The following is a 56,239-nucleotide window of genomic DNA, read 5'->3' on the forward strand; positions in this document are numbered from 1 at the left end:
CCGGGTCCTCCCGTGCGAACCGTCGAACCATGCCGGATCCGAGGTGACTTGGTGCGAGGTGTCCGCATGGTCGGTCCCGTGTCCGGCGGGCAAGAACGTACCTGCTGTGATGGAGTCGCCACGCTGGGTTTGGCTACAAACCGGATATCTCATCCGTGATCTGCCATGAAGTGCCATCCTTTGCGGCTGACGTGTGCCGTAGCCGTTGCCGGACTGCCGCGTTGATACCTGCGGACCGGGAGGCCCCCGACTTCCGACCGCTCGTCCAAGCAGGGGTTTTCGTGGTGGAGGCCGGGATGCAGACCAGCCGGATCAACGATCCTCGTACGCCGCCGGGTGCGCCGGCGGCCGGCTGCGATGTGGTGACGGTGCCGGCGCGGCAGGGGCTGGAGGCGGTCGACATCCTGCGGCGCGGACCAGGGGACGTGGTGGGACCCGTACTGCACGACGACGGCGGCGACACCCTGGGCTTCCTGGTGCCGCCGGGGACGGCCGCCGCGTGGGACGTGCCGGGGAGCACCTGCACGGAGACCGGCGGACGCGGACCGCACCTGGCGCCCGAGCCTCCCGTGGCGGGCTCGGACTGGCTGCTGCCACCCGGCGAGGCCGACCTCGCGACCGACCCCGCGGTGCTGCGCGAGGCCCTGGGGGAGGCCGCCCGGATGATCAAGGCGGCGGACAGCTGCCGCTGAGGCGCCCCGGACGCCGGGCGGCGGGAGCGTACGCCCTGCTTAACAGCCCACCCCGATAATGACCCCATGGGAAAGTCCAAGGGCGGCCGGCGCAGGCAGACCGGTGCGGAGGCCGTCGTCGAGAGCGTCGACGGCGGGCTCGCCGAACTGATCCCCGACCGCGAGCGGGCCCGGGCCTGGACCCTGGTGATCGACGGCGCCCCGCAGTCGCACGTCGACCTGGACGACCCGGCGTACCTGTCCTTCGAGTACCAGCGCCGCCTCGGGCACGTGATCGACCTCGTCGCCCCGCCCGGCCGGCCGGTGCGTGCCGTGCACCTCGGCGGCGGCGCGCTCACCCTCGCCCGCTACGTCGCCGCCACCCGGCCCCGCGCCACCCAGCAGGTCGTCGAACGGGACCGCACCCTCGTCCAACTGGTCCGCCGCGAGCTGCCGTTGGATCCGAACGCGCGCATACGGGTGCGCTCCGCCGACGCCCGCGAGGGCCTCGCCAAGGTGCCGGACGGCTGGGCCGACCTCGTCATCACCGACGTGTTCAGCGGGGCCCGGACACCGGCCCACCTCACTTCGACCGAGTTCCTCGACGACGTGCGCAGAGCCCTCAGGCCCGGCGGTGTCTACGCCGCCAACCTCGCCGACGGACCGCCGCTCGCCCACCTGCGCGGCCAGATCGCCACCGCCGCCGCCCGCTTCGCACAGCTCGCGCTGATCGCGGACCCGGCGGTGCTGCGCGGCAAGCGCTTCGGGAACGCCGTGCTGGTCGCCTCCGACCACCCGTTGCCCATCGCCGAGCTGACCCGCCTCGCCGCCTCCGACCCGCACCCCGCCCGGGTCGAGCACGGCAGGACGCTTACGGACTTCACCGGTGGGGCCCCGCCCGTCACGGACACCGCGGCGGTGGCGTCGCCCGCGCCGCCCGCGTCGGTGTTCAGATGACCGCATAGGGCACCCCGGCGGTCCCGACGACCGCGTACGGCACTCAGTAGGTCCCGATCTCCACCCGCGGCGGCCCGTCGTGCCACGTGCAGAACACCGACACCCGGTCCGCGCCCGAGGAGAACTCCACGCGGATCCACGACTCCGTCTTCCACACCTGCATCGACCAGCCCGCCCCGGGTGTCGCCGAGACGAGCGAGGCAGAGGCCTTCCCCAGGTCGAAGACCGCCCGGCCGCCGTCGGTGTCGTAGCTCTTGACCCGGCCGGGGGCGGCGGGGGCGGCGGTGCCGGAGGAGGACGAGGGTGTGGGGGAGGGGCTGGGTTTCCCCGACGTGGCCGCCGCAGGCGTGCTCGGCTCCCGCCGCTTCGGCGGAGGTGTCGGTTCCGGCGGCGTGGCCAGCGCCTTCGGCTCCTGCGTGAACGCGTCGGCGGCCCTGATGGGCAGGGCGCGCGGCGGATCGTAGGCCGTTCCCGCCATCACCGTGTGGACACCCCACCACGACAACGTGACCGCCGCGCCCGTGGCGAGCAGCCAGGCCAGTACGTGTACGAGTCCTCTGCGCATCGCGGCCCATACTGCCTCACGCGTCCCACGCGTTGCCCGCAAACGGGTTGGCGCGAGGGTCCGTTGTCCCCAGCCGGGGAGTTGTCCACAGGCCCGCACCCGGCTGTTCGAGATGGCGTACGGTGCGGCGCATGGCAAGTGTGCTCGTGGTCGAGGACGACCAGTTCGTACGCTCGGCGCTCATCCGGCACCTGACCGACGCCTCGCACACCGTGCGCAGTGTCGGGACGGCGCTGGAGGCGTTGCGCGAGGTCGCCCATGTCCGCTTCGACGTGGTGATCCTGGACCTCGGACTGCCCGATCTCGACGGGTCCGAGGCCCTGAAGATGCTGCGCGGGATCACGGACGTGCCGGTGATCGTCGCCACGGCCCGGGACGACGAGACGGAGATCGTCCGGCTGCTGAACGCCGGGGCGGACGACTACCTGACCAAACCCTTCTCGGTCGAGCACCTCTCGGCCCGCATGGCGGCCGTGCTGCGCCGCGCCCGCTCCGGCGCCGGAGAAGAGGAGCCGTGCCCCGTGATCCGGGTCGGCGGCCTGACCGTCGACCCGCTGCGCCGTCAGGCCGAGCTGGACGGCGCGCGGCTCGACCTCACCCGCCGCGAGTTCGACCTGCTCGCCTTCCTGGCCCGCAGACCCGGCGTCGTCGTCCCCCGCAAGGAACTGCTCGCCGAGGTGTGGCAGCAGTCGTACGGCGACGACCAGACCATCGACGTCCATCTGTCCTGGCTGCGCAGGAAACTGGGCGAGACGGCGGCCAGCCCGCGCTATCTGCACACCCTGCGGGGCGTGGGTGTGAAGCTCGAACCTCCGGGGGCGGGGGCTCCCCGATGAGATGGGCCCTGGTCAAGGTGTCGCTGGCGGTGACCACCATGGTCGTGGTCGCCTTCGCGGTGCCGCTCGGGCTCGTCATCCGCGAGATGGCCCGCGACCGTGCCTTCTCCAACGCCGAGCGGGAGGCCGCGGCCGTCGCCCCCGCCCTGTCCATCACCACCGACCGCGACCAGCTCGAGCGGGTCGTCGCCTCCGCCGGCTCCGACGCCGGGATGGCCGTGCACCTCCCGGCCGGCGACGGCCAGGAGGCCCTCGCACTCGGGCGCCGGCGCGCCGCCGGGGAGGACATCGCGGCCGTGCGGAAACTGGGCCGCGCCTCCACCACCGGCGTCGCCGGCGGCTCGACGCTGCTCCAGCCGGTCGCGCTCAGCACCGGCAAGATCGCGGTCGTCGAGGTGTACGTGCCGGAGTCCGACGTCACCAACGGCGTGGGCACGGCCTTCGCGGTGCTCGCCGCGGTCGGGGTGGCGCTGGTCCTCGGCTCGGTCGCGGTCGCCGACCGGCTGGGCGTCCGCATGGTCCGGCCCGCCAAGCGCCTGGTCGAGGGGGCGCACGACCTGGGGGAGGGCCGGCTGGGCGCCCGCGTGCCCGAGGACGGCCCGACCGAACTGCGGCTCGCGGCGGCCGCGTTCAACTCGATGGCCGATCAGGTCGTCCAGCTCCTGGCGAACGAGCGGGAGCTGGCTGCCGATCTGTCCCACCGGCTGCGGACGCCCCTGACCGTGCTGCGGCTGAACACGGCCTCGCTCGGCGAGGGCCCGGCGGCCGAGCAGACCCGCTCGGCGGTGGAGCAGTTGGAGCGCGAGGTCGACACCATCATCCGTACGGCCCGGGAGGCCAAGCCGCAGACGGCCGCGGCCGGTCCGGGCGCCGGATGCGACGCGGCCGAGGTGGTCCGGGAGCGGATGGCGTTCTGGTCGGCGCTCGCGGAGGACGAGGGCCGTAAGTGGCGGGTGGCCGGGGCCGACCGGCCGGTGCGCATACCCGTGGCCCGCGCCGACCTGGCCGCCGCGCTCGACGCGCTGCTCGGAAACGTCTTCCGGCACACCGCGGAGGGCACCGCCTTCGCGGTCGACCTGCACAACGGCGAGGACGCGGTGATCGTCCTCGTCTCCGACGCGGGTCCCGGCATACCCGATCCCGAGGCCGCGATGGCGCGGGGCCGGGGCTCCGGGAGCGACGGCTCGACCGGGCTCGGCCTGGACATCGTGCGCCGGCTCGCGGAGTCCACCGGCGGAGACGTACGGATCGGCTCCTCGGTGCTCGGTGGCACCGAGGTGCGGATCTGGATCCAGCTGGACGGCCGCGCGCCCGCGAGCAGCGGGCACCGGCAGATGCGGCGCCGCCGCCCCCGCAGGATCGCTGCCGTATACAGCCGCTCCCGGTCCCGCTGAGCGCTCCCGGGTTGCCCATGCGCTCCCTGCCGCACGAGCTGACCGAGGCCGCCCTGGTCGACGGCGCCTCCGTCTGGCGCCTGTACTGGCAGATCGTGCTGCCCCCGTGCAAGCCCGCGATGGCCGCCCTCGCCACCCTGCTCTCCATCTGGATCTGCGACGACGTCTTCCGGGCCATCGTCCTCATCTCCACCGGCGAGAACATGCCGATCACCTCGGCGCTGAACAACCTCTCCGGCCAGTACTTCACCGACCCCAACCTGGTAGCCGCCGGCGCCCTGCTCACCGCGATCCCGACCCTGATCGTGTACTTCGCGCTCCAGCGCCAGTTCGAGCGGACCACCCGCCGCATCCTGTCGGGCGCCCGCCGCCGAGGCACTGCGGGGCGCGGCACTCCCCTATGCGTGCCGCGCCCCGCCCCCCGTTCCCCCGTGGGTCAGACCGCCCCCACCTCCGGCAGCGCACCCGTCCGGGCCGTCTGCCCGTACCAGAGGGCGCTCGTCTTCGGCGTGCGTTCCAGCGTCGCGTAGTCCACGTACACCGCGCCGAAGCGCTTGCCGTAGCCGTACGCCCACTCGAAGTTGTCCAGCAGGGACCACAGGAAGTAGCCGCGGACGTCGGCGCCGTCGGCGATCGCGCGGCGGACCGCCGACAGGTGGCCATGGAGGTAGGCGACCCGATCCGGGTCGTGCACCCGGCCGTCGGAGTCGATCTTGTCGTCGTAGGCCGCGCCGTTCTCGGTGATGTACAGCGGCAGGCCCGGTGCCTCCCGGGAGTAGCGCATGATCAGCTCGTGCAGGCCGGTCGGGTCGATCGTCCAGCCCATCTCGGTGCGGTCGCCCGGCGTCTGGTGGAAGGCCACGTCGTCCACGCCAGGCCACGGCGAGTGCTCGCTCGCCCCGTGCCCGTCCGCCCGGGGCCCCTTGGCGGCCGGGTCCGCCGCGGACACCAGCGACGGCGTGTAGTAGTTGAGGCCCAGTGCGTCCAGCGGCTGGTTGATCAGCGCCAGGTCGCCGTCGAGGACGTAGTCCCAGTCCGTGACACCGGCTGTCGCCACGTACAGCGACTCCGGGTAGGCGCCGTGCAGGATCGGTCCGTGGAAGACGCCGCTGGCCAGGTCGTCGATCTTGCGGGCCGCGGCCAGGTCTGCCGGGTCCTGCGAAAGCGGCCGCACCGCAGCCGAGTTGAGGGCGATCGCCACCTGGTTGCGGGCCGGCATCACCGACCGCAGGGCCGAGGCGCCCAGGCCGTGCGCGAGGTTCAGATGGTGCGCGGCACGCAGCGAGGCGAGCGGGTCCGTACGGCCGGGGGCGTGGACCCCGGAGGCGTACCCGAGGAACGCGGCGCACCACGGCTCGTTGAGCGTCATCCAGTGCTCCACGCGGTCGCCGAGCGCCTCGCCGACGATCTGCGCGTACTCGGCGAACCGGTACGCCGTGTCCCGCTCCGGCCAGCCGCCCGCGTCCTCCAGCTCCTGCGGCAGGTCCCAGTGGTAGAGGGTGACGGCCGGCTTGATGCCTTTGGACAGCAGCTCGTCCACGAGCCGGCGGTAGAAGTCCAGGCCTTTCTGGACGGCCGGGCCCCGGCCGGTGGGCTGTACCCGCGACCAGGAGACGGAGAAGCGGTAGGCACCCAGACCCAGCTCCGCCATCAGCGCCACGTCGTCGCGGTAGCGGTGGTAGTGGTCGACAGCGATGTCACCGTGCTCGCCACCGGCCGTCTTGCCGGGCGTATGGCTGAAGGTGTCCCAGATCGACGGCGTACGGCCGTCCTCCCGCACCGCCCCCTCGATCTGGTACGCGGACGTCGCCGCGCCCCAGAGGAAGGCAGGGGGGAAGGTCACCGGAGTGGCCGGGTTCTCGGAGTCAGGCATGGAAGCGCTCCCAGGGGGGTCGTGAGACCGACAGGTGGAGGGGGAGGGGAGGGGAAGGAAGAACAGGGGCCGGAGCGGCGCTGGCCCGGCCCCCGGGAAGAGATCAGCCCTTGACGGCGCCCTGCATGATGCCGCCCACGATCTGCTTGCCGAAGATCGCGAAGACCAGCAGCAGCGGCAGCGTGCCCAGCAGCGCGCCCGCCATGATCAGGGACTGGTCGGGCGTGTAGCCGCGGCCGAGTCCGGCGACGGCGACCTGGACCGTCGGGTTGCCGGTCTGGGTCAGGACGAGGAACGGCCAGAGGAAGTCGTTCCAGGTCTGGACGAACATCAGCATGCCCAGCACGGCCATGGCCGGACGCGCGGTCGGGAACACCACGTGCCAGACCACCCGCCAGCTGCTCGCGCCGTCCACCCGGGCCGCTTCGATGATCTCGTCGGGCAGCGCCTGGAGCAGGTACTGCCGCATGAAGAACACGCCGAACGCGCTCACCAGCGACGGGAGGATGACCGCCTGCAACTGGTCGGTCCAGTCCAGCTTCGCAACCATCATGTACAGCGGGATCACCTGGAGCTGCGGCGGCACCATCATCGTGCCGATCACGATCAGCATCAGGGCGCCCCGGCCCCGGAAGCGCAGCTTGGCGAAGGCGAAACCGGCGATCGTCGACAGGAAGACGATGGTCAGCGCCGAAACGCCCGCCACGATCGTGGTGTTGAGGAACGCCTCGCCCAGATTGGCGTCGTTCCAGGCGATCTCCAGCTTGTCCAGCAGCCCGGAACCGAACCAGAACGGCGGCGGCGTCTGCGCGAGCCGCTGGTTGTCACGCGAGGCGGCGATCGCCGTCCACACCAGCGGGAACAGCGAGACGATGGTGAACACCGCGAGGATCAGGTACGCCACGGGCCCGGCGTGATGCTGGCCGCCCGCACGCGCCGCCTTCAGACCGCGCCTGCGCTTGTGCGGCTCCGGCGCCGCGTCGGCCGGGGGTTTCGTCAAAGTCGTCGTCACGGCTGGGTCTCCTAACTACTGGCGCGCAGCCGGCGCGAGATGACGTAGTTGACGATGCCGATCACGATCAGGATCAGGAACATCGTCCAGGCGATCGCGGAGGCACGCCCCAGGTGCTGGTTCACCCAGCCCTGCTCGTACATGTACAGGCCGAGCGTCTGGAACTGGTGCTGGGCACCACCGGACGCGCCCTTGTTGGCGTCGAACAGCAGCGGTTCACCGAACAGCTGGGAGGCGCCGATCGTCGACACCACACAGGTGAACAGGATCGTCGGACGCAGCGAGGGCAGCGTGACGTTGAGGAACTGCTGCCAGCGGTTCGCCCCGTCCAGAGCCGCCGACTCGTACAGATCCTGCGGAATCGCCTGCATCGCGGCCAGATAGATCAGCGCGTTGTAGCCGGTCCAGCGCCAGATGACGATCGAGGACACGGCGATCTGCGAGGGCCACTTGTCGTTCTGCCAGTCGACCTTGTCGACACCCACCAGGTCCAGCGCCCAGTTGATCATGCCGTAGTCACGGCCGAAGAGCAGCACGAAGACCAGGGAGGCCGCCGCGATCGACGTGGCGTACGGCGCCAGCATCGCGACGCGGTAGAACGTCGAGGCCCGCAGCCGGTAGTTGAGGATGTGGGCGATGCCCAGCGCCATCATCAACTGCGGGACGGTGGAGATGAGCCCGATGGTCAGGGTGTTCTTCGCCGCGTTCCAGTAGAAGTCGTCGTCGAAGATCCGGGTGTAGTTGCGCAGGCCCGCCCACTCCATGTCGGTGGGCGCGGTCAGCTCCACCGAGTGCAGCGAGGCCCACGCCGTGTAGATCAGCGGGAACAGCCCGAACGCGGCGAAGAGCAGGAAGAACGGCGAGACGAACGCGTACGGGCTCCAGCGCATGTCCCGCTGCCAGCGGCGGGAGAGCCGGGCCCGCTTCCGCGCGACCTCCGCGGGCACCTCGGCGGGCGGACGGGCCGGGGCCGCGCCCCCCTCCTTACCGGGGGGCGCGGCGGTGTCGTGCCGGGTGGCCATACCGGTCACTTCTCCAGGTTGTTGTCGATGGTCTTGACGGCGTTGTCCCAGGCCTCCTCGGGCGACTTGCCCTGGGTCACGAGGATCACGCCGTTGTCCGTCAGGCCCTGCTGGATGATCTGGTCCTTCGGGCCGATCACCTGGATCGGGCTTTCCTCGGCGAGCGGCGCGAAGACCTTGCCGATCGGGGCGTCACCGGTCATCTTGTTCTTCGCGTCCTGCACCAGCGGCAGGTCGTACGCCGCCTGCGCGCTCGGGAAGCTGCCGCGCTTGGAGAACAGCTTGGCCTGCTGCTCGGGCGCGGTCAGCCAGGCGGCGAGCTTCGCGGCCTCCTCGGCGTTCTTGCCCGACTTGGGCACGGCGAGGAAGGAACCGCCCCAGTTGCCGGCCTTCGGCGGCGCGGCCACGTCCCACTTGCCGGCGTTCTCGGGCTTCGACTTGCTCTCGATGTAGCCGAGCATCCACGGCGGGCAGGACATCGCGGCGAACTTGCTGTTGGCGATCGTGGTGTCCCAGGCGGGCTGGAACTGCGTCTGGTTTCCGACCAGTCCCTCCTCGCCGGCCTCGGCCGTCAGGTCGAAGGCGGACTTGATGGCCGGGTTCGACTTGTAGATGACCTTTCCGGAGGAGTCGTAGAAGCGCTCCTTCTCACTGCCGATGATCGCGTTGAGCAGACCGCCGGGGGAGTCCAGGAAGGTGGTGTCCTTCGGGGCCTTCGCCTTGTACCGCTTGCCGACCTCGACGAGCTTGGACCAGTCGCCGGCCCACAGCTTGCCGACCTCCTCGCGGTCGCTGGGCAGACCGGCCGCCTCGAACATGTCCTTGCGGTAGCAGATGGCCATCGGGCCGACGTCGGTGCCGAGGCCGATCGTCTCGCCGCCCTCGGTCGTCGCCTGCTGCCACTTCCAGGGCAGGTAGTCGCTCTCCTTGCCGTACTTGGAGAGGTCCACCAGCTTGTCCGCGTAGTTGTTCGCGACCTCGTTGATGTTGCCGACTTCGATGCCCTGGATGTCCTGCAGGCCGCTGTTCGTGGTGAGGTGGTTGACCAGCGGCGGGTAGTAGTTCTCGTTCCGCTCGATCACGGTCTGCTGGACGTCGATGTCCGGGTTGAGCTTCTCGTACTCAGCGTAGAGCCCGGCCTCCTCGAACCCGAAGCTGCCGAACAACCCGAGGGTGATCTTGGTCTTGCCGTCGCTGCCACCCTGAGACGAGTTCTCCCCGTCCTTGCCGTCGTCGGCACAGCCGGCCAGCAGCCCGGCGCCCAGCGACGCCACGGCCGCCAGCACTACCGCCTTACGTGCTCGCATCTGAGGTCCTCCTGTTGCCCTGACGTGCCGACCCCCCGGGCCAACTGCGTGGTTGGGCCCTTTTTACTCGCTGCGGCTCGGGCGGGGAACGTGCGGGATGTGTATGTGTCAGGTACCGTGGGAGCGCTCCCACCAGTGATGTGTTGAAGGGTTGCGGGTCGGGGCGAGGGTGTCAAGGGAGCGAGCGCCGCGAGATGCGTTCAGTTATCGGGCTGTTAACTGGACCCGTGGGAGCGCTCGCGCGCTTGCGCGACTGACTCGTTTCAGCCGCCGGGCCCCTCGTGGAGGACCCGCCCGGCCCGAAGCGGAGCCCCCGGAAGCCCTGGCCGGCAGGGGCGGGCACCGGCTCTGACGGGGCTGTTAGATTCCAGCCAGCGTGACACACGAAGGAAGGCGGAGCCCATGGCAAGCCACGGAGCGCGGGGCCGGAGCGGGGGCCGGCCCACCCTCGAAGAGGTGGCGGCGCGCGCCGGTGTCGGGCGCGGCACCGTCTCGCGGGTGATCAACGGCTCGCCCCGGGTCAGCGACGCGACCCGCGCGGCCGTCGAGGCGGCCGTCGCGGAGCTCGGCTACGTCCCCAACACCGCGGCCCGCGCCCTGGCCGCCAACCGTACGGACGCCATCGCGCTGGTCGTGCCCGAGCCGGAGACCAGGTTCTTCGCGGAGCCGTACTTCTCGGACATGCTGAAGGGCGTCGGGGCGGCGCTGTCCGACACGCCGATGCAACTGCTGCTGATCTTCGCGGGCAGCGACCGCGAACGCGCCCGCCTCGCCCAGTACCTGGCCGCCCACCGGGTCGACGGTGTCCTGCTGGTCTCCGTGCACGCGGACGATCCGCTGCCCGACCTGCTGGCCCAGCTGGAGATCCCGGCGGTGATCAGCGGCCCGCGCTCGTCGGCGGAGACCCTGCCCTCGGTCGACTCGGACAACTACGGCGGTGCCCGCCAGGCCGTCGAGCACCTGCTGTCCCGGGGCCGGAGCCGCATAGCCCACATCACCGGCCGCCTCGACGTCTACGGTGCGCAGCGCCGTGTCGACGGCTACCGCGAGGCCATCGGCGACGCCGGTCACGTGGTGGACGAGGGGCTGATCGAGGCGGGGGACTTCACGGAGGAGGGCGGTCGCCGGGCCATGGCGGCCCTGCTGGAGCGCCGCCCGGACATCGACGCAGTGTTCGCCGCCTCCGACGTCACCGCGGCCGGCGCCCGCCAGGCGCTGCGCGAGGCCGGCCGCCGCATCCCGGATGACGTGGCGCTCGTCGGCTACGACGACTCCGCCATCGCCCGCCACATGGAGCCGCCGCTGACCAGCGTCCGCCAGCCCATAGAGGAGATGGGCCGCCGGATGACAGACCTCCTGCTCACCGAGGTCGCCGACCGCCGCCCGCTCGCGTCCCGGGGCCTGGAGCGCCGGCAGATGGTCCTCGCCACGGAGCTGGTGTCCCGGTCGTCGTCGTGAGGGGCCACCCGCTCCCGGACGCCACGGAGGCCGCCCGGACGGTCCACGCCCTGGGGCGCACGATCCGCCTCCTCCTGGACGCGGGTGACCGGGAGCGCCCGGCGGGGCACGGCGGAGCAACGGGCGGTGGCGGAACGGGCCGTTCGCCCCGACCCGGGTGAACGGTTCACGGTGGCAGGGGAGTTGGCTACGGCGTAGCTGCGGCCCGTGAGCCGAGGTCAGGCAGCCGGCGCAGACTGAGCGCCCCTCGGCAGAGGAACACGCGGAAGAACCGAGCCCCGTCGTACAGGCTCCGCCGATCGGTCACGCCGCCCTCACACGCGGGCCGGAGCCGGCCGTCGCAGCAGATACACCGCCGCCGTCACGACCAGGACGGCCATGCAGGCGATGAACACCAGCCCCGCGCCCTCCAGGCCGATCGGGCCGGTCAGCAGCCCGACGCCGATCACGGGGAGGGAGATACCCGCGTAGGCCACCACGAACAGGGTCGAGATCACCGCCGCGCGCTCGTGCTCGGGAGCCGCCCCGGCCACGCCGGCCAGGGCACCGCGGAACGCCAGGCCCTGGCCGACTCCCCCGACGAGCGCGCTGGCGATCAGCAGGGGCATCTGGTCCCAGCGCAACGCGCCGGCGAGCAGCGCCAGACCGGCGAGGAGCCCGGCGCAGCCCAGAGGGAGGGAGCGCCGCACACCGACCCGGCCGACCGCCAGTTGCCCGGCCGTCGACGAGAAGAAGGCCAGCGCGACGATCAGCCCGCTCACGGCGTGGTCGTCCACGTCCAGGGACTCCGCGAGGAAGGCCGGGCTGACCGAGGTGAACACCCCGAACAGGGCGAACCCGACGAAGGAGGCGGTGGCGGCGGGCCCGAACACCGCGCGCACCTGCGGGGGCAATGCGGGCCGCTGCGGACGTACGGTGCGCAGCGGCTGCCGTTCCCGTACCGTCTCCGCGAGCCGCAGCAGGACGGCGGCCGAGGCGGCCACCAGGGCGAGGTGGGTGACGAACGGCAGGTACAGCGGCCAGGGAGCGTACTCCGCCAGAACCCCCGAGAGCAGGGGACCGCAGCCCAGTCCGCCCATGTTGGCGGCCGTCGCCACGAACGTGGCCCGGGAGGCGCCGCCCGCCGGCGCCAGCTCCATGACGTACGCCGTGGCGGCCCCGGTGAACAGCCCGGCGGACAGTCCCGACAGCAGCCGCCCCGCGTACAGCCAGCCGAGTCCGGTGGCGCACAGGAAGCACACCGCGCTCAACGCCGCGAAGCCCAGGCCGCACAGCAGCACCGGGCGCCTGCCCACGGAGTCCGAGGCGTTGCCGACCAGCAGCAGCACACCGATCACCGCGAAGGCGTACAGGGCGTACACCACGGTGACCGTCAGCTCGGAGAAGCCGAACTTGTCCTGGTAGAGGGGGTAGAGGGGAGTCGGCAGCGTGGTGCCGGCCATGCAGACGGCGAACACCGCCCCGCTGAGCACACACGCGCGCCATCCCCGGTGTCCACCGTCCATACGGCCGACGGTAGCCGCGGCCCGCGGACGCCACCTTGAGCGGCGCGCTGAAAACGCTTCAGCCGGTGGCCTCTTTCGAGGCCACCGGCTGAATACCCAGGGTGAGTGACGGGACTTGAACCCGCGGCATCCTGGACCACAACCAGGTGCTCTACCAGCTGAGCTACACCCACCATGACCGGCTTGGAGATCATTGCTGTCCCCGACCGGCCGAGTAAAAGTGTACAGGGTCCGAAGGGGTGCTCGCGCCCGGCTTTCACGGCGCCCCCCGACGGGCCCCTGTTCTACCTACTGAGCAGGCAGAACGTGCTTCGTGGCGATCTTCTTCGCCGTGTCCGAGTCGGGCCCGGGCTGCGGGACGAACACGGCCTCGCGGTAGTACCGCAGCTCCGCGATCGACTCGCGGATGTCGGCGAGCGCACGGTGGTTGCCGTTCTTCTGCGGGCTGTTGAAGTACGCCCGCGGGTACCAGCGACGCGCCAGCTCCTTGATCGACGACACGTCGACGATCCGGTAGTGGAGGTAGTTCTCCAGCGTCGGCATGTCCCGCAGCAGGAAGCCGCGGTCCGTGCCGACGGAGTTCCCGCACAGCGGGGCCTTGCCCGGCTCCTTGACGAACTCCCTCACGTACGTCAGCACCTGGTCCTCGGCGTCCTTCAGCGTCGTGCCCTGCGCCAGCTCGGTGAGCAGCCCGGACGCGGTGTGCATCTGACGCACCACATCCGGCATCGTCTCCAGCGCCTGCGCCGGCGGCCGGATGACGATGTCCACGCCCTCACCGAGCACGTTCAGCTCGGAGTCGGTCACGAGGGCGGCCACCTCGATGAGCGCGTCGTCCGACAGCGAGAGGCCGGTCATCTCGCAGTCGATCCACACCATGCGATCGTTCATGTGTCTCACCTTACGGCCCGCCGCCACCGGCTGGACCGCCCGTGCCGGGACAGCCGCGGGGCCCGCGGGAAGGCGTGCTCCCCACGGGCCCCGCGGCTACCGGGTCACGGCGCGCTGCGCTGCCCGGGCAGGCTCGCCGACAGGGCCGGGGACTGGCCGACCGCGCTCGCCGCCGCCGTACGGCGGGACTGCAGCGGCACCGGGTGCTCCGGGTGCAGCGGGGCCGGCGCCTGACCGGGCTGGCCAGGATGATGCCCCGCGTGGCCGGGGTGGCCCGGCATGCCGGACCCGGGGCCGCCCGGCGCGTTCTCGGTGTCCTGGAGCCGCTCGCCCTGCGGGCGCCGGGCGCGGTACGCCGCCCGGTACGCGGCCGGGGACGAGCCCAGCTGGCGGCGGAAGTGCCCGCGCAGGGCGACCGGCGACCGAAAGCCGCAGCGCCCCGCCACCTCGTCCACCGAGTAGTCCGACGTCTCCAGCAGGCGCTGTGCCTGGAGCACCCGCTGCGTGATCAGCCACTGCAGCGGAGCGCTCCCGGTCAGCGAGCGGAAGCGGCGGTCGAACGTACGCCGGCTCATGTACGCGCGTGCCGCCAGCGTCTCCACGTCGAACTGTTCGTGGAGGTGCTCCAGCGCCCAGGCGACGACCTCGGCGAGCGGGTCGGCGCCGATCTCCTCGGGTAAAGACCTGTCGAGGTAGCGCTCCTGCCCGCCGCTGCGGCGCGGTGGCACGACGAGCCGCCTGGCCAGGGCCCCGGCCGCCTCGTTGCCGTGGTCCGTGCGCACGATGTGCAGGCACAGGTCGATGCCCGCGGCGGTGCCCGCCGACGTCAGCACGTCGCCGTCGTCGACGAACAGCTCACGCGGGTCCACGTGCACCGACGGGTAGCGCTTGGCCAGCGTCGGTGCGTACATCCAGTGTGTCGTCGCGGGGCGGCCGTCCAGCAGGCCCGCCGCCGCGAGGACGAAGGCGCCGGTGCACAGCCCGACGATGCGGGCACCCTCCTCGTGGGCGCGGCGCAGCGCGTCGAGCGCCTCCTCCGGTGGCGGAGAAGTGATCGAACGCCAGGCCGGTACGACGACCGTGCCCGCGCGTGAGATCGCTTCCAGGCCATGTGGTGCGGTGAGTTCGAGTCCCCCCGTGGTCCGTAGCGGACCGTCCTCGCCCCCGCACACCAACAGGCGGTAGCGCGGTACGCCGGCGTCCTGGCGGTCAACCCCGAACACCGACAACGGTATGGAACTCTCGAAGATGGGGCCGCCGCTGAACAGCAGCACCGCGACGATCTCCTTGCGGCGTCGCCCGGAAAGCTTCCGGGCCGCGGCTTCCGGCGCGGCAGTGGAGTCGTGGCTCATCCTGCTAAGCCCCCCTCGGTGGTCGCGGCTCCTCGGTTGTGTCGCTCCTGCACGTTTCCCCTCGGTCCTGCACGAGTCCCCCGCCGTAGACAGTCAAGATCGAATCTACTGTGTGCCGTCGTGCCGAAGTGGCCGGTTAGGCACTCGGCACATTGTCGACTTGGCAACTTGGCGTGAAGCATTCGATCACGAAGCGTTGCACTCGTGGGGCGTGCAGGGAAGTGCGCCTTGTCGCGGTGGCCAATCCACGTAGGGTGCGCAGGTCCCCGGAGGCCCTTTCCGTGCAGGTCGAACGGGGGTTGGGGGGTGGTTGGACCGGGTGATGCACAGGTACGAGAAGTTGGCTGAAAACCAACGTGCGCGTGCGCGGAAACCGGTCAGCCGACCGGTGTATCCCCTCCGGTGTGCCGTCCGCCACGGTGCGACCCCGTTCCGGTGCGGTGGTGCCGGCCCCGGTGGGGTGCCCGGTCCTCGGCCGCGAGCCGGGCCGCTCCGCGCTCGGACTGGCGCAGCAGCACCCGGCAGGCGCCCGTGACGGCCGCGAGCCCGAGGGCCGTGCCGGCGGCGCCGGCCGGAGAGGTGCCGTAGCCGAGGAGCACCACCGGGACGAGCAGGCAGCTGAAGGCAGCCCAGCGAACCACATCCGTCGCGGTGTCCCGCGGCGGCGGGGTCGCGCGGTCCGCCTCGGCGGCGGGGCGGGGTCCGGACATGCGTGCTCCCTGTGGCGTGACTCACGGGGTTCAACGCGTGGCGGGGGAGTCGGTCACTGGCTGCCCGGATCGCCTTCGCGGTCAGTGAATCCTGTGCAAACCGCCTGTACAGCCCAGCAACCATTGCGTTACGGGCGGTGCCTCGTGCATGCTCCCTGGAACCCGCACGCACCGTGAGCGGGATCTGGGCTAAGGAGGCGTGCCGCCGTACCCTTGGGGGTATGGGGTTGGGAAGACCATTCCCGGACACAGCTCCGCCGCACACCGTTGTCCCCCCCGTATAAGGATCACAACGCCGAGACAGCCATGGCCGGTCACGAATTCTTCGAACCCGCGGACCGCAAGCGGCCCGTCGCCGATCCCACGGCGGCCGAGCCCCTGGCGGCGGAAGAGCCACGCCACTCCTGCGATCCCGCCTTCAAGCACGGGGTCGTCGTCGGCTTCGACGGCTCCACCTCCAGTGAGCGCGCCCTGGCGTACGCGATCGGCATGGCCCATCGCTCCGGGTCGGGTCTGATCATCGTCCATGTCGCCAACCGGCTTCCGACCACGGTGTGGGCCGGCTGCGAGCCGCCCGTGTTCGTGGACGTGCCGGACCACCGCACCGAGGTGCTCGGTCTCGAGCTGGCCTGTGCGGAGTATCTCGCCGAGGTGCCCTGGATTCTGGTCGAGCGCGGCGGCGACATCTGTCACGAACTGGAAGAGGTCGGCCGGGAGTACGAGGCCGACGCGATCGTCGTCGGCTCCACCCACGGCATCGTGGGACGCATCTTCGGCTCGGTCGCGGGGCGGCTGGCCAAGCGGGCGCAGCGGCCCGTCATCGTCATTCCCTGACGTTCAGCAGGAACAACTCCCTTGTGCGCCGCGCGAATCTACTCGCGCGTAGAGGTGTTTGTGCCCTTGTGAAGGGCATATATGGCTCACCGCACAACTGCACATGCACGAAGGGAGCCCGCCGTGGACAAAGACGTCTCCGCGGGAAGCGGAATCACGACCGTGGCCGGTCGACTCGCCCTGGGAATCACCCTGTTGGCCTTCGGGCTGGGGCATACCGCTGTGATCGACGGCGTGACGGCCGCTGACACCATGTCAATCGCCCAGTACGTGGGCGGCATTGCGCTCTTCGTCGCGGGGCTGGTGGCCCTGCGGGAAGGCGACGCCGCCGGTGGTACGGCGTTCTCGGTGCTCGGGGCGCTGTGGTTCACCTGGGCCGTGTCCGAGGGCGCCGCGGGCAACGAGGCAGGGCTGTTCCTGCTGTTGTTCGCCCTCGTGGCGCTGTCTCTCACGCTGGCCGGCGGGGACCAACTCGGTCAGGGCGTGTACGGGTTGTTCTTCGTGTCGCTGGTGCTTCTCGCGATCGCCGTGTTCGCCGGGAACGACGGGCTGGCGAAGGCCGGCGGGTGGTTCGCCGTGACCGCGGGGGCCGTGGCCTGGTACGCGGCCACCGCGGCGCTCGCGCACTGGCCCACAGCACTTCCGCGACGCGCTGCCGGCCGGGGAGTGACGGCCACCGGTTAGCTGCGCAGGCCGGGGAGTTGGGCGGCTTCCCGGCGATGAGAACGGACCCCCTGTGCGGCGGTGGCAGCACGTGGGGGTCCGTCCTCTTGTCCGGCCTGTGCGGGTGCGTGGGGGTTGTTCGCGCAGTTCCCCGCGCCCCTAGAAGAAGGTCACTTACTCAACCGTCACCGACTTGGCCAGGTTGCGGGGCTTGTCGATGTCCCGGCCCAGCGCCAATGCCGTGTGGTACGCGAGGAGTTGGAGCGGGATGCCCATCAGGATCGGGTCCAGCTCGTCCTCGTTCTTCGGGACGACGATCGTCTCGTCGGCCTTCTCCTGGGGCTGGTGGGCCACCGCGAGGATCCTGCCGCTGCGGGCCTTGATCTCCTCCATGGCGGCGCGGTTCTTCTCCAGGAGGTCGTCGTCGGGGACGATCGCGACCGTCGGGAGGGCCGGCTCGATCAGGGCCAGCGGGCCGTGCTTGAGCTCCGAGGCGGGGTAGGCCTCGGCGTGGATGTAGGAGACCTCCTTGAGCTTCAGGGAGGCCTCACGGGCCACCGGGTAGCCCCGGACGCGGCCGATGAAGAGCATCGAGCGGGCCTCGGCGAACTGCAGGGCCAGCTTCTTGACGTCCTCCTCCTGCTCCATGATCTCGGCGATCTGGGCGGGCAGCTTGCGCAGGCCCTCGATGATCCGCTTGCCGTCCCGGACCGACAGGTCGCGGGTGCGGCCCAGGTGGAGGGCGAGGAGGGCGAAGGCGACCGTGGTGTTGGTGAAGCACTTGGTGGAGACGACGCAGACCTCCGGGCCGGCGTGCACGTAGATGCCGCCGTCCGCCTCACGGGCGATCGCCGAGCCGACCACGTTCACCACGCCCAGGACGCGGGCGCCCTTGCGCTTCAGCTCCTGCACGGCGGCCAGGACGTCGTAGGTCTCGCCGGACTGGGAGACCGCGACGTAGAGGGTGTCGGGGTCGACGACCGCGTTGCGGTAGCGGAACTCCGAGGCGGGCTCGGCGTCGGCGGGGATACGTGCCAGCTCCTCGATCATCTGGGCGCCGATCAGGCCCGCGTGGTACGAGGTGCCGCAGCCGAGGATCTTCACGCGGCGGATCCGCCGGGCCTCGCGGGCGTCCAGGTTCAGGCCGCCCAGGTGCACGGTGGAGAAGCGGTCGTCGATGCGGCCGCGCAGGACGCGGTCCACGGCGTCGGCCTGCTCGTGGATCTCCTTGTGCATGTAGGTGTCGTGGCCGCCCATGTCGTAGGAGGCGGCCTCCCACTCGACCGTGGTGGGCTCGGCGGTGGTGCGGGTGCCCTCGGTGGTGTAGGTGCGGAAGTCGTCGGCCTTCAGGGTGGCCATCTCGCCGTCGTCCAGGGTGACGATCTGGCGGGTGTGGGCGACCAGGGCCGCTATGTCGGAGGCGACGAACATCTCCTTCTCGCCGATGCCGAGGACGACCGGGGAGCCGTTGCGGGCGACCACGATCCGGTCGGGGAAGTCGGCGTGCATGACGGCGATGCCGTACGTGCCCTCGATGAGCCGGAGGGTCTCGCGGACCTTGTCCTCCAGCTTGGTCGCCTGCGAGCGGGCGATGAGGTGGGTGAGGACCTCGGTGTCGGTCTCGGAGAGGAACTCGACGCCGTCCGCCTCCAGCTTGCGGCGCAGGTCGGAGGCGTTGTCGATGATGCCGTTGTGGACGACGGCGACCTTGCCCTCGGCGTCCAGGTGCGGGTGCGCGTTCACGTCGGAGGGGGCGCCGTGGGTGGCCCAGCGGGTGTGGGCGATGCCGGTCGTGCCCTTGAAGCGGGCCGGGACCTTGGCCTCCAGGTCGCGGACGCGGCCCTTGGCCTTGACCATTTTCAGGCGGCCGCTCGAAGGGGTGGTCACGACGATGCCCGCGGAGTCGTAGCCGCGGTACTCCAGGCGCTGGAGGCCCTCCAGGAGCAGGGGCGCGACGTCACGCTTCCCGATGTAACCGACGATTCCGCACATGTATACGTATTCCTAGCCGTAGACGATGCGCCGCAGCTGCCGGAGCGAGAGCTCCGGCGGGGCCACCGCGCGGTACTTGAGATCCGCCTCGATCCGCTCGAAGATCGCCGCGTTGACCAGGCCCTGGGCCTGGAGCTCGCGGTGGCGGCGACGGACGTACTCCTCGGTCGTCTCGTCGAAGTAGGCGAGCACGTCCTGGATCACCCGCAGCGCCTCGCCCCGGCTGAGGGGCGTGGACCGCGTCAGATGATCAACGAGTTCGTCGTGCACTCGCTAGATCCTGGGGCACCGGCGGCGCATTCGCAAGAAATCTGCCCGGTTTCGGGCAGGGTCCTGTTGGATCCTTTGGGGGAACGTTGAAGTCGTCATGAGGGCTTGTTCGTGCGGCGTCCACCGGACGTCCGGCATCCCGTTGCCCGAGGCGTCGATTTTTGGACGCCATGGACACTCCTCGTATGGGCGTACCCGAGCGGCTCGCCGAGCGCATGAGCATGGCCGAGCAGCACGAGTACCTGCGCGCCCGGTTCTCCCGGCGCACGATGATCAGAGGCGGGGCCGTCACACTCGGCGCCGTCGCGGGTGGCGCGTTCGTACCCGGCGCCACCGCCCGGGCGGCCGTACCGACCGCCCGCACCGCCCCCGCCACCGAGAGCGTCGACGGCGCCCTCGTCGCACCCTTCGGCCGCCACCTCGCCTACGGCACCGACCCGCGCACGGAGATGACCGTCTCCTGGCAGGTCCCGGTCGCCGTCAAGAAGCCGTTCATCCGGGTCGGCGCACACCTTTGGGACCTCTCCCGCAGGATCGACGCCGAGGTCCGCACCCTCTTCACACCGGCCGGTGTCGGCGCGAGCGGCAACCACACCCAGTACTACGTCCACGCCAAGCTGACCCACCTGCGCCCGGGCCGGACGTACTACTACGGCGTCGGCCACCAGGGCTTCGACCCGGCCGAACCGCACCTGCTCGGCACCCTCGGCACCTTCACCACCGCCCCCTCGCACAAGGAACCGTTCACCTTCACGGCCTTCGGCGACGAGGGCGTCAGCTATCACGCGCTCGCCAACAACAGCCTGCTCCTCGGCCAGAACCCGGCCTTCCACCTGCACGCCGGCGACATCGCGTACGGCGACCCGGCCGGCCAGGGCAGGACCTCCGACACCGGCTTCGACTCGCGCGTGTGGGACCAGTTCCTCGCCCAGACCGAGTCCGTCGCCAAGTCCGTCCCCTGGATGCCCGCCTACGGCAACCACGACATGGAGGCCTGGTACTCGCCCAACGGCTACGGCGGCGAGGACGCCCGCTGGACCCTCCCGGACAACGGCCCCGACACGAAGAACCTCCCGGGCGTCTACTCCTTCGTCCACGGCAACACGGCGGTGATCTCGCTCGACGCCAACGACATCTCCTTCGAGATCCCGGCCAACCTGGGCCTCTCGGGCGGCACCCAGACCACGTGGCTGGAGGACCGGCTCAAGCAGTACCGGGCCGCGCACGACATCGACTTCGTCGTCGTGTTCTTCCACCACTGCGCCTACTGCACCTCCACCTCCCACGCCTCCGAGGGCGGGGTCCGGCAGGAGTGGGTGCCGCTGTTCGAGAAGTACACCGTGGACCTGGTCATCAACGGCCACAACCACCAGTACGAGCGCACCGACGTCATCAAGGGCGACAGGGTCACCAGGAAGCTCCCGATCGGCGGCACCGCCTACCCCGAGACCGACGGCGTGGTCTATGTGACGGCCGGTGCGGCGGGCCGCAGCCTCTACGCGTTCAGCGCCCCGCAGTCGTACGAGGGCAACGAGCGCGACGTGGACTCCGTGCCCTCGTTCGTCAACGTCGAGGACGGCAAGCGGAACGAGACCGTCGACTGGTCCCGCGTGCGCTACCTCGACTACTCCTTCCTGCGGGTGGACGTCGCCCCCGCACCGAAGGGGCGCCTGGCCACGCTGACGGTGCGCGGCATCGCCGAGAACGGCGAGCAGGTGGACCACTTCACGGTGGCGCGCCGGGCGAAGTAGCGACCCGGCCGCCCCCCGGGTGCTACATCCGCTTCAGGATCGCCTGCTTGGCCAGCGTGAACTCCTCGTCCGTCAGCACGCCCGCGCGGTGCAGCTCGCCGAGCTCGCGCAGGCGGCGCAGCAGGGCGTCGTGGTCGTCCTCGGCGGAGGCGACCGGAGGAGAAGGCAGCTCCGGTCGCGCGTCCGCCGGGTGGGCGGCGGCGGCCTGGGCCGGGTGCGGAAGCCTGGCCTGGACCGCCGCCGCGACCAGCGCCATCAGTGGGTCCTTCTTGAAGCCCCACAGTTCCACCGCGTTGGGGTCGTACTTGGGTGGGGCCTTGGTGGGCGCGTGCCGCACGGTGAAGCGCAGGTGGCCGTTCTCCAGGCCGGCCGCCGGGTGCCACTCCACGCCCGTGATGTCGGCGAGCGCGAGCGTGCGGGCGCCGGCAGCGGCCTTGGCGTCCTCCGTCTTCCAGTTCCACTCCAGACGTATGCGCTCGCCGTCGAACCCGGCGGTGCCGTCTCCGGCGGAGACCGACAGGGGGACGGAGGGGCCGGGCAGCAGATACGCGTCGACCGGACCGGCGGGGACCTGGTCGAGGAGCAGGGCGCTGCGGACCTCGTCCACGAAGTACTCGGCGACGCCGTAACGGTCGGACTCCACGATCAGCTGGTACGGGTCGTGCGGCTCGATGAGCCGGCCGCCGGTGGCGTGCAGCAGCGGGTCGGCGCCGTCGCGCAGCCGGAGCCTGAGTCGCCCCGACTTCTTGCCCTGCTCCAGGGAGACGCCCGCCAACGCGCCTAAGGGGACGAGTAGTTCACCCAGCTCCCTGCGCAGCAGACTGACGTTCTTGTCCCGTCCTGGAGTCAGCCGCAGCGCGTCCCCGTCGAAGGCCCACGTGCCGTCCTTCTGGATGATTTCCGCCATGGGGTGGATTGTTTCACCCGTCTCACGAGAGAGTGGTCCAGACCTCTGAGGCTCAACGGGGATGACTCGGTGTCAGGGTCCGCCGGGACCCGCAGACGCCCGTCGCGTCGCGACCCCCTGGCAAAACGTCTTGATTCATTTGTTCGATCTCCCTACTGTTTGCTCGGGCGTTGACCAATGCCTCAGTGCGCACGCAGACCACGTACGCATTCACGTATCCACAGCCAGTTGCCGGGGGGACTTCCGTGCGACCGCCGTGGACACTCACTTCAACGGGGGACCCGAATGAGGATCAGATCCGTCGTGCTGCCTGTCCTGGCAGCGGCCGGAATGCTTGTGCCGGTGGCGATTCCCGCGGTGGCGGCGCAGGCGCCCGCCCCAGTCGGCGCCGTGGACGTGACCGGGGGACAGGCCGACGATGACGTCATCGCCGAATCCCTGCGCCTGCGCGGTGAGTTCGGCTTCGACGCCGATGGCGCCAAGCTGGCCTCCATCCTGAAGACCAAAGCAGCCTCCGCCCCTTCCGCGGAGGCAGGCACGCAGTCACTCGTCAACGAATGGGGTTTCATCGGAACGGCTGCCGAGGCGGCGGAGATGAAGCGCCGTGACACGCTGACATCCGCAGTCGAGCCGATGGTTCAGAAGTTCGCCGAGCACAACGACTTCGCCGGCCACTTCCTCGACACCGAGAACGGCGGGCGCCTCGTCGTGCAGTTCGCCGACGCTCTGCCCGCAGAGCAGACCCGGAACGAACTCACGGCGACGGCCCTCTCCTCGGGCAGTTCGACCGACGACGTCGAGTTTCGTGTCGTGCAGCGCTCGTCCGCGGAACTCAGCAACGCCATGAAGGCGGTGTGGAAGTGGGACGAAAGTGCCGCAGACGCGGCGTCGGTCGTCTCCGTCGAGGAGGACGTGGCGGCCAACCGCCTCAACGTGGCCCTGCGGCCCGGTACCGATCCGGCAGGCGTGCGGGAAACGCTCGGGAAGCTGGGCGTCCCCGCGACCATCACTGAAGGCGAGGGCGCTGATCTGGCGTGCACCTCCCGCAACAAGTGCGCCTCACCGCGACGTGGCGGGGTGGGAATCACGATGCCCAGCGGGGGCGGCTGCACCATCGGATGGGTCGTCAAAAAGGGCAGCTCGTGGGGAGCTGTGACCGCAGGGCACTGCGACTGGGGCCGGAACAGCGGCACGGTCAAGTCCGGAGCTGCCTACGGATCGCTGACGAGTAACAACGCTCTGAAGAGTGGCACGCACGCGGACATGCGCTTCGTCAAGATCTCCGGCAGCGCGAAGCCCTGGCTGTATCAGAACAACGCGAACAAGGCCCGGGTCGTCAAGAAGAAGGCGCTGGGATCGGTCGGCTCCACCTCCTGCATCTTCGGCCGGAACGCTGCGAACCCGCGCTGCGGAAAGATCACTTCCACCAACGTGAGCCGCAGGAGCAGCACATGCAACTGCGTCGTGTATGGACAGTCCGCCGCCACGTTCTCGGCAGCACCCGGTGACAGTGGCGGTGCCGTCGCCAGCAGCACCACTGGAAACACCGCACGGGGTATCCTTTCCGGCACCGACGGCGCCGGAAAGATGCACTACAGCTGGATCGGGTACACGTCGACGTACGGCATGGGAAATCTCGCCACCGGGTGATGTGCCCAGGGTGCAACGCCTGCCTTGCTGTCCGCCGTTCGGTGGTGGGCGGCAAGGCGTGAGAATGGAACGGGACGGCGTCCATGAAAGCCCGACTCCCTGTGGCCTTGGCCCTCTTGGCCTGCCTGACGGCATGCTCGTCAGCAGCTGCTGACGACAGTCCGGACGAGTGTGGCGACTGGCCCGTCTACGCCACTCCGAGAGACGCTCTCGAGCAAGCAGACTGGGTCGTCACCGCCGACGTCGGTAAGGAAGTCGGCAGTGAGACGGTCTACGGCGCCGAGGCGCACGTCTACTCGGTCAGGACCATGGGACTCCCCTTGTACAAGGGGGACGCGGTGGGGCATGAGGATCTGAAGGTCATCTCGACGCCTCAGAAGTGTTCTGCCGGGGATCCGTACCCCGAAGGGGACCCCCTCCTTGGTCAGAAGCGAGTCATCCTCTTCCTCACACGTCACGGCACCGAAGGTCTTTGGCGGACTGTCACTCCCACACAAGGGGTGCTGCCGGCAACGGGTGACGCCACCCTTCCCGATCGGTGGCCCACCTGACTCGTACCCGGCGTGAGCGGGATCCTCCGGCTCAGCGGTGTGTGAACCAATCGGCCCCCTCATGGACCCGTCCGTCGGCAGCACGGGTCCATGAGGGGGCCACTGTCTCTTTGGCCGGTCGCCGGGGCACCGCGTCCGGGAACGACAGCAGCCACGCATGCGCCTGAACGGTTGAGCATTCGCACGGCGTGCCGCCCGGGAGACGCCGGCGCGTGGGCCACCGTCTCCCGGCAGCGCTGCCCCAAGCCCGGCATGGCCCGGCCGCACCGGCGGCGCACCGGCGGCGCAGGATCGTACTCGGGGTGTCCGTCTGCTTCGGGTCAGAAGTTCGCGATCGGGTTCTTCAGGGTGCCCACCAACTGCAGGGCTCCGGACGGGTCCGACAGGTCGACCATCTGTTCGTTGTTGCGGAGCTGGAGGCGGTTGAGGCAGGACAGGGCGAACTCGGGGGCGAACATGTCGTACTGCTGGAACTTGTCGGCGAGTGAGGGCATCGAGTCCTGGTAGGCACGGGTGACCTCCGCGACCGTGCGCCAGAAGTCGTTCTCCTCCAGGACGCCCTCGGTGGCGAGGTTCGCCGCGAGGAAGCGGAAGAAGCAGTCGAAGACGTCCGTGAAGACCGACAGGAGCTTCTTGTCCTCCGGAACCTCCACGCGCAGCCGCTCGACCGTCGGCGGCAGCACCGCGTCCGGGTCCATGACCGCGATCTCCTCGGCGATGTCCTTGTAGATCGCGCGCTGCACCACCCCGTCCTTCAGCACGAGGATGACGTTCTCGCCGTGCGGCATGAACACCAGGTCATAGGCGTAGAAGCTGTGCAGGAGCGGCGTGAAGTAGGCCTGGAGGTAGCGGCGCAGCCACTCCTTCGGGGCGAGGCCCGACTGCTCGATCAGCGCGCCCGCGACCGACGCCCCCTGGTGGTCGACGTGGACCAGGGACGCCATGGTGGCCAGCGACTCGCCCTCCGCCAGGGTCGGCACCGGGCTCTCCCGCCACAGCGCGGCGAGCATCTTGCGGTACGGCGAGTAGCGGTCCGTCGCCTGCTCGTACTCCAGGTGCCGGTAGCCGACCGCCGCGCGCTCCCGGATGATCGACAGGCCCGTGGAGCTCAGCACCGGGTCGCCCTCGATGAGCTGGGCCAGCCAGTCGTTGATCGCCGGGGTGGCCTCCATGTAGGCCGCCGACAGACCGCGCATGAAGCCCATGTTGATGACCGACAGGGCCGTTTTGACGTAGTGCTTCTCGGGACTGGTCTTGTTGAAGAAGGTCCGGATGGACTGCTGGGCCAGGTACTCGTCGTCGCCCTCGCCCAGGCACACCAGGTGCCCCCGGGCCACCTCGGCCGCGAAGGTGACGGTGAGCTTGTTCCACCACTGCCAGGGGTGGACCGGGATGAACAGGTAGTCGGCGGGGTCGAGGCCCTGGTCGCGCAGGACGCCGTGGAAGCGCTCGACGGTCTCGCCGCCCAGTTCCTCGCGCAGGAAGGACTCGTATGCGATGCCGGCACCGGCCGTGAACGCGGCGCGCGACCGGTGCGCGGCCAGCCACACCAGGCGCACCGGGCTCGCCGTCTCCGGCGCGTACGCCAGGTACTCGTGGATACCGAAGCCGAGCCGCCCGTTGTTGGCGACGAAGCAGGGGTGGCCCTCGGTCATGCCGGTCTCGATGGCCTGGAAGTCGCCGCGGGCCAGCTCGGCCGCCGTGGTCCTCGGCTTGGTGAGCTTGTAGCAGGTGCCGGAGAGGGTGGAGGAGATCTCCTCCAGGTAGACCGGCAGGACGTCGTCGCTCAGGCCCAGGGACTTCTGCAGTTCGATGAAGAAGTCCAGCGCGGCGAGCGGGACTTCGGTGCCGCTCCGGTGGCGGGTGATCGAGGCGGCGTCCACCTGCCAGTGGTCCAGGGCGCGGCGGGTGGCGGTGAAGCGGTAGCTCGTCAGGCCGTCGTCGCTGCGGACGACGTACTGCTCGCCGTCCCGCTCGGGGGTGATCAGCCGCTCGTGCGCGAACTCGGCGAGCGCCTTGCGGACCAGCAGGCGGTTGGCCTGGTCCCAGCGCTCGGGGGACAGGTGTGCCACGGCGTCGGACAGGGTCATATCGCCACTCCTCGGGCAGCCAGGAACTGCGCACGCGTGCAGAAGCTCAGCAGCGCGCGCTTCTCCGGCTTGTCGATCTCGCGCTCGGCCACGAAGCCGACGGCCTCGTTGAGCGCGTGTACTGCCTTGTTGCTGACGTCGGGCTCCACCACGACCCGGCGGGTGCGCGGGTCGGCGAACAGCTCGTCCATCACGGTGGTGATGACGGCCTTGGTGAAGCCGTGGATCGGCCGGTCGGTCGGCGCGACCAGGAAGTGCATGCCGACGTCGCCGGGCTCCGGGTCGTACAGCCCGGTCAGCTCGACGTACCGGGGGTCGTACTTCTCCATCAGGAACGCCGGCCGGCCCTCGTGCAGACCGATCCAGGCGTCGTGGTGCTCGTGCGCGGCGATCCGCATGTACTCGCGCTCGACGTCCTGGAGTTCCGCGTCCTGCATCATCCAGTAGGCCGCCTTGGGGTGGGTGACCCAGGAGTGCAGCAGTTCGGCGTCCTTCAGGGGGTCGAGGGGGCGGACGGTGAGCGTTCCGATGCCGGTGGTGGCGCTCATACGGCGAACTCCTGGAACGCGATCGTCTTCTCCACCGGGTAGTACTCGCTGCCGAGCAGCTCACGGATGATGTACGCGTTCCGGTACGGGCCCATGCCCAGGTCGGGGCTGGTGATGCTGTGGGTGTGGACGCCGGCGTTCTGCAGGAAGACGCCCCGGCCGGTGACGTCGACCGCGTAGTTGCGGGCGACGTCGAAGTTGCCCTGGGAGTCGTAGACCAGGCGGTCCCTGACGGGGGCCAGGAACTCCGGCTCGGCGTACTTGTAGCCCGTGGCCAGGACCAGGCCCTGCGAGTCCAGCTCGAACTCCTTGCCCTGCTCCTCCTGGCGGAAGCCGAGCGTGTACGTGCCGTTCTCGTACCGGGCGCTGTTCAGGGAGGAGTTGGTGAGCAGCCGGGTGGGGACGGGGCCGCCGAGGTTCTTCTGGTAGAGCAGGTCGAAGATCTCGTTGACGAGGTCGCCGTCGATGCCCTTGAACAGGCCCTTCTGCTCGGCCGTGAGGCGGTAGCGGGTCGCCTCCGGCAGCTCGCGGAAGTAGTCGACGTACTCCGGGGACGTCATCTCCAGCGTGAGCTTGGTGTACTCCAGCGGGAAGAAGCGCGGGGAGCGGGTGACCCAGTTCAGCCGGTAGCCGTGGACGTCGATCTCGCTGAGCAGGTCGTAGTAGATCTCGGCGGCCGACTGGCCCGACCCGACCAGGGTGATGGAGTCCTTCTTCTGCAGCTCCGCCTTGTTGTCCAGGTAGCGGGAGTTGTGGAGGAAGTCGCCGCCCAGGCCCTGGCAGGCCTCGGGTATGTGGGGCGGGGTGCCGGTGCCGAGGACCAGGTGACGGGCCCGGTAGGTGTCTCCGACGGTGGTCCTCACGACGTAGAGCTCGTCCTCGTACGTCACCTCGGCGACCGTCGTGCTGAAGCGGACGCTGCTGAGTTTGCCCGCGGCCCAGCGGCAGTAGTCGTCGTACTCGACCCGCAGCGGATAGAAGTTCTCGCGGATGTAGAACGAGTACAGCCGGCCCTTCTCCTTCAGGTAGTTCAGGAAGGAGTACGGGGACGTGGGGTCGGCGAGGGTGACCAGGTCCGACATGAACGGCGTCTGGAGGTGGGCACCGTCCAGGAACATGCCCGCGTGCCACTCGAAGTCGGGCTTCGACTCCAGGAAGACGCCGTCGAGTTCGTCGATCGGCTCGGTCAGGCAGGCGAGGCCGAGGTTGAAGGGGCCGAGCCCGATCCCCACGAAGTCATGGGTTCTGGTCGGGTTTTCAGGACGCGCGGTCAAGGGACTCTCCCAGGTACTGCTCGGCGTGGCCGGCGATCAGATCGAGGACGGCGGCGATGTCGGACGCCTGCGTCTCGGGGTTGAGCAGGGTGAACTTCAGGTAGTGGCGGCCGCCGACCTTGGTGCCCGCGACGATGGCGTCACCGGAGGCGAACAGGGCCTTGCGGGCGTAGAGGTTGGCGCGGTCGATCTCGGCGGGGTCGGTAACGGCCGCCGGGATGTAGCGGAAGACGAGGGTGGACAGGCTCGGCCGGACGACCACGTCGAAGCGCGGGTCGGCGGCGATCAGCCGCCAGCCCTCCCGGGCCAGGTCGCAGACCTCGTCGAAGAGCTGCCCGATGCCGTCGGCGCCCATGGTCCGCAGGGTCATCCACAGCTTGAGGGCGTCGAAGCGCCGGGTGGTCTGCAGCGACTTGTCCACCTGGTTGGGGATGCGCTCCTCCACCATGCGGCGCGGGTTGAGGTACTCGGCGTGGTAGGTGGCGTGCCGCAGCGTGGCGGCGTCCCGCACCAGCACGGCCGAGGAACTCACCGGCTGGAAGAAGGACTTGTGGTAGTCGACGGTGACCGAGTCGGCGCGCTCGATGCCGCTGATGCGGCCCCGGTGCTTCAGGGAGGCGAGCAGGCCGCAGCCGTAGGCCGCGTCGACGTGCATCCAGGTGCCGAACTGCTCGCACAGCTCGGCGATCTCGGGCAGCGGGTCGATGGAGCCGAAGTCGGTGGTGCCGGCGGTGGCGACGACGGCCATGGGGACGAGGCCGTCCTTCGTGCAACGCTCCAGCTCGCGGGCGAGCGCGACGGTCTGCATGCGCTTGTCGTGGTCGACGGGTATGGAGACCACGGCGTCCTGGCCGAGCCCGAGCAGCTTCGCGGACTTCTTCACGCTGAAGTGGCTGACCTCGGAGGCGAAGATGCGCAGTGTGGCGAGGGAATCCGTCTTGGCTTCCTCGCGGGCCAGCAGCAGGGCCTGGAGGTTGGACTGGGTGCCGCCGGAGGTGAACACGCCGTCGGCTGCCGGGCCGAGGCCGATGCGTTCGGTCGTCCAGTCGATCAGTTTCCGCTCGATGAGTGTGCCGCCGGCCGACTGGTCCCAGGTGTCCAGCGAGGAGTTCACGGCGGACAGGACGGCCTCGCCGAGCACGGCCGGGATGACGACCGGGCAGTTGAGGTGGGCCAGGTAGCGGGGGTGGTGGAAGTAGATCGCGTCCCGGAGGTAGACGTCCTCCAGTTCGTCGAGCACCGCTGTGGTGTCGTGCAGCGGCTGGTCGAGGTCGATCCCGTCGATGCGGGGGGAGAGGGCGTCGACGGTGATGCCGGTGAACGGCCGGTCGGTGGCGGCGAGTTTGGCGGCCACCCGCTCGACTCCGTCGGTCACGGAGCGGCGGTACTGCTCCGCGGTGGTGTCGTTGAGCAGGTGCGAGCGCATGTGGGGGTCCTCCGGTGGGGACAGTCCGGTGCGGGACAGGGTGGGCTGATCTCCGGCCCTACTTAGGTAAGCCTAACCTAACTAAAATGAGGGAAGGGTGAGCTCTGCCGTGACTGTGATCACTCGTGTCACTTCGGGCCTGGCGGGGCTGCGGCTATCCCTCGGCCCGCAGTTGCTCCTCGCTCACACCGCGCCGCCAGTAGCCGACGAACGTCACCCTGCGGCGGTCGAATCCGCGCTCGCGCACGAAGTGCCGGCGCAGCTCCTTCACACACCCGGACTCACCGGCGATCCAGACGTACGGCCGCTCGGAGGGCGGGAGTCGAGCCTCGCGGAGGAGGTCGAGGGCCATCGCGGACCCCTCGGTGCCCCGCTTGTCCTCCCGGACCAGCCAGGTGATCTCGGCGTCGGCCCCGGTCGCCAGATCCTGGATGTCGCCGGCGTGCGGGACCTCCAGCCAGACCCGGGCCCGGGTGCCGGCCGGCAGGGCCTCGACGATGGCCGAGGCGGCCGGTACGGCGGTCTCGTCGCCCCAGACGACCACGAGGTCGGTGTCCTGCGGCGGCCGGAAGCGGATCGCCCGGTTGTCGGCGACGGCCGGGCCGAGCAGCAGAACCCGGTCCCCGGCGGCGGCCCGGGCGGCCCAGCGCGAGGCCGGTCCGGCCTGGACCGAGGCGCCCGGCTCGATGCCGTGCAGGGCGAAGTCGATGTCGATCTCGTCCGGGTCTCGGCGCAGCGCGCGCAGGGTGTACGACCGCATCACGGCCCGTACGTCGTCCGGGAGTTCACGCCAACCCTGCCACCAGCCGTCACCGAGCTCGAGCGGAACGACCGGCTCGGGCTGTCCGGGGTGCGGCAGGAACAGCGACAGCGACTGGTCGCGCCCGCCGGAGTGGAAGGCGTGCAGATCGGGCCCCCCGAGGGTGACGCGCACCAGAGACGGCCCGAGCCGCCTCGTCCGCACGACCTGAAGGGAGAAGAAGCGGAACGGGGCGGCTACGGCGGTGGTCACGTGCGGCTCCTGGGCGTCAGGAAGTGAGAGGGGGTCAGGCGACCTTCTTGGCCGACTCGATGGCCTTCGCGAGGTTCTCCACCAGAGGCGTGCACTTGTCGTAGGACAGGATCGGCTCGGGCGAACGCGCGATGACCTGACCGGCCTTGACGGCGGGCAGCTTCTTCCAGGTCGCCTCGGTGATGTCGGCCGGCTGGATGGTCGAGGCGCGGTCGTCCATCATGATGACGTCCGCCGGGTACGTGTCGACGTTCTCCCAGCTGAGGTTCTCGAACCAGCCGCCGTTGGCCTCCATGGCCTTCTTCGGCGGCTCGACCAGGTTCACGCCGAGGGCCTTGAAGTACTCCAGGTCGATGGAGAAGTTGGAGCCGGAGACGTAGAAGATGGCGTCCGAGGCGGAGCCGGCCAGCACCTTGATCTCGGGGCGGGACTTGGCGGCCTTGCGCAGCCGCTCGGAGGCGGCCTCGAAGCGCTTCTTCGCCTCGACGGTCTTCGCGGCCTTCAGGTCGGCACCGAGCGACTCGGCGAGCTCGGCCATGCGCTGCAGCGGCTTCGGCATCTGCCGGTCGAAGACCGAGACGGCCACGCTCGGGGCGAGCTTGGCGATCTTGTCCTTGGAGGCCTCCGGGACGTACCAGAGGGTGCCGGCGGCGTCGAAGGTCGTGGTGATGAGCACCTCGGGCTGGAAGGCCGCGTACTGCTCGACGTTGAACTGGTCGAACCGGTTGCCGAAGACGGTCAGCTTGCTGACGTCCAGGTCGCCGGCCTGGACGTCGGCCTTGCCGTCCTTGGTCTTGGTCGGGCCGAAGACACCCTTGACGTCGATGCCGTAGTCGTACAGAGCGGCGGCGACGCCGGTGAAGGCGACGATCTTCGTGGGGACGTGGTCCAGGCTCACGGTCTTGCCGCGGTCGTCCTTGAAGGACCAGGGCCCGGACTTGGCGGCCCCCTTCGTGTCCGAGCCGCCGTCCTTGGAGTCCTCACTGCCACACGCGGTCACGAGGGCGCCGAGCCCGAGAGCGCCACCGGCGGCGAGCAGGCCGCGGCGGGAGAGACGGGCGGTGTTGGCGTTCGACATGACGGGGTCTGCTTTCGTGCGTACGGAGCCACTGCGGGCACGGCCGACAGCCGCTTGGCTGGAACGAGGCTTAGGTTAGCCTAACCTCACGATGTGTCCAGAGGGGCCCCTGGGTGTGTGCCCGGGGGTGGAAGTGCGAATGCCCGCAGGGGCGGTGATCCGGATCACGAGGCCGTACGCCGGAGCCTTCGCACGGCGTACGCCTACGGCTTGAGGCGACGCGTCACGGACGTCACGGCCCGGATCAGGCCGGTACGGGCGACCTGAAGGGCGAACTCCTGACCGCGGTCCGGAACGACCTTCGCGAACCAGGGGAGGCCGCGGCGGCGCCACTTGGCGGGCGCCAAGGCGGCGGGAAGGGAAGGCAGCCACGGTGCACAATTCCACCGTCCGTGATCTGCACACCTACTATGTTGTGGCGGGTGACAGAAGTCTTCTCGTGCAGAACAACCGGGAAGGCGAAAGCCTGGGCGGCGTCCTAATTGCGATGCCGAAGGTCCTCGTACTGCGTTCGTGCGTCACGGTGAAACGGGGCAGATCGAGAAGTATGCAGAGTGGGCGCCGCAGTCCAACCCGCGGAATCCAGCTCCTTTCGAACTCGTAAAGAGGTTCGACCTTGAAGGGCCGGGCCCGCGCATACGAACGCGGACGGTACGGTGGTGGAAACGCCTCACATCAATCTTCCGAACGGGGGTGACGCGCGTGCGTCGCAAGACTGGGAGAAGCCCCTCGGCTGCTCCTGATGAGGGTCGGGGTATCCGTTACATCCAATCGTGGTACGCGTCCAACTGTGACGGCGAATGGGAGCACGAGTTCGGCATCAGAATGGCCACTACGGATAATCCTGGGTGGCACATTCGGATCGATGTGAGCGAAACGGACTTGGAAGGTGTCGTCGTGCCGCGCGAAAGGCATGATCTCTCCGACGGAGGATGGATGATCGCTTGGAGCGACGGAAAGGTCTTCCAGGCGGCCTGTGGTCCCATGTCACTCCGTGACGTGGATGCTCTCTTCGAAGAGGTGGCCGAGGGCGCCGCTGTTGGTGAGGCGGAAGAGTCGGACAAGTGAAGTGCAAAGAGCAGGGGGGCCTTCCCGCACCTGGTGCGGAAAGGCCCCCCTGTGCTTGACGGCCGTCGGCCTGCGCCATGGCCGGCGCAGGTCCTTCGGCGTTGCTCAGCCCACCAGCCCCAACTCCCGCGCGATCAGCATCCGCTGGACCTCGCTCGTGCCCTCGCCGATTTCGAGGATCTTGGAGTCGCGCCACATGCGGGCGACCGGGTACTCGTTCATGAAGCCGTAGCCGCCGTGGATCTGGGTGGCCTCGCGGGCGTTGTCGACGGCCACCGTGGAGGAGTAGAGCTTGGCCAGGGCCGCTTCCTTCTTGAAGGGGTCGCCCGCGACCAGGCGGGCCGCCGCGTCGCGCCAGGCGAGGCGGGACGTGTGGGCCTTCATCTCCATGTCGGCGATCTTGAACTGGATGGCCTGGTTGGCGGCGATCGGCCTGCCGAAGGCGTGGCGTTCCCGGGCGTACTTGACCGACTCGTCGACACAGCCCTGCGCCAGGCCCGTCGCCAGGGCCGCGATCGCGATGCGGCCCTCGTCGAGGATGCGGAGGAACTGGGCGTAGCCGCGGCCCTCCTCGCCCAGGAGGTTCTCCGCAGGGACGCGGACGTCCGTGAAGGACAGCTCGCGGGTGTCCGAGGCGTTCCAGCCGACCTTGGAGTAGGGGGCCGCGACCGTGAAGCCGGGAGTGCCCGACGGGACGATGATCGAGGAGATCTGCGGCCTGCCGTCGGGCTTGCGGCCGGTGACCGCCGTGACCGTCACCAGGCCCGTGATGTCCGTGCCCGAGTTGGTGATGAAGCACTTCGTGCCGTTGATGACCCATTCGTTCGTCGAGGAGTCCAGACGCGCCGTCGTACGGGTCGCGCCCGCGTCGCTGCCGCCGTCCGGCTCCGTCAGGCCGAACGCGCCCAGGAGTTCGCCCGAGCAGAGGCGGGGGAGCCACTCCCGCTTCTGCGCCTCCGTGCCGTAACGGAAGATCGGCATCGCGCCGAGCGAGACGCCGGCTTCGAGCGTGATGGCCACCGAGGAGTCGACCCTCGCCAGTTCCTCCAGGGCCACGCCGAGGGCCAGGTAGTCGCCGCCCATGCCGCCGTACTCCTCGGGGAACGGCAGGCCGAACAGGCCCATGCGGCCCATCTCCCGGACGATCTCGTACGGGAACTCGTGCCGCTCGTAGAAGTCGCCGATCTTCGGCGCCACCACCTCGTGCGCGAACTCCTCGACCGTACGGCGGAGTTCCTCCAGTTCGAGGGAGAGACGGTAGTCCATGGTGATCAGTGCTCCTCGGTGTCCTCGTGGGACAGGGCTCGGACGGTGCGGGACGGGCTGGGTCGGCCCAGGTGGGCGGCCATCCACGTGCTCGTGGCGACGAGGCGGCCGAGGTCGATTCCGGTGTCGATGCCGAGGCCCCGCAGCATCCACACGAGGTCTTCGGTGGCGAGGTTGCCGGTCGCCGACTTCGCGTACGGGCAGCCGCCCAGGCCGCCCGCCGAGGCGTCGACCGTGGTGACGCCCTGCTGGAGCGCCGCGAGCGTGTTGGCGAGGGCCTGGCCGTAGGTGTCGTGGAAGTGGACGCCGAGGGCGGTGAGCGGGACGCCCGCCTCGTCCAAAGCGGCGAGGAGCGCGACGACGTGGCCCGGGGTCGCCACGCCGATCGTGTCGCCCAGGCTGAGTTCGTCGCAGCCCACGTCCAGCAGGGCCCGGCAGACCTTCACCACCTGGGGGATCGGGACCGCGCCCTCCCACGGGTCGCCGAAGCACATGGAGAGGTAGCCGCGGACGTGGACGTCTTCGGCCTTCGCCCGTGTCACCACCGGCTCGAACATCGCCAGTGCCTCGTCCACCGTGCGGTTGAGGTTGGCCTTGGCGAAGGACTCCGTGGCGCTGGCGAAGACCGCCACCCGACGGGCGCCGAGTGCCAGGGCGCGGTCCAGGCCGCGTTCGTTCGGGACCAGGACGGGAAGGGCCACCGGGAGATCGCCGACCATCGGGAACAGCGCTTCCGCGTCCGCCAGTTGGGGGACCCACTTCGGGTGGACGAAGCTCGTGGCCTCGATCGTGGTCAGGCCCGCGTCGGCCAGGCGGCGGATGAACGCCGCCTTGACCTCCGTGGGGACCGTCGCCTTCTCGTTCTGCAGCCCGTCGCGCGCTCCGACCTCGTGGATGCGGACGCGGGTGGGCAGGTCCCTGCTCGGGACCGTCATCGGGAGCCCTGGGACTGTCATTCCGCCGCCTCCTCGTGTGGTGCGATGACCGCCAGCACCTGGTCCATGGCGACCGTGGAGCCGGGTGCCACGTCCAGCTCGGCGACCTTGCCGGCGTGCGGCGCGGAGATGACGTGCTCCATCTTCATCGCCTCCACCACCAGCAGGCTCTGACCGGCGCTCACCTCGTCGCCGACGGCGACCTTCACCACCGTCACCGTGCCGGGCATCGGCGCGGTGAGGGATTCGGCGCCCGCGTGCGCCGACCGGGTCAGGGACGCGGCGACCGGGTCGTGGTCGCGGACGTGCCAGGCGTCGCCGTCGCGGCCGAGCCAGTCGGCGGCGCGATGGAAGGTGTGGCGGACGCCGTCCAGCGTCACCGCGACCCGGTCGCCGGTGACCGTGGCCGTGCCGCGCGGGGTGTACTCCAGGGCCTCCTGCACCCGTAGGTGGAAGGCGGCCGGCTTCGGCTCGCCGCCCAGGCGCCAGCCGCTCGGTACCGAGAAGGGGTCCGTCCAGCCGCCCGGCTCCGGCTTCAGGGCCTGAAGGCGTACGGCCGCCGCCGCCTCGTACACCTCCTCGGGTACGTCCGTGGGGACCAGTCCCTCGACCTCCCGCTCGACCAGGCCGGTGTCCATGTCGCCGGAGACCACGGCAGGGTGGGCGAGCAGCCGGCGCAGGAACCCGGCGTTCGTGTGCACGCCGAGCGTGACCGTCTCCGCCAGGGCGGCGCGGAGTTTGCGCAGGGCGGTCGCACGGTCGGGACCGTACGCGATGACCTTGGAGAGCATCGGGTCGTAGAGGCTGCCGACCTCCGTGCCCTCGGTGAGGCCCGAGTCGGTGCGGACGCCGTCGCCCTGCGGCTCACGCAGCCTCAGTACGGTGCCGCCGGAGGGGAGGAAGCCGCGGGCCGGGTCCTCGGCGCAGATGCGGGCCTCCACCGCGTGCCCGGTCAGCCGTACGTCCTCCTGGGCGAAGGCCAGGGGCTCCCCGGCCGCCACCCGCAGCTGCCACTCCACCAGGTCCAGCCCGGTGATCAGCTCCGTGACCGGGTGCTCCACCTGGAGGCGGGTGTTCATCTCCATGAAGTAGTACGACGACGGGTCGTTGCCGGGGACGATGAACTCCACCGTGCCCGCGCCCCGGTAGCCGCAGGAGCGGGCCGCCTGGACCGCCGCCTCGCCCATCGCGGACCGGGTCTCCTCGTCGAGGAGGACGCTCGGCGCCTCCTCGATGATCTTCTGGTGGCGGCGCTGGAGGGAGCACTCGCGCTCCCCGAGATGGACCACGTTCCCATGGCCGTCGGCCAGGACCTGGATCTCGATGTGGCGGGGGCGGTCGATCCAGCGCTCCACGAGGAGCGTGTCGTCGCCGAAGGAGGCCCGGGCCTCGCGGCGGGCCGAGGCGATCTCGTCCTCCAGCCGGGTCAGGTCCCGCACCAGGCGCATGCCCTTGCCGCCGCCGCCCGCACTGGGCTTCAGCAGTACGGGCGCGCCCAGCTCGCGGGCCGCATCGGCCAGATCCGGGTCGCGCCCGCCGGGCACGACCGGGACCCCGGCCCCCTGGACCGTCTCCTTGGCGCGGATCTTGTCGCCCATCAGCGCGATCGCGTCCGCCGGAGGGCCGATGAAGACCAGGCCCGCCTCGGCGCACGCGCGCGCGAAGGCGGCGTTCTCCGCGAGGAAGCCGTAGCCCGGGTGGACGGCCTGCGCGCCCGTACGGGCCGCCGCCTCCAGCAGGCGCTCCACCGACAGATAGCTCATCGACGCGGGAGCCGGGCCGATCCGGACCGCCGTGTCGGCCTCGCGGACGTGCCGGGCGTCGGCGTCCGCGTCGGAGAAGACCGCCACCGAGCGCACGCCCATCGACCGCAGCGTACGGATCACCCGTACGGCGATCTCGCCGCGGTTGGCCACCAGTACTGTCTCGAACATCGTCGTCCGTCCCCTCACATCCGGAAGACGCCGAACTGGGGGTCACCCAGGGGCGCGTTGGCGCACGCGGTCAGGGCCAGGCCCAGGACCTGACGGGTGTCCAGCGGGTCGATCACACCGTCGTCCCAGAGGCGGGCCGAGGCGTAGTAGGCGTTGCCCTGGCGCTCGTACTGGGCGCGGACCGGGGCCTTGAAGGCGTCCTCGTCCTCCGCCGGCCAGGACTCGCCGCGGGCCTCCAGCTGGTCGCGCTTGACGGTCGCGAGGACCGAGGCGGCCTGCTCGCCGCCCATCACCGAGATCTTGGCGTTCGGCCACATCCACAGGAAGCGGGGGGAGTACGCCCGGCCGCACATGGAGTAGTTGCCCGCGCCGTACGAGCCGCCGACCACGACCGTCAGCTTCGGTACGCGCGTGCAGGCCACGGCCGTGACCATCTTGGCGCCGTGCTTGGCGATGCCGCCCGCCTCGTAGTCCTTGCCGACCATGAAGCCCGAGATGTTCTGCAGGAACACCAGAGGGATGCCGCGCTGGTCGCACAGCTCGATGAAGTGGGCGCCCTTCTGGGCGGACTCGGAGAACAGGATGCCGTTGTTGGCGACGATGCCCACCGGGTGGCCGTGGATCCGGGCGAAGCCCGTGACCAGGGTCTGGCCGAACTCGGACTTGAACTCGGCGAAGCGGGAGCCGTCGACGACCCGGGCGATGACCTCGCGTACGTCGTAGGGGGTGCGGGAGTCGACCGGGACCGCGCCGTAGAGGCCGTGCGGGTCGACCTTGGGTTCCGTCGCCTCCGTGACCTCCCAGGGGAGCTCCCCGCGCGCGGGGAGGGTGGAGACGATGGTGCGGACGATGCGCAGGGCATGGGCGTCGTTCTCCGCGAGGTGGTCGGTGACCCCCGAGACGCGGGAGTGGACCTCGCCGCCGCCGAGCTCCTCCGCCGTGACGACCTCGCCGGTGGCCGCCTTCACCAGGGGCGGGCCGCCCAGGAAGATCGTGCCCTGGTTGCGGACGATCACCGCCTCGTCGCTCATCGCCGGGACGTACGCCCCGCCGGCCGTGCAGGAGCCGAGGACGGCGGCGATCTGGGGGATGCCGGCGCCGGACATGCGGGCTTGGTTGTAGAAGATGCGGCCGAAGTGGTCGCGGTCCGGGAAGACCTCGTCCTGCATGGGGAGGAAGGCGCCGCCGGAGTCCACCAGGTAGACACAGGGGAGGCGGTTGTCGAGGGCGACCTCCTGGGCGCGGAGGTGCTTCTTCACCGTCATCGGGTAGTAGGTGCCGCCCTTGACCGTGGCATCGTTGGCGATGACCACGCACTCGCGGCCGCTGACCCGGCCGATGCCGGCGATGACGCCGGCGGCCGGGGCCTGTCCCTCGTACATCCCGTCGGCCGCGAGCGGTGCCAGCTCCAGGAACGGCGAGCCCGGGTCGAGGAGCGTGTCCACGCGGTCGCGGGGGAGCAGCTTGCCGCGCGCGGTGTGGCGGGCGCGGGCCTTCTCGCCGCCGCCCTGCGCGGCCGCGGCGAGCTTGGTGCGCAGCTCCCCGGCGAGGGTGTGGTGCGCCTCCTCGTTGGCCCGAAAGGCGTCCGACGCGGGGTCTGCCGCGCTCGTGAGCTCCGGTGCCTCGTGCATCCTGCGGGTCCCCTCACCTTGTTAATGAGCGTTAACGCATTTCCTTCAGGTTAACGACCGCTAACCTCCCTGTCTAGAATTGTTTTCATGGCCACCAGAACCGACGCCCCCACCCGCCGTGAGCAGATCCTCAAGGAGGCCGCGCGGCTGTTCGCCGAGCGGGGCTTCCATGGGGTCGGAGTCGACGAGATAGGTGCCGCGGTCGGGATCAGCGGGCCCGGGCTGTACCGGCACTTCGCGGGCAAGGACGCGATGCTCGCGGAGCTGCTGGTGGGGATCAGCGGGCAGTTGCTGACCGGGGCGAAGCGGAGGCTGGCGGAGGCGGACGGGGGTGGGGCGGAGGTGGTCCTCGACTCGCTGATCGAGGGGCATATCGACTTCGCGCTCGATGACCGGCCTCTGATCACCCTGCACGACCGGGAGCTGGACCGCCTCCGGGACACCGACCGGAAGATGGTGCGGCAGCTGCAGCGGCAGTACGTGGAGTTGTGGGTCGGGGTGGTGCGGGAGGTGTACCCGGGGCTGGATGAACCTGCGGCCCGGTCGGCCGTTCACTCGGTGTTCGGGTTGCTGAACTCGACGCCGCATCTGGGCAGGGCCGGGTCGCTGCCCGGCCGGGGGGCTACGGCGGAACTGCTGCACCGGATGGCCCGGGGGGCGTTCGCGGCGGCGGAGCTCTAGCGACCCTCCGCCCACCCGCCCACCCGCCCGAGGGGGCCGGACTCGCCGGACCCGGACAGGCGTGGGGCGCGCGGCGTGACGAGCGTTACCCCGCCTACCCCGTCGCCACCCTGGACGCGTCTCGATACTCGCCGGTACCTTTGGCTGAGCAAGCGCTTAGACATGCGAAGTCGTGGAGGTGGCGGCGTGCGCCGTACGGTGTTCAACGAGGATCACGAGGCGTTCCGGGAGACCCTTCGCGCCTTCATCGAGGCCGAGGTCGTACCCGTGTACGACGAGTGGTTCGCGGCGGGCCAGGCGCCCCGCGACTTCTACTACAAGCTCGGTGAGCTGGGTATCTTCGGGATCAACGTGCCCGAGGAGTTCGGTGGCGCGGGCCTGGAGAGCCACAAGTTCGAGGCCGTCCTCTACGAGGAGACCGCTCGTGCCGGCGTCCAGTTCGGCGGCTCCGGCGTGCACGTGCTGCTCGCCCTGCCGTACATCAAGATGCTCGCCACCGACGAGCAGAAGAAGCGGTTCCTGCCCAAGTTCGTCTCCGGCGAGGAGATGTGGGCCATCGCGATGACGGAGCCGGGCACCGGTTCCGACCTCGCGGGCATGAAGTCCACCGCCAAGCTCTCCGAGGACGGCACGCACTACGTCCTCAACGGCGCCAAGACCTTCATCACCGGCGGTGTGCACGCCGACCGCGTGATCGTCTGCGCCCGCACCGCCGCCCCGACCGCCGAGGACCGCCGCCACGGCATCTCCCTCTTCGCCGTGGACACCAAGTCCGAGGGCTACTCCGTCGGCCGCAAGCTCGACAAGCTCGGCCTGAAGACCTCCGACACCGCCGAGCTGGCGTTCGTCGACGTCAAGGTGCCCGTCGAGGACCTCCTCGGCGAGGAGAACAAGGGCTTCTACTACCTCGGCCACAACCTGGCCTCCGAGCGCTGGGGCATCGCCTTCGGCGCCTACGCCCAGGCCAAGGCCGCCGTCCGGTTCGCCAAGCAGTACGTGCAGGAGCGCACCGTCTTCGGCAAGCCCGTCGCGCACTTCCAGAACACCAAGTTCGAGCTGGCCGCCTGCCAGGCCGAGGTGGACGCCGCCGAGGCCGTCGCCGACCGCGCGACCGAGGCCCTGGACGCCGGTGAACTCACCCCCGCCGAGGCCGCCTCCGCGAAGCTGTTCTGCACCGAGGTCGCCCACCGCGTCATCGACCGCTGCCTCCAGCTGCACGGCGGCTACGGCTACATGAACGAGTACCCGATCGCCCGCCTGTACGCGGACAACCGCGTCAACCGCATCTACGGCGGCACCAGCGAGATCATGAAGTCGATCATCGCGAAGGACATGGGGCTGTAAGGCCCCCGACACCGGCAGGCGATCACTGGCCGATACAACTACCCCATGAGCCAGGCACTTCAGGACCTCCTCGATCTGCTCGACCTCGAGCAGATCGAGGAGGACATCTTCCGCGGCCGGTCCCGGTCCGCCGTCGTCCCCCGGGTCTTCGGCGGGCAGGTCGCGGCCCAGGCGCTCGTCGCCGCCGGCCGCACGGTCCCCGAGGACCGGCCCGCGCACTCGCTGCACGCGTACTTCCTGCGCCCCGGCGACCCCGGCGCGCCCATCGTCTACACCGTCGACCGGATCCGCGACGGCCGCTCCTTCACCACCCGCAGGGTGGTCGCCGTCCAGCACGGCAAGCCGATCTTCCACCTCTCGGCGTCGTTCCAGACGTACGAGGACGGGCTGGATCACCAGGAGCCGATGCCCGCCGCGCCCGACCCCGCGACCCTCCCGACCGGCGAGGAGCGACTGCGCGGGTACGGGCACATCGACTCCGCCGTGGTGGAGAAGTTCCTCGAGGCACGCGCCGCCGTCGATCTGAGGTACGCCGACGAGCCGCCGTACGGCAGGTTCGGTGAGCCGCGCGAGCCGCACTCCCAGGTGTGGTTCCGGACGAACGGAAAGCTGGGCGGCGCGGTCGACGAACCGCTGCTGCACGTCGTCCTCGCCACCTACGTCTCCGACATGACGCTGCTCGACTCGGTGCTGCTCGCGCACGGGCGCGGCGGCTGGGCCGTCGGGGACGTCGTAGGGGCCTCGCTCGACCACGCGATGTGGTTCCACCGGCCGTTCCGCGCCGACGAGTGGCTGCTGTACGACCAGGAGTCCCCGTCCGCACACGGCGGCCGGGGACTGGGGCAGGCCCGTATCTACACGCAGGACGGGCGGCTGGCCGTCACCGTGATCCAGGAGGGCGTGGTCCGCGTCCCGCGCGAGCCGGTCACTGGCTGAGGCCCGCCTCCGCGAGCAGGTACGCCGTCATCGGGTCGTAGTGGCGGGGGCTGATCACGTGGTCGTCGAGGGGCACCGTCACCTGCACGGTGCCCTCGGCCTCGGCGATGAAGAGGGCCGGGTCGTTGCAGTCGGCATAGCCGACGGAGTCGACGCCGTGCTGCCCCGCGTAGCCCGCCCAGCCGTGGTCGGCGACGACCAGGTCGGGCAGCGGGCGGCCCTCGCGCTCCAGGCCCTTCAGGATCGCCTTCATCGGTTCGCCCGAGTGGGTGTGCCACAGGGTGGCGCCGTGCTCCAGCACCGCCACGTCCGCGAACTGCATGACGTAGCCCTCCTCGGTCGTCAGCCCGTCCGGGATGACGACGATCTCGCAGCCGGCCGCGCGCAGCGCGGTCGCGGTCGCGCGGTGGACGTCGAGGAGGCCGCCGGGGTGGCCGGTGGCGAAGAGGACGCGCTGCTGCCCGTCCGCCGCCTTGCGCAGCCGCCCGGCCATCCGCTCCAGGCCGTCGACGGTCAGCTCCGGGTCGATGGTGTCCTGGCCGTACCGGTATTCGGGGTCGTCGTTCACACCGACCCGCTCCGCCATCACCGCGAGGACGTCCTGCTCGTCGCTCCAGCGGTCGCCGAGTTCCAGGCCGAGCCAGTAGTGACGGTCGCTGTTCGCCAGCTTGCGGTAGTGGGAGAGGTTGTTCTCGCGGGGGGTGGCGACGTCGCCCGCGATGCGCGTCCTGACGAGGTGCTCGACGAGTTCGGCGCGGCTGGGTGTCCCGGATATCGGCATGGCATCCATTGTGAGGCAGCCGACTGTGGGCGTCCCTGGCGTATCGAACGCTGGGATGTGCGTCACGTACTCAGAGATGCACCGCTCACGTACTCAGATGTGCCGCAGCGCGAACCACAGCTCCATCCGTACGTCCGGGTCGTCCAGGTCCGTCTCCAGCAGCGTCGCGCAGCGGGCGATGCGCTGCCGCACGGTGTTGCGGTGCACGGACAGGGCGACGGCCGTGCGGTCCCAGCTGCCGTGCAGGGAGAGCCAGGTGCGCAGGGTTTCGGTGAGCGCGGGCCGGGCCGTGACGGGGGCGAGGAGGGCGCGGGCGTGAGCCGTCGCCTCGCCGGGCGGGACCAGGTCGGCGAGGGCGGGGCGTGCCCTGTGCCTCAGCAGCGGGGCGCGGGTGGCGCGGGCCCGGGCCAGGGCGCGGGCGGCCTGGGTGTCGGCGGCGGGCCAGTCGGGCGGGGCGACGGCGGCGCTGACGCCCAGGGTCCAGCCGGGGGGCGGGGCGGCCGGTGCCCGGTCGGCCGGGACCAGGACCCGTACGACGTCGCCCGCCGGGTCGACCAGTGCGGATCCGAGCGCGGCGCCCAGCGCGGAGGCCGCGACGGCGTCGGGGGCCACGTCCCCCTCCGGCCGGGCGTGGACGATGATCCACGGCCCGTCGCCGAGCAGCGACGAGACCTCCTCGGGTGGCGCGCCCAGCAGCAGCCGCACCAGCGCGGAGGACCGGGCCGCACCCGAACCGGTCTGCTGCTCGCCGGTGAGCAGCGACAGCAGCACGGCTCCGACGGAGGCGACGGTGTGGTCGCCGGGGGCCCGCTGCGGGGTGGCGACCCCGAGGACGAAACCGTGGCCGGCACTCAGGGTGTAGGAGGCGAGGTGGGTGTCGGCGACGGTGTCGGTGGCGGAGGCGGGTGCGGGGCGCTCACGCCGGTCGTCGGCCGGCCGTACGACCTCCGCCAGCCGCGTCAGCGCCCCCCGCATCTCGTCCCCGGGCGGGCGCCCCGCCTCCGCGATCTCCGCCCCCTCCGGCCCGTACAGCACCGCCCACCCGCCCAGCCGCTGCGCCAGCTGCCGGAGCACCGAGGGGACCGGGTCGGGGCGGGACGCGGCGGCGGCGAGGCTCTGCTGGGCCTCGCTCACGCGGCGGAGTTCGGCCAGGCGGGCCCGGGCCATCAGCTGCCAGACCGCGCGGGCCACACCCGAGAAGGTGGTCCGGGGCGGCACCTCCAGCAGCGGCAGGCCGTGCGCCGCACAGGCCGCGGCCAGCGCATGCGGCACCGTGTCGTGCACCGGCGCCACCCCGAAGCCGAGGGCCGCCCCGCCCGCCGCGACGATCCGGGCGACGTAGTCGTCGAAGTACGCGGTGCCCGAGCCCGCCGCCTCCGGGATGTGCACGCCGGCGCTGAGCAGCAGTTCCCCGCCCAGCAGATACGGATACGGGTCCGCCATCTCCGAGGTGTGCACCCAGTGGACGACGACGCCCTCGGCGGACGGCCCCGCGATCTGCCGCAGCGCCAGGTCCTCGCGGGCCAGCAGCGCGGTCAGCGGCACGGGTGGGGTGGGCGGGACCACCGGGTCCGGCATGGTGTGCGTTCCCTCCATCCCGTACCGGCTCGAATGGATGAAACGTACACTTCGCAGTCGCTTTGCGGCCACCTAAGGTCAGTCCTCGTCACCCGTCGGCGACACCGACCGATGGAGGCCCCGGGGTCGTCGACCACGGCCCGGGCAGTCTCCCGAACTCGTGTACGAACCGGTCGCGGCTCCCCAGTAGAGTCGTAGAACAAGCAGTGCATACGCGATGAAGCGTAGGAAAGAAGGCATTTCCCCATGAGCAGCAACGAGACTCCGCGCGGGCCCGTCGACTCCTCCCGCATCCCGCGGTACGCCGGTCCCGCGACCTTCGCCCGGCTGCCCCGGCTGGACGAGGTCGGCCGGGCCGATGTCGCCGTGGTGGGCGTGCCGTTCGACTCGGGTGTCTCGTACCGGCCGGGCGCCCGCTTCGGCGGCAACGCGATCCGTGAGGCGTCCCGGCTGCTGCGCCCGTACAACCCGGCGCAGGACGCCTCGCCCTTCGCTCTCGCCCAGGTCGCGGACGGCGGCGACATCGCGGTGAACCCGTTCGACATCAACGAGGCCGTCGAGACCGTCGAGGCCGCCGCGGACGACCTGCTCGGCACCGGCGCCCGCCTGATGACCCTCGGCGGCGACCACACCATCGCGCTGCCGCTGCTGCGGTCGGTGGCGAAGAAGCACGGCCCGGTGGCCCTGCTGCACTTCGACGCCCACCTCGACACCTGGGACACCTACTTCGGCGCCGAGTACACGCACGGCACCCCGTTCCGCCGCGCGGTCGAGGAGGGCATCCTCGACACCTCCGCCCTGTCCCACGTCGGCACCCGCGGCCCGCTCTACGGCAAGCAGGACCTGACCGACGACGAGAAGATGGGCTTCGGCATCGTCACCTCGGCCGACGTCTACCGGCGCGGTGCCGACGAGGTCGCCGACCAGCTCCGCCAGCGCATCGGCGACCGGCCGCTGTACATCTCCATCGACATCGACTGCCTCGACCCGGCCCACGCCCCCGGCACCGGCACTCCCGAGGCCGGCGGCATGACCTCGCGCGAACTGCTGGAGATCCTGCGCGGCCTGGCATCCTGCAACCTGGTGTCGGCCGATGTCGTCGAGGTGGCCCCCGCGTACGACCACGCGGAGATCACGTCGGTGGCGGCCTCCCACACCGCGTACGAACTGACCACGATCATGTCCCGCCAGATCGCCGCGGCCCGGAAGGACTCGGAAGCGAAGTGACACACGACCACGACCTGGTGCTCCGCCCCACGCCCGCCCAGACGGAGGCCGCCCTGAACCCTCCTCCCGGCCGCAACGGCGGAGACCTCGTCGTGGAGACGCTGGCCGGGCTCGGCGCGACGACCGTCTTCGGCCTGCCCGGCCAGCACGCCCTCGGCATGTTCGACGCGCTGCGCCGCTCGGACCTCAGGTACATCGGCCTGCGGGTGGAGAACAACGCCGGATTCGCGGCGGACGCGTACGGCCGGATCACCGGTGAGGCCGCGCCGCTGCTGCTGTCGACGGGGCCGGGTGCCCTGACCTCCCTGGCCGCCCTCCAGGAAGCGGCAGCCGCCTCCGCGCCCGTGCTGGCGATCAGCAGCCAGGTCCCGACGGCCGGGCTCGGCGGCGGCCGGCGCGGCTACCTCCACGAACTCCCGGACCAGGCCGCCTCGTTCCGGGGCGTGGTCAAGTCCGTCCACACCGTCCGCACCCAGTCCCAGATCCCCTCCGCGATCGAGGCGGCCTGGACATCGGCGCTGACCGCCCCGCACGGACCGGTGTGGGTGGAGATCCCGCAGGACGTCCTGCTCGCCGAGACGGCCATCCCGGTCGTCACGGGTGGCGACGCCTTCCCCGAGGAGCTGCCGCCGCGCCCCGAACTGACCGCCGTGGCCGCCGACCTGCTGTCGAAGGCGGCCCGCCCGGCGATCATCGCGGGTGGGGGAGTGGTCCGGGCGGACGCCTCCGGCAAGCTGAAGCAGCTGGCGGTCAGGCTCCAGGCGCCGGTCGTCACCACGCCCGGCGGCAAGGGCGCGTTCCCCTGGACGCACCCGCTGTCGCTCCAGTCCTGGATCGAGGACCGGCACACCACGGACTTCCTGGAGGACGCCGACGTCCTCCTGGTCGTCGGCTCGGGCCTGGGCGAACTCTCCTCGAACTACCACACGTTCAAACCACGCGGCCGGGTCGTCCAGATCGAGGCCGACCTCGGCAAGCTGGAGTCCAACCACCCGGCGCTGGGCATCCACGCGGACGCGCGGCTGGCGTTGCAGGCGCTGCTGGAGACGGTGTCGCCGCGCGAGGACGCTACGGCGGCGGACCGGGTCCGGGACCTGCTGGCGAAGGTCGCCGACCGCATCGCCGCCCAGGAACTCACCCTGGAGCAGGATGTGCTGGCGTCCGTCCGTACGGCGCTCCCGGCCGACTCCCCGTCCTTCTGGGACATGACGATCCTGGCGTACTGGGCCTGGTCGGCCTTCGACGCCAAGGGTCCCAACCACATGCACTCCGCGCAGGGCGCGGGCGGCCTCGGCTACGCCTTCCCGGCGGCACTCGGCGCTGCGGCGGCCGATCCGACCCGGCCGGTGCTCGCCGTCTCCGGCGACGGCGGGGCCCTGTACTCGATCGCCGAGCTGGCGACGGCCCGCCAGTACGGCCTGGACGTGACCTGGCTGATCGTCGACGACGGCGGCTACGGCATCCTGCGCGAGTACATGAACGACGCGTTCGGCGAGGCGACCGGGACGGAACTGCCCCGGCCGGACTTCGTGGCGCTGGCGGAGTCGTTCGGCGTTCCGGGGGTCCGGACGACCCCGGAGACACTGGAGAAGGACCTGGCCGCCGCGTTCGCCGCGCCAGGCCCGCGCGTGGTCGTCCTCCCGGTCGTGCTGCGGATGTTCGCACCCACCCACCTGGGCTCGGACTGATCATCCGATCGGCTGGGCGCGACGTCCTTCACGGGAGCTGTCCTTCGTCGCGCCCGGCGACGGACAGGACGCATCGGCGAACCCGGTGGATCTCGCGGGCGGCGGATCCCTCTCCGTGCTCCCGCTGATCGGCATCTTCGGGGCCAACGCCTCCGGCAAGTCCAACGTGCTGACCGCGATGACCGGCATGCGCAAGGCGGTCCTCAACTCCTACGCGCATCTTGCCTCTTACGACGGCATCCCGCGCCAGGTCTTCTCCCCGGACCCCAAGAGCGGGAGCGGACCCTCCTTCTTCGAGGTCGACCATGTGCACAAGTGGGACAGGGACCCGTAAACAGACGTGCACGACTTCGTGGAGAAGGCGCTGCACACCGATACGCACTGACCCCTCTCGGCCGTGATCACGAGCTGACTTCGGTATGGCCCCGGCCGGGCCATGAGGTCTCTCCGTGTCCGGGCACCGGGAGGACTTCTGGTGGCTGCCGCGGAACGCGCTGCCCGATGTTCGGTAGGCCTGGCTGAACTCCCTTCAGGAAAGGGAGTTCAGTCGCAGTAGTCGCTACCAGATCGCCTCGACCCACTCCGGGTGGTCGATGAACGGGTTGCGGTTGTGCTGGTAGGAGTCGTGGATGACGTCGTTGCGGCGCTGCTCGAAGGCGTCCGGCGGGTCCTCCTGGTGCCAGGCCTTGAGCACGGAGAGCTTGCCCATGTAGGGATTGCTGCCGTTGCCGACCTGGCCGTTGACCTCCAGGTCGGCCCAGCCGTCGCCGCCCTCGTAGCGGACCGCCATGTAGAAGATCATGCGGGCCACGTCGCCCTTGACGGCGTCGCGGGGCTCGAAGGAGTCGGAGTCGGTGAGGCTGCCGCCGCTGTCGGTGAAGCCGCTGCCGCCGTTGTCGAAGTCCTTGTTGCCCCGTATCGAGTTGACCCGGACGTCCGACGGGCGCAGGTGGTGGATGTCGGTGCCGGGGCCGGTGGAGGTGCCGAAGCCGCCGTGGGACTTGGCCCACACGTGCTCGCGGTTCCAGTCGCCGGTGTCCCCGCCGTTGAGGGACTTGCTCCGCGAGATGCCCGAGTACAGCAGGATGACGTTGTTGCTGTTGCGCGGGTCCTGGTCGGTGACCTTCAGGGCGTTCCAGACCGCCGAGTACGACAGCTTGGTCTGGTCGCTGATGATGGTGTGCAGGGAGGACTTGAGGCTGGTGCCCGTCTTGCCGACCGCGTTCTCGTAGTACGTCGTGTCGTACGCGGTCGTCGTGGCCGCGGCCGGGGTAGCGGTCAGGGTGGACGCGGTGAGGCCGGCCAGGGCGGCGGCGGTGGCCAGCGCCACCGGCTTCCATCGGCGTATCCGTGTTGTCGCCAGCATGTGGGGGTCCCATCTACGCGGGTTGATCGGGAGGCGGCAATCGGGAGAGTGACATGGACATGCGGCCGTGTAAATGAATGTGACATGGCAATCAGGTGACGGAAACCGGCAAGTCGGTCGAGTTCTACGCGAGTTGACGCGGCGAGGCGATCGCGACGGTACTGACCCGGCCCGACTGCGTGGCGCCGGCGGAGTCGTTCGGCGTTCCGGGGGCCCGGACCACCCCGGGAGACCTGGAGCAGGACCTCGCCAAGGCGCTCCAGGTGCCCGTGCCCTCGATGGTCCTGCTCCCGGCCGTGCTGCGGATGTTCGCGCCGACGCGCCTGGGCCGAGGGGCGGCCCGAAACCTGCTACAGGCCGTCGCGGACCATCGCGGCGACGATGCGGACATGACGGTCGGCCGCCGTGCCCGACCACTCGTTGTCGAAGTTCAGGCCGTAGGGCCAGAAGTGGCCGCCACCGGTGGAGATCTTGGCACCGGAGCCGTCGTACTGCCTGACGAGCGCGGTGGCCTGCGCGCCGGTCCAGGTGCCGCTGCCGCCGAGGCGGGACCAGCCCCCGCTCAGTCCCACGCCGATGGTGTGGGAGATCTCGTGCAGGGCCGTCCGCTCGTTCATGTAGCTGCGGTTGCTGCCGAAGCGGATGGTGCCGTTCATGCTGCCGTCGGCGGTGGGGACGCCCGGCTCGTAGCGGACGGTGATGGTCTTGCCCAGGTCGCTGAGGTTGTTGTAGCGGGCGACCGCCGCGTTCATGGCCTTGGTGATGAGGTCGTAGGCCGAACGCTGGTCCGCGGTGGGGTTGCTCGCGCGGACGAGGGACCAGGTGATGGTGGCCGCCGCGGCGCGTTCCCGGGCGGGGGCGGGCGGAGCCTGGGGAGTGGCGGCCTGGGCGACGCCCGGGCCGGCCAGCAGTGCGGCGGTCAGGGCGGCTATGAGTGCCTTGCGTGGGCTCATGTGCGGATCCTCCGGTGGGGGGCGGTCGTCACGAAACTTTCGAAACTTCGCACGACGTTCGGGATCTCGGACAGGTGTCGCCGACGTCCACACAAAGCCCTTGAACGACACGGCAGTCGGCGCGCTGTCGACGGCAAGTATCCCGGCGGGAAAGACGGCGTCAAGAGTTCCGGCAGAGGTCAGTGGAACCAGAAGAGCAGCGTGTCAGGGTTCGTCCCGAGCTTCCGCGCGCTCTCCCACTCCTCCGCCTCGAACCGCATGGCGTCGGCGAACCGGCGGGCCGCGCCGCGGAATTCGGGATCCAGGCGGCCGAGGACCGACACGTAGGCGTCGGCCAGGGCGGCGGCCCGCTGGGCCGGCAGGGTGCCGATCGCGGGCACCGCGTCGCCGGGGTTGGGCAGCCGCAGCGGCGGACCGCTGAACAGGAACGTGCCCGGGAGCAGGTCGGACGGTACGCCGTACCGGGCCAGTTCGTCGTCCATGGCGTAGAACCACGCCGGGCGGCGCCAGGCGCCGAGGTCCGTCGGGTCGGAGAAGTGCGCCGCGACGGCCTGGTAGAAGGCATAGCTGTACGCGGGGCAGAGGTCGGTGCTCGGGGTGCCGTCGATCAGCTCCTCCAAGGCCTGGCTGATGGAGACGTCGAGGCCGATGCCCTGCTCCTGGAAGCGGGCGTCGGTCCGCTCGCACTCCGTGCGCACCCGGGCGAGCGTGCGCTTCTGCTGCTCGGTCCGCTCCACCGCCGTGAGCAGCCGCACCACCGTTCTCATGTCGCCGGTGCTCATCTCGAGGCAGTAGGCCACCGCTGCGTTTCCCTTCACCGTTCGCCGGACACCGGTCTCCATGATCGGGGACGCGGGAACGGACCCGGACCGGGAGGCCGGGGCCGTTCGCCGGTGCGCGGTCGGGCCGGGTCAGCTGACGTCGGACGCGTCCAGGCGGTAGACGGCCGACTGACCGGACTGCGTCGAGGAGCCGGAGCCGGAGTTGGAGCCCGCACTCGTACTGTTGCTGTAGTCGCTCTCCTTCAGCGCCGTGCCGTGCTTCTCCACCCACGCCGTGACGTCGGAGCTGACGGTCGAGCCGTCGCCCGGGCCGCCGCCCATGCCGCCACCGAGCTGGATGTAGTGCAGCTCGCCCCTCTTCACCAGCTCCTCGAGCTGGGCGAGCGTCATCGCCTTGTCGCTGCGGGACCAGCCCCACATCGAGACGACGGGCTCCCCGCTGCTCAGGATGAGCTGGGCGGCACTCTGTGAACTCGACACCCCCAGGAGCCACTTGGCGCCGTCCCGGTGCTTTGAGGTACGCGATCAGCTCGCTGTCCGCGCCGCCCATGCCGCCGTCCCTGCCTCCCCCGGGGCCGGTGCCGCTCGGGGGCGTACCGCCGGAGCCGCCTGCCCCTCCGGGAGCCGGGCCGCTCTGCCCGCCGGATGGCGTTCCGCCCCCGGAAGAGCCGTTCCCGGTCTGGGTGTTGCCGTCCTGCTGAGCGCCGTCACCGGGACCATCCGAGCCCCCGCCCGGCACCCCCGGCCGCCATCGCCCCCGCCCCCGGGCCCGCCGCCCTGGGGCGGGGCCGGAGGGGGCCAGGCGGCGTGGAGTTGGGTTTCGGTGGCAGATGTCACCCGAGCATGGTGGGCAGCCGCGGTGTGAGGCCGCTGTGCCGAAACTGGCCGCCGTCTGTGAAACCGGGCCGTTCCCGGTCACGACTCGTACAAGTCTTCTCTGCTCGTGCAACCTTTCGCCCGTGCCCGGGAGTCAAGGGGTGCATGACTTCTGGGATATCCCGCCGCGCGAGAGTGCTCGCGGCGGCCGTGGGTACGGGCGTCCTCGTGCCGCTCGCCGCCGCCGCCACGCCCGCCGCCGCCGCCGCTCCGGCCGTGACCTGCACGTCCGCCAAGGCCGGGCTGGCCGCCAAGCTGAAGAAGGACATCACCGCCGCGCTGGCCACCCGCAAGGGCACGGTCGCCGTCGGCCTCTACGACCGCAGCACGAACACGACCTGCACCCTGCGCGCGAGTTCCGCCTACGACTCGGCCAGCGTCGTCAAGGTCACCGTCCTCGCCACGCTGCTGTGGGACGCGAAGAAGACGAACCGGTATCTCACCGACCGTGAGAACACCCTCGCCAAGGCGATGATCACCAAGTCGGACAACGCGGCGACCTCCACCCTGTGGAAGCAGCTCGGCATGACGAAGATCAAGAACTTCCTCAAGGCCGCCGGCATGACGCAGACCAAGCCCGGCGCGAACGGCTACTGGGGCCTCACCCAGATCACCGTCACCGACGAGCAGAAGCTGCTGAAGCTCCTCACCGCCAAGAACGCGGTCCTGAGCGACAACTCCCGCGCCTACATCCTCAAGCTGATGGGCCAGGTCGTCTCGTCCCAGCGCTGGGGCACCCCGTACGGAGTGCCCTCAGGCGTCACCGTGACCGTCAAGAACGGCTGGCTGCAGCGCTCCACGCACGGGTGGCGGGTGCACAGCGTCGGCGCGTTCAAGGGCGGCGGCCACGACTACGTGATGACGGTGCTGACCCACGGCAACAGCACGATGAACTACGGCATCGCCACCATCCAGGCCGTGGCCAAGGTCATCCACAAGGATCTGGCGGCGAGCTGACGGGGTGGCCTAGCCGAGATCCAGGAACCTCCTGACGAAGGCGAGCAGGGCGAAGAGGACGGGGGGAAGGATGTTTTCCATATCCGGGCAAACGGTTACAAGTCGGGTCAGGTAGCTGTCCGGGCGGCGGACTCACCGGAACAGCCGACCTTCACCCGGCGCCCATCCCGTCACCGGGAGTGACGGCATCAGGCCGTCCACCCGCGGAATCTGTCACGACGGGATGAAATCCGCCCCCGCGCACGTTTGTGCCTTCCGGCAGCTCAGGACGACGACTGGAGGGCACCGGCGTGACACCGAAACGGGGATGGGCACGACGACTGTGGGCCTACGCGTGGCGCCACCCGAAGGACGTCGTGCTCGCTCTCGGCTCCTCCCTCGCCGGCATGGCCGTCATGGCCCTCGTCCCGCTGATCACCAAGGTGATCATCGACGACGTCATCAGCGACCACACCAGGGACATGACCACCTGGGCCGGCCTCCTCGTCGCCGCCGCGCTGGTCGTCTACGTCCTCACCTACATCCGCCGCTACTACGGCGGCCGCCTCGCCCTCGACGTCCAGCACGACCTGCGGACGGAGATGTACGGCACGATCACCCGGCTCGACGGCCGCCGCCAGGACGAGCTGTCCACCGGCCAGGTGATCGGCCGTGCGACCAGCGACCTCCAGCTGATCCAGGGCCTGCTCTTCATGCTCCCGATGACCATCGGGAACTTCCTGCTGTTCCTGATCTCCCTGGTGATCATGGCGTCGCTGTCCTGGCCGCTCACCCTGGTCGCCCTGGCCGTCGCGCCCAGCATCTGGTGGATCGCCAAGCGCAGCCGGACCCGGCTGCACCCCTCCACCTGGTACGCCCAGGCCCAGGCCGCCGCCGTCGCGGGCGTGGTCGACGGCGCCGTCAGCGGCGTACGCGTGGTGAAGGGCTTCGGGCAGGAGGAGCAGGAGACCGGCAAGCTCAGGGAGGTCGGCCGCCGGCTGTTCGCCGGACGGCTGCGCACCATCCGCCTGAACTCCCTCTACACCCCGGCCCTGCAGGCCGTCCCCGCACTCGGCCAGGTCGCGATGCTGGCCCTCGGCGGCTGGCTCGCGGTGCGCGGGCACATCACGCTCGGCACGTTCGTCGCCTTCTCCACCTACCTCGCCCAGCTCGTCGGCCCGGTCCGCATGCTCGCCGTGGTCCTCACCGTGGGCCAGCAGGCCCGCGCCGGCACCGACCGCGTCCTGGAGCTGATCGACACCGAGCCGTCGATCGAGGACGGCCGCAAGGACCTGCCCGCCGGCGCCCCCGCGACGGTCGAGTTCGACGACGTCTCCTTCGGCTACGCCGACGACCGCCCTGTCCTCGACGGCCTGACCTTCGAGATCCGTCCCGGCGAGACCCTCGCCGTCGTCGGTTCCTCCGGCTCCGGCAAGTCCACCGTGTCCCTCCTCCTGCCCCGCTTCTACGACGTCACCCGCGGGGCCGTCCTGGTCGGCGGGCACGACGTGCGGGAGCTGAGTCTGCAGTCGCTGCGGGCGGCGATCGGGCTGGTCCCGGAGGACTCGTTCCTGTTCTCCGACACGGTCCGCAGCAACATCGCCTACGGCCGCCCGGACGCCACCCAGGAGGAGATCGAGAAGGCCGCCCGCGCCGCCCAGGCGGACCGTTTCATCAGGGAGCTGCCCGAGGGCTACGACACCACCGTCGGCGAGCACGGCCTCACCCTCTCCGGCGGTCAGCGCCAGCGCGTCGCCCTCGCCCGCGCCATCCTCAGCGACCCTCGCCTGCTGGTCCTGGACGACGCCACCTCCGCCGTCGACGCCCGCGTCGAGCACGAGATCCACGGGGCCCTGAAGGGGGTCATGCAGGGCCGGACGACCCTGCTGATCGCCCACCGCCGCTCCACCCTGAACCTCGCCGACCGCATCGCCGTCCTGGACGGCGGCCGCCTCGCCGACATCGGCACCCACGAGGAACTGCAGCGGCGCTCCGCCCTGTACCGGCGCCTGCTCACCGACCCGGACGAGCTGGGCGCGGTGTCCCCGGGCCACACTCAGCCGGCCGGCCCCCAGGAGGACACCTCCGTCCGGGACGAGCTGGACGCGGAGTACGACGCCGAGCGCGGGGTCACCCCGAGGCTGTGGACCGGCGACCGCGACCGCAAGGACGCCGCCCTCACCGAGAGCCCCGCCACCCCCGAGCTGCTCGCCCAGGTCGGGGCGCTGCCCCCGGCGACCGACGTGCCGGATATCGACGAGTCGAAGGCCGTCCAGCCCGAGGCGTCCTACGGCCTGCGCCGGCTGCTGCGCGGCTTCGGGCTGCCGCTGCTGGTCAGCCTCGCCCTGGTCGCCACCGACGCGGGCATGGGCCTGCTGCTGCCCGTGCTGATCCGGCACGGCATCGACTCGGGCGTCACGCAGGCCGCGCTCGGCGCCGTGTGGGCGGCGGCCCTGCTCGGGCTGCTGACGGTGGCCGTGCAGTGGGCGGCGCAGATCGGCGAGACCCGGATGACCGGGCGTACCGGCGAGCGGGTGCTCTACTCGCTCCGGCTGAAGATCTTCTCCCAGCTCCAGCGCCTGGGGCTCGACTACTACGAGCGTGAGCTGACCGGACGGATCATGACCCGGATGACGACCGACGTCGACGCGCTGTCGACGTTCCTCCAGACGGGCCTGGTCACGGCCTTCGTCTCGGTCGTCACCTTCTTCGGGATCATGGTCGCCCTGCTGGTCATCGACGTGGAGCTGGCGCTGGTCGTCTTCGCCACGCTGCCGCCGCTGATCATCGCCACGTACTTCTTCCGCCGCGCGAGCGTGAAGGCGTACGAGCTGGCCCGCGAACGCGTGTCGGTGGTCAACGCCGACCTGCAGGAGTCGGTGTCCGGGCTGCGGATCGTGCAGGCCTTCCGGCGCGAGCGGGACGGCGGGCGGCGGTTCGCCGAGCGCAGCGACAGCTACCGCCAGGCCCGCATCCGGGGCCAGTGGCTGATCTCGGTGTACTTCCCGTTCGTGCAGTTCCTGTCGTCGGTGGCCGCGGCGGCCGTACTCATCGTGGGCGGCGCCCGGGTCGACGCCGGGACACTGGCGATCGGCTCACTGGTGGCGTACCTGCTCTACATCGACCTGTTCTTCGCGCCCGTGCAGCAGCTCTCCCAGGTCTTCGACGGCTACCAGCAGGCGTCCGTCTCGCTCGGCCGCATCCAGGAGCTGCTCCAGGAGCCGACGTCGACGAAGTCCGCCGACGAGCCCCTCGAGGTCCGGTCCCTGCGCGGCGAGATCGCCTTCGACGGCGTGCACTTCGCCTACGGTGACGACGAAGAAGCCCTGGGCGGGGTCGACCTGCGCATCCCGGCCGGGCAGACCGTCGCCTTCGTCGGCGAGACCGGCGCGGGCAAGTCGACCCTCGTCAAGCTCGTGGCCCGCTTCTACGACCCCACCGGCGGCCGGGTCACCGTCGACGGCACCGACCTGCGGGCCCTCGACCTGACCTCGTACCGGCACCGTCTGGGGGTCGTCCCGCAGGAGGCGTACCTCTTCCAGGGCACCGTCCGCGACGCCATCGCCTACGGCCGCCCGGACGCCTCCGACGCCGAGGTCGAGGCGGCGGCCCGCGCGGTCGGCGCGCACGACATGATCGCCACGCTGGAGGGCGGCTACCTCCACGAGGTCGCCGAGCGCGGCCGCAACCTGTCCGCCGGGCAGCGCCAGCTGATCGCGCTGGCCCGCGCCGAGCTGGTCGACCCGGACGTCCTGCTGCTCGACGAGGCCACGGCCGCCCTGGACCTGGCCACCGAGGCCCAGGTCAACCAGGCCACCGACCGCCTCGCGGGCCGCCGCACCACCCTCGTCGTGGCCCACCGCCTCACCACCGCCGCCCGCGCCGACCGGGTCGTCGTCATGGACCACGGCCGGGTCGCTGAGGACGGCACGCACGAGGAGCTGCTCGCCCGCGGCGGCCGGTACGCCGAGCTGTGGCGCACGTTCATCGGCGCCGCCGAGCCGGAGGAGCCGGTCGGCGCGGCCCGCTGAGCGTGTCCGGGGGCGGCGCTTTCGTCCCGCCCGCGCAACCGTCCGACATACGTCATGCGTCCGTACGTGCGTACGCCGAAGGTCGCGGACGGCGCGGTACGGGAGGACGACAGTGCACAGTGGAGCGATACGCCGGCGGCTCGCGCTCGGGCTGGCCGTGCTGACCGCCTCCGGGCTGCTCGCCGTCGCGGCGCCGACCGACGCGCAGGCCGCCACCGCCGCGCTCTGCCCCGGCCGCAAGGTCCGCACCCTGCCCTTCTCCACCGGGACGGTGCTCGTCTACAAGCGCGGCGGCTACGTCTGCGCCGTCACCCTCACAAAGAAGCCCGGTGCCAAGCGCAAGATGTCGGTGAGCGTGCAGGCGCGCGGCAACCGGCCCGTCGTCGACGAGGGCAAGTACGCCTACCGCGCGGGCCCGGTGACCGTGCACGCGGGGCGCCGCTGCGTCTGGCTCAAGGGCCAGGTCGGCAGAGGCAAGTTCAGCTCCCGCTGGATCCTCTGCTGACGTTCCGCACCCCCTGGCGACACGCCGCCCGCGCACAGGGTTTTCCCTATGTCCCCTGGTGCTCCGGTGAGTTGGTCCGCTAGCTTCCGGCGCACATCTGTCTCACAGGGGAGTGCGCATGC

General features: G+C 70.7%; 49 protein-coding genes, 1 tRNA gene and 2 pseudogenes (1 of these 52 cut by a window edge). 22 read left to right on the plus strand and 30 right to left on the minus strand.

All coding sequences use genetic code 11. The annotated features are described in order from the left end of the window. Nucleotides 1-296: 296 nt before the first annotated feature. Complete coding sequence (locus ACFU3E_RS08175) at nucleotides 297-692, plus strand: hypothetical protein (protein WP_384153848.1); 396 nt, start codon at nucleotides 297-299, stop codon at nucleotides 690-692. Nucleotides 693-758: 66 nt separating this feature from the next. After that, entirely contained in the window at nucleotides 759-1,628 is an 870-nt protein-coding gene (locus ACFU3E_RS08180) for a spermidine synthase (RefSeq protein WP_384153850.1), read from the plus strand. A gap of 43 nt (nucleotides 1,629-1,671) precedes the next feature. Here ACFU3E_RS08180 and ACFU3E_RS08185 read toward each other — a convergent pair whose 3' ends face one another. Next, a complete protein-coding gene (locus ACFU3E_RS08185; RefSeq protein WP_384153852.1) occupies nucleotides 1,672-2,193 on the minus strand; it encodes a hypothetical protein in 522 nt (173 codons plus the stop codon). Nucleotides 2,194-2,324: 131 nt separating this feature from the next. On the opposite strand from ACFU3E_RS08185, the gene ACFU3E_RS08190 reads away from it, so the two are divergent. The 3 genes and pseudogenes from ACFU3E_RS08190 to ACFU3E_RS08200 form a co-directional block, all read left to right on the plus strand. After that, a complete protein-coding gene (locus ACFU3E_RS08190; protein ID WP_384153854.1) occupies nucleotides 2,325-3,029 on the plus strand; it encodes a response regulator transcription factor in 705 nt (234 codons plus the stop codon). After that, a complete protein-coding gene (locus ACFU3E_RS08195; protein ID WP_384153856.1) occupies nucleotides 3,026-4,423 on the plus strand; it encodes a sensor histidine kinase in 1,398 nt (465 codons plus the stop codon). Before ACFU3E_RS08190 ends, ACFU3E_RS08195 begins: the two co-directional genes overlap by 4 nt. Nucleotides 4,424-4,440: 17 nt before the next feature. Continuing rightward, nucleotides 4,441-4,953: pseudogene (locus tag ACFU3E_RS08200) on the plus strand (carbohydrate ABC transporter permease); the annotation flags it as partial. Here ACFU3E_RS08200 and ACFU3E_RS08205 read toward each other — a convergent pair. The 4 genes from ACFU3E_RS08205 to ACFU3E_RS08220 form a co-directional block, all read right to left on the minus strand. Next, on the minus strand, nucleotides 4,860-6,296 hold the full coding sequence (locus ACFU3E_RS08205; protein ID WP_384153858.1) for a GH1 family beta-glucosidase: 1,437 nt from the start codon (nucleotides 6,294-6,296) through the stop codon (nucleotides 4,860-4,862). The pseudogene ACFU3E_RS08200 and the gene ACFU3E_RS08205 sit on opposite strands and share 94 nt — an antisense overlap. A 103-nt stretch (nucleotides 6,297-6,399) precedes the next feature. Next, entirely contained in the window at nucleotides 6,400-7,308 is a 909-nt protein-coding gene (locus ACFU3E_RS08210) for a carbohydrate ABC transporter permease (protein WP_384153860.1), read from the minus strand. Between the two features lie 11 nt (nucleotides 7,309-7,319). After that, nucleotides 7,320-8,330: a carbohydrate ABC transporter permease gene (locus ACFU3E_RS08215; protein WP_384153862.1), complete on the minus strand. Its 1,011-nt coding sequence runs from the start codon at nucleotides 8,328-8,330 to the stop codon at nucleotides 7,320-7,322. A gap of 5 nt (nucleotides 8,331-8,335) precedes the next feature. Beyond that, nucleotides 8,336-9,637: an extracellular solute-binding protein gene (locus ACFU3E_RS08220; RefSeq protein WP_384153864.1), complete on the minus strand. Its 1,302-nt coding sequence runs from the start codon at nucleotides 9,635-9,637 to the stop codon at nucleotides 8,336-8,338. Between the two features lie 402 nt (nucleotides 9,638-10,039). On the opposite strand from ACFU3E_RS08220, the gene ACFU3E_RS08225 reads away from it, so the two are divergent. Further along, complete coding sequence (locus ACFU3E_RS08225) at nucleotides 10,040-11,095, plus strand: LacI family DNA-binding transcriptional regulator (RefSeq protein WP_384153866.1); 1,056 nt, start codon at nucleotides 10,040-10,042, stop codon at nucleotides 11,093-11,095. A gap of 314 nt (nucleotides 11,096-11,409) precedes the next feature. Here ACFU3E_RS08225 and ACFU3E_RS08230 read toward each other — a convergent pair whose 3' ends face one another. The 5 genes from ACFU3E_RS08230 to ACFU3E_RS08250 all read right to left on the minus strand — a co-directional run bounded on the left by ACFU3E_RS08230 (nucleotide 11,410) and on the right by ACFU3E_RS08250 (nucleotide 15,553). Beyond that, the gene (locus tag ACFU3E_RS08230; RefSeq protein WP_384153868.1) at nucleotides 11,410-12,600 is read right to left on the minus strand and encodes an MFS transporter; all 1,191 of its coding nucleotides are present in this window, start codon (nucleotides 12,598-12,600) and stop codon (nucleotides 11,410-11,412) included. A 100-nt stretch (nucleotides 12,601-12,700) separates the two neighbouring features. Continuing rightward, nucleotides 12,701-12,773 (minus strand) — tRNA-His (locus ACFU3E_RS08235). A 115-nt stretch (nucleotides 12,774-12,888) separates the two neighbouring features. Then, on the minus strand, nucleotides 12,889-13,491 hold the full coding sequence (orn, locus tag ACFU3E_RS08240; protein ID WP_384153870.1) for an oligoribonuclease: 603 nt from the start codon (nucleotides 13,489-13,491) through the stop codon (nucleotides 12,889-12,891). A gap of 104 nt (nucleotides 13,492-13,595) precedes the next feature. Beyond that, the gene (locus tag ACFU3E_RS08245; protein ID WP_384153872.1) at nucleotides 13,596-14,843 is read right to left on the minus strand and encodes a helix-turn-helix domain-containing protein; all 1,248 of its coding nucleotides are present in this window, start codon (nucleotides 14,841-14,843) and stop codon (nucleotides 13,596-13,598) included. 377 nt (nucleotides 14,844-15,220) lie between these two features. Continuing rightward, a complete protein-coding gene (locus ACFU3E_RS08250) occupies nucleotides 15,221-15,553 on the minus strand; it encodes a hypothetical protein (protein ID WP_384153874.1) in 333 nt (110 codons plus the stop codon). Between the two features lie 306 nt (nucleotides 15,554-15,859). On the opposite strand from ACFU3E_RS08250, the gene ACFU3E_RS08255 reads away from it, so the two are divergent. Both ACFU3E_RS08255 and ACFU3E_RS08260 read left to right on the plus strand, forming a co-directional pair. Next, nucleotides 15,860-16,387 (plus strand): universal stress protein, encoded by a 528-nt coding sequence (locus ACFU3E_RS08255; RefSeq protein ID WP_358281788.1) that lies wholly within the window; start codon nucleotides 15,860-15,862, stop codon nucleotides 16,385-16,387. Between the two features lie 123 nt (nucleotides 16,388-16,510). Next, nucleotides 16,511-17,071 carry a GPR1/FUN34/YaaH family transporter gene (locus tag ACFU3E_RS08260; protein WP_384153876.1) on the plus strand — a complete coding sequence of 187 codons (561 nt, stop codon included), beginning with the start codon at nucleotides 16,511-16,513 and terminating at the stop codon, nucleotides 17,069-17,071. Nucleotides 17,072-17,224: 153 nt separating this feature from the next. Here ACFU3E_RS08260 and glmS read toward each other — a convergent pair whose 3' ends face one another. Together glmS and ACFU3E_RS08270 are read right to left on the minus strand one after the other, a co-directional pair. Then, complete coding sequence (gene glmS, locus ACFU3E_RS08265) at nucleotides 17,225-19,042, minus strand: glutamine--fructose-6-phosphate transaminase (isomerizing) (RefSeq protein WP_384153878.1); 1,818 nt, start codon at nucleotides 19,040-19,042, stop codon at nucleotides 17,225-17,227. Between the two features lie 12 nt (nucleotides 19,043-19,054). Beyond that, complete coding sequence (locus tag ACFU3E_RS08270) at nucleotides 19,055-19,312, minus strand: hypothetical protein (RefSeq protein ID WP_031114246.1); 258 nt, start codon at nucleotides 19,310-19,312, stop codon at nucleotides 19,055-19,057. Nucleotides 19,313-19,497: 185 nt separating this feature from the next. Here ACFU3E_RS08270 and ACFU3E_RS08275 point away from each other — a divergent pair, with 185 nt between their 5' ends. After that, a complete protein-coding gene (locus ACFU3E_RS08275; protein WP_384153881.1) occupies nucleotides 19,498-21,063 on the plus strand; it encodes a fibronectin type III domain-containing protein in 1,566 nt (521 codons plus the stop codon). A gap of 22 nt (nucleotides 21,064-21,085) precedes the next feature. Here ACFU3E_RS08275 and ACFU3E_RS08280 read toward each other — a convergent pair whose 3' ends face one another. After that, nucleotides 21,086-21,970, minus strand: coding sequence for a DUF4429 domain-containing protein (locus ACFU3E_RS08280; RefSeq protein ID WP_384153883.1), 885 nt, complete (start codon nucleotides 21,968-21,970; stop codon nucleotides 21,086-21,088). Between the two features lie 303 nt (nucleotides 21,971-22,273). Here ACFU3E_RS08280 and ACFU3E_RS08285 point away from each other — a divergent pair, with 303 nt between their 5' ends. Next, complete coding sequence (locus ACFU3E_RS08285; protein ID WP_384153885.1) at nucleotides 22,274-23,620, plus strand: hypothetical protein; 1,347 nt, start codon at nucleotides 22,274-22,276, stop codon at nucleotides 23,618-23,620. 871 nt (nucleotides 23,621-24,491) lie between these two features. On the opposite strand, the gene ACFU3E_RS08290 is transcribed toward ACFU3E_RS08285, so the two are convergent. The 7 genes from ACFU3E_RS08290 to ACFU3E_RS08320 form a co-directional block, all read right to left on the minus strand. Further along, entirely contained in the window at nucleotides 24,492-26,261 is a 1,770-nt protein-coding gene (locus ACFU3E_RS08290) for an IucA/IucC family protein (protein WP_384153887.1), read from the minus strand. Further along, the gene (locus ACFU3E_RS08295) at nucleotides 26,258-26,809 is read right to left on the minus strand and encodes a GNAT family N-acetyltransferase (protein WP_384153889.1); all 552 of its coding nucleotides are present in this window, start codon (nucleotides 26,807-26,809) and stop codon (nucleotides 26,258-26,260) included. The genes ACFU3E_RS08290 and ACFU3E_RS08295 overlap by 4 nt, the downstream gene beginning before the upstream one ends. Next, on the minus strand, nucleotides 26,806-28,083 hold the full coding sequence (locus ACFU3E_RS08300) for a lysine N(6)-hydroxylase/L-ornithine N(5)-oxygenase family protein (RefSeq protein ID WP_384153891.1): 1,278 nt from the start codon (nucleotides 28,081-28,083) through the stop codon (nucleotides 26,806-26,808). The genes ACFU3E_RS08295 and ACFU3E_RS08300 overlap by 4 nt, the downstream gene beginning before the upstream one ends. Then, nucleotides 28,067-29,509 (minus strand): lysine decarboxylase DesA, encoded by a 1,443-nt coding sequence (gene desA, locus ACFU3E_RS08305; RefSeq protein WP_384153893.1) that lies wholly within the window; start codon nucleotides 29,507-29,509, stop codon nucleotides 28,067-28,069. The genes ACFU3E_RS08300 and desA overlap by 17 nt, the downstream gene beginning before the upstream one ends. Before the next feature lie 154 nt (nucleotides 29,510-29,663). Next, nucleotides 29,664-30,521 carry a siderophore-interacting protein gene (locus tag ACFU3E_RS08310; protein ID WP_384153895.1) on the minus strand — a complete coding sequence of 286 codons (858 nt, stop codon included), beginning with the start codon at nucleotides 30,519-30,521 and terminating at the stop codon, nucleotides 29,664-29,666. Between the two features lie 34 nt (nucleotides 30,522-30,555). Continuing rightward, entirely contained in the window at nucleotides 30,556-31,599 is a 1,044-nt protein-coding gene (locus ACFU3E_RS08315) for an ABC transporter substrate-binding protein (protein ID WP_384153897.1), read from the minus strand. A 203-nt stretch (nucleotides 31,600-31,802) separates the two neighbouring features. Next, nucleotides 31,803-31,946, minus strand: coding sequence for a hypothetical protein (locus tag ACFU3E_RS08320; RefSeq protein ID WP_384153899.1), 144 nt, complete (start codon nucleotides 31,944-31,946; stop codon nucleotides 31,803-31,805). A gap of 355 nt (nucleotides 31,947-32,301) precedes the next feature. Here ACFU3E_RS08320 and ACFU3E_RS08325 point away from each other — a divergent pair, with 355 nt between their 5' ends. Further along, entirely contained in the window at nucleotides 32,302-32,667 is a 366-nt protein-coding gene (locus ACFU3E_RS08325) for an Imm53 family immunity protein (protein ID WP_384153901.1), read from the plus strand. Nucleotides 32,668-32,772: 105 nt separating this feature from the next. On the opposite strand, the gene ACFU3E_RS08330 is transcribed toward ACFU3E_RS08325, so the two are convergent. From ACFU3E_RS08330 to ACFU3E_RS08345, 4 genes are read right to left on the minus strand one after another with little or no spacing between them, the layout of a single operon-like run. Next, on the minus strand, nucleotides 32,773-33,933 hold the full coding sequence (locus ACFU3E_RS08330) for an acyl-CoA dehydrogenase family protein (protein ID WP_384153903.1): 1,161 nt from the start codon (nucleotides 33,931-33,933) through the stop codon (nucleotides 32,773-32,775). Between the two features lie 5 nt (nucleotides 33,934-33,938). Continuing rightward, complete coding sequence (locus ACFU3E_RS08335) at nucleotides 33,939-34,889, minus strand: hydroxymethylglutaryl-CoA lyase (protein WP_384153905.1); 951 nt, start codon at nucleotides 34,887-34,889, stop codon at nucleotides 33,939-33,941. Continuing rightward, nucleotides 34,886-36,802, minus strand: coding sequence for a biotin carboxylase N-terminal domain-containing protein (locus ACFU3E_RS08340; protein ID WP_384153907.1), 1,917 nt, complete (start codon nucleotides 36,800-36,802; stop codon nucleotides 34,886-34,888). Before ACFU3E_RS08340 ends, ACFU3E_RS08335 begins: the two co-directional genes overlap by 4 nt. 14 nt (nucleotides 36,803-36,816) lie before the next feature. Beyond that, the gene (locus ACFU3E_RS08345) at nucleotides 36,817-38,433 is read right to left on the minus strand and encodes a carboxyl transferase domain-containing protein (RefSeq protein ID WP_384153909.1); all 1,617 of its coding nucleotides are present in this window, start codon (nucleotides 38,431-38,433) and stop codon (nucleotides 36,817-36,819) included. Nucleotides 38,434-38,520: 87 nt separating this feature from the next. Here ACFU3E_RS08345 and ACFU3E_RS08350 point away from each other — a divergent pair, with 87 nt between their 5' ends. From ACFU3E_RS08350 to ACFU3E_RS08360, 3 genes are all read left to right on the plus strand, one after another. Continuing rightward, on the plus strand, nucleotides 38,521-39,114 hold the full coding sequence (locus ACFU3E_RS08350) for a TetR/AcrR family transcriptional regulator (RefSeq protein ID WP_384153911.1): 594 nt from the start codon (nucleotides 38,521-38,523) through the stop codon (nucleotides 39,112-39,114). Nucleotides 39,115-39,300: 186 nt separating this feature from the next. Further along, nucleotides 39,301-40,458: an acyl-CoA dehydrogenase family protein gene (locus tag ACFU3E_RS08355; RefSeq protein ID WP_384153913.1), complete on the plus strand. Its 1,158-nt coding sequence runs from the start codon at nucleotides 39,301-39,303 to the stop codon at nucleotides 40,456-40,458. Between the two features lie 45 nt (nucleotides 40,459-40,503). Beyond that, the gene (locus ACFU3E_RS08360; protein ID WP_384153915.1) at nucleotides 40,504-41,394 is read left to right on the plus strand and encodes an acyl-CoA thioesterase; all 891 of its coding nucleotides are present in this window, start codon (nucleotides 40,504-40,506) and stop codon (nucleotides 41,392-41,394) included. On the opposite strand, the gene ACFU3E_RS08365 is transcribed toward ACFU3E_RS08360, so the two are convergent. Both ACFU3E_RS08365 and ACFU3E_RS08370 read right to left on the minus strand, forming a co-directional pair. Beyond that, complete coding sequence (locus ACFU3E_RS08365) at nucleotides 41,384-42,175, minus strand: phosphatase (RefSeq protein ID WP_384153917.1); 792 nt, start codon at nucleotides 42,173-42,175, stop codon at nucleotides 41,384-41,386. The two genes, ACFU3E_RS08360 and ACFU3E_RS08365, sit on opposite strands and share 11 nt — an antisense overlap. 93 nt (nucleotides 42,176-42,268) lie before the next feature. After that, on the minus strand, nucleotides 42,269-43,753 hold the full coding sequence (locus ACFU3E_RS08370) for a helix-turn-helix domain-containing protein (protein WP_384153919.1): 1,485 nt from the start codon (nucleotides 43,751-43,753) through the stop codon (nucleotides 42,269-42,271). A 246-nt stretch (nucleotides 43,754-43,999) separates the two neighbouring features. Here ACFU3E_RS08370 and speB point away from each other — a divergent pair, with 246 nt between their 5' ends. The 3 genes from speB (at nucleotide 44,000) to ACFU3E_RS08385 (ending at nucleotide 47,002) form a co-directional block, all read left to right on the plus strand. After that, nucleotides 44,000-44,980 carry an agmatinase gene (gene speB, locus ACFU3E_RS08375; RefSeq protein ID WP_384153921.1) on the plus strand — a complete coding sequence of 327 codons (981 nt, stop codon included), beginning with the start codon at nucleotides 44,000-44,002 and terminating at the stop codon, nucleotides 44,978-44,980. Continuing rightward, a complete protein-coding gene (locus ACFU3E_RS08380; RefSeq protein ID WP_384153923.1) occupies nucleotides 44,977-46,668 on the plus strand; it encodes a thiamine pyrophosphate-binding protein in 1,692 nt (563 codons plus the stop codon). Before speB ends, ACFU3E_RS08380 begins: the two co-directional genes overlap by 4 nt. Nucleotides 46,669-46,783: 115 nt before the next feature. Continuing rightward, a complete protein-coding gene (locus ACFU3E_RS08385) occupies nucleotides 46,784-47,002 on the plus strand; it encodes an AAA family ATPase (RefSeq protein WP_384153925.1) in 219 nt (72 codons plus the stop codon). Between the two features lie 225 nt (nucleotides 47,003-47,227). On the opposite strand, the gene ACFU3E_RS08390 is transcribed toward ACFU3E_RS08385, so the two are convergent. Continuing rightward, nucleotides 47,228-48,031, minus strand: coding sequence for an endonuclease I family protein (locus tag ACFU3E_RS08390; protein WP_384154023.1), 804 nt, complete (start codon nucleotides 48,029-48,031; stop codon nucleotides 47,228-47,230). A gap of 143 nt (nucleotides 48,032-48,174) precedes the next feature. Here ACFU3E_RS08390 and ACFU3E_RS08395 point away from each other — a divergent pair. After that, nucleotides 48,175-48,360: pseudogene (locus ACFU3E_RS08395) on the plus strand (thiamine pyrophosphate-binding protein); the annotation flags it as partial. A 24-nt stretch (nucleotides 48,361-48,384) separates the two neighbouring features. Here the strand turns inward: ACFU3E_RS08395 and ACFU3E_RS08400 are convergent. From ACFU3E_RS08400 to ACFU3E_RS08410, 3 genes are all read right to left on the minus strand, one after another. Next, the gene (locus tag ACFU3E_RS08400; protein ID WP_384153927.1) at nucleotides 48,385-48,987 is read right to left on the minus strand and encodes a hypothetical protein; all 603 of its coding nucleotides are present in this window, start codon (nucleotides 48,985-48,987) and stop codon (nucleotides 48,385-48,387) included. 179 nt (nucleotides 48,988-49,166) lie between these two features. Beyond that, complete coding sequence (locus tag ACFU3E_RS08405; RefSeq protein WP_384153929.1) at nucleotides 49,167-49,754, minus strand: hypothetical protein; 588 nt, start codon at nucleotides 49,752-49,754, stop codon at nucleotides 49,167-49,169. A 144-nt stretch (nucleotides 49,755-49,898) separates the two neighbouring features. Next, entirely contained in the window at nucleotides 49,899-50,249 is a 351-nt protein-coding gene (locus ACFU3E_RS08410) for a hypothetical protein (protein ID WP_384153931.1), read from the minus strand. Nucleotides 50,250-50,750: 501 nt separating this feature from the next. On the opposite strand from ACFU3E_RS08410, the gene ACFU3E_RS08415 reads away from it, so the two are divergent. The 4 genes from ACFU3E_RS08415 to ACFU3E_RS08430 form a co-directional block, all read left to right on the plus strand. Further along, nucleotides 50,751-51,602, plus strand: coding sequence for a serine hydrolase (locus tag ACFU3E_RS08415; protein ID WP_384153932.1), 852 nt, complete (start codon nucleotides 50,751-50,753; stop codon nucleotides 51,600-51,602). A gap of 290 nt (nucleotides 51,603-51,892) precedes the next feature. Beyond that, entirely contained in the window at nucleotides 51,893-55,612 is a 3,720-nt protein-coding gene (locus tag ACFU3E_RS08420; RefSeq protein WP_384153934.1) for an ABC transporter ATP-binding protein, read from the plus strand. A gap of 112 nt (nucleotides 55,613-55,724) precedes the next feature. After that, nucleotides 55,725-56,117 (plus strand): hypothetical protein, encoded by a 393-nt coding sequence (locus tag ACFU3E_RS08425; RefSeq protein WP_384153937.1) that lies wholly within the window; start codon nucleotides 55,725-55,727, stop codon nucleotides 56,115-56,117. A gap of 118 nt (nucleotides 56,118-56,235) precedes the next feature. Next, nucleotides 56,236-56,239 carry the 5' portion of a S28 family serine protease gene (locus ACFU3E_RS08430; protein ID WP_384153939.1) on the plus strand. Its footprint extends 1,424 nt past the window's final position, so only the first 4 of its 1,428 coding nucleotides appear in the window; the start codon lies at nucleotides 56,236-56,238; its stop codon lies off the right edge, out of view.

The sequence above is a fragment of the Streptomyces sp. NPDC057424 genome (assembly GCF_042803315.1).
In the GTDB taxonomy this organism is placed as follows: Bacteria; Actinomycetota; Actinomycetes; order Streptomycetales; family Streptomycetaceae; genus Streptomyces.

What these genes read in the sequence shown, in the direction of transcription:
- orn (WP_384153870.1), bottom strand. Translation starts at nt 13,491, where the DNA reads ATGAACGATCGCATGGTGTGGATCGACTGCGAGATGACCGGCCTCTCG.
- ACFU3E_RS08370 (WP_384153919.1), bottom strand. Translation starts at nt 43,753, where the DNA reads ATGCCGGACCCGGTGGTCCCGCCCACCCCACCCGTGCCGCTGACCGCG.
- ACFU3E_RS08215 (WP_384153862.1), bottom strand. Translation starts at nt 8,330, where the DNA reads ATGGCCACCCGGCACGACACCGCCGCGCCCCCCGGTAAGGAGGGGGGC.
- ACFU3E_RS08295 (WP_384153889.1), bottom strand. Translation starts at nt 26,809, where the DNA reads ATGAGCGCCACCACCGGCATCGGAACGCTCACCGTCCGCCCCCTCGAC.
- ACFU3E_RS08315 (WP_384153897.1), bottom strand. Translation starts at nt 31,599, where the DNA reads ATGTCGAACGCCAACACCGCCCGTCTCTCCCGCCGCGGCCTGCTCGCC.
- ACFU3E_RS08275 (WP_384153881.1), top strand. Translation starts at nt 19,498, where the DNA reads ATGGGCGTACCCGAGCGGCTCGCCGAGCGCATGAGCATGGCCGAGCAG.
- ACFU3E_RS08190 (WP_384153854.1), top strand. Translation starts at nt 2,325, where the DNA reads ATGGCAAGTGTGCTCGTGGTCGAGGACGACCAGTTCGTACGCTCGGCG.
- ACFU3E_RS08350 (WP_384153911.1), top strand. Translation starts at nt 38,521, where the DNA reads ATGGCCACCAGAACCGACGCCCCCACCCGCCGTGAGCAGATCCTCAAG.
- ACFU3E_RS08220 (WP_384153864.1), bottom strand. Translation starts at nt 9,637, where the DNA reads ATGCGAGCACGTAAGGCGGTAGTGCTGGCGGCCGTGGCGTCGCTGGGC.
- ACFU3E_RS08290 (WP_384153887.1), bottom strand. Translation starts at nt 26,261, where the DNA reads ATGACCCTGTCCGACGCCGTGGCACACCTGTCCCCCGAGCGCTGGGAC.
- ACFU3E_RS08335 (WP_384153905.1), bottom strand. Translation starts at nt 34,889, where the DNA reads ATGACAGTCCCAGGGCTCCCGATGACGGTCCCGAGCAGGGACCTGCCC.
- ACFU3E_RS08180 (WP_384153850.1), top strand. Translation starts at nt 759, where the DNA reads ATGGGAAAGTCCAAGGGCGGCCGGCGCAGGCAGACCGGTGCGGAGGCC.
- ACFU3E_RS08255 (WP_358281788.1), top strand. Translation starts at nt 15,860, where the DNA reads ATGGCCGGTCACGAATTCTTCGAACCCGCGGACCGCAAGCGGCCCGTC.
- ACFU3E_RS08415 (WP_384153932.1), top strand. Translation starts at nt 50,751, where the DNA reads ATGACTTCTGGGATATCCCGCCGCGCGAGAGTGCTCGCGGCGGCCGTG.
- ACFU3E_RS08185 (WP_384153852.1), bottom strand. Translation starts at nt 2,193, where the DNA reads ATGCGCAGAGGACTCGTACACGTACTGGCCTGGCTGCTCGCCACGGGC.
- ACFU3E_RS08205 (WP_384153858.1), bottom strand. Translation starts at nt 6,296, where the DNA reads ATGCCTGACTCCGAGAACCCGGCCACTCCGGTGACCTTCCCCCCTGCC.
- speB (WP_384153921.1), top strand. Translation starts at nt 44,000, where the DNA reads ATGAGCAGCAACGAGACTCCGCGCGGGCCCGTCGACTCCTCCCGCATC.
- glmS (WP_384153878.1), bottom strand. Translation starts at nt 19,042, where the DNA reads ATGTGCGGAATCGTCGGTTACATCGGGAAGCGTGACGTCGCGCCCCTG.
- ACFU3E_RS08360 (WP_384153915.1), top strand. Translation starts at nt 40,504, where the DNA reads ATGAGCCAGGCACTTCAGGACCTCCTCGATCTGCTCGACCTCGAGCAG.
- ACFU3E_RS08330 (WP_384153903.1), bottom strand. Translation starts at nt 33,933, where the DNA reads ATGGACTACCGTCTCTCCCTCGAACTGGAGGAACTCCGCCGTACGGTC.
- ACFU3E_RS08365 (WP_384153917.1), bottom strand. Translation starts at nt 42,175, where the DNA reads ATGCCGATATCCGGGACACCCAGCCGCGCCGAACTCGTCGAGCACCTC.
- ACFU3E_RS08400 (WP_384153927.1), bottom strand. Translation starts at nt 48,987, where the DNA reads ATGAGCCCACGCAAGGCACTCATAGCCGCCCTGACCGCCGCACTGCTG.
- ACFU3E_RS08340 (WP_384153907.1), bottom strand. Translation starts at nt 36,802, where the DNA reads ATGTTCGAGACAGTACTGGTGGCCAACCGCGGCGAGATCGCCGTACGG.
- ACFU3E_RS08230 (WP_384153868.1), bottom strand. Translation starts at nt 12,600, where the DNA reads ATGGACGGTGGACACCGGGGATGGCGCGCGTGTGTGCTCAGCGGGGCG.
- ACFU3E_RS08225 (WP_384153866.1), top strand. Translation starts at nt 10,040, where the DNA reads ATGGCAAGCCACGGAGCGCGGGGCCGGAGCGGGGGCCGGCCCACCCTC.
- ACFU3E_RS08250 (WP_384153874.1), bottom strand. Translation starts at nt 15,553, where the DNA reads ATGTCCGGACCCCGCCCCGCCGCCGAGGCGGACCGCGCGACCCCGCCG.
- desA (WP_384153893.1), bottom strand. Translation starts at nt 29,509, where the DNA reads ATGCGCTCGCACCTGCTCAACGACACCACCGCGGAGCAGTACCGCCGC.
- ACFU3E_RS08245 (WP_384153872.1), bottom strand. Translation starts at nt 14,843, where the DNA reads ATGAGCCACGACTCCACTGCCGCGCCGGAAGCCGCGGCCCGGAAGCTT.
- ACFU3E_RS08405 (WP_384153929.1), bottom strand. Translation starts at nt 49,754, where the DNA reads ATGAGAACGGTGGTGCGGCTGCTCACGGCGGTGGAGCGGACCGAGCAG.
- ACFU3E_RS08175 (WP_384153848.1), top strand. Translation starts at nt 297, where the DNA reads ATGCAGACCAGCCGGATCAACGATCCTCGTACGCCGCCGGGTGCGCCG.
- ACFU3E_RS08280 (WP_384153883.1), bottom strand. Translation starts at nt 21,970, where the DNA reads ATGGCGGAAATCATCCAGAAGGACGGCACGTGGGCCTTCGACGGGGAC.
- ACFU3E_RS08195 (WP_384153856.1), top strand. Translation starts at nt 3,026, where the DNA reads ATGAGATGGGCCCTGGTCAAGGTGTCGCTGGCGGTGACCACCATGGTC.
- ACFU3E_RS08345 (WP_384153909.1), bottom strand. Translation starts at nt 38,433, where the DNA reads ATGCACGAGGCACCGGAGCTCACGAGCGCGGCAGACCCCGCGTCGGAC.